Here is a 57,427-nt window from a genome sequence, read left to right as displayed (position 1 = left end):
CAAAAAACTTCCAGTTTTTTTTCTTCACTTTTGTCTAGTTGTAAGGCATTTTCATGTTTAGTCTTCCACCAATTTATATAACCGTAATTATTAGAGTCTTGAAAACAGCCTGGTGTCCATCTGCCATCTTGCATCTCCTCACACATGTGATCTGCTTGTGTTGGCAGTACATGCTCACCCGAAGTTGTTGATAAGGTTCAAAAATACAAATTATCTTCAATATAACATAGGTGTAGTGTATTCAAGTTAATTTTATGGAGCTGACCTTGGGAGTAAATATTATTGTGAGCCATTAGTGCTACAAATTTCGATAGATATTGTAGTTCAACTTATTGATAAACAATATGTCCGTGTGTTTATTGTAGATTCCGGCATTTACAATGACAATAATTAAATCATCGGAAAATAATTAACAGAATAATTTATTATTTGATATTTATTTTTATAATTTGCAAAACTAAATAATTAGAATACTAACCTAAACTTATTTATTTTTATGCACGGACACAGATGGTTTTTAAAAATGGGAGAGCTAAGCGATGCTAGTGTATCAGCTCTAAATATTAATGCTAGTGAATTAATAAGCTGCGATTATTCATTTTATCAAGGTATTGATGAAAAAGGGCAAGCCCAAACAGGAGTAAAGGTAAGCGACATTTCACTTACTTATGAAAGTTTACCCTCACAGGAAACACTTAATTAGGCAATGAATAGAGCAAGCTACTTAAATGGGGCGCTTGTTTTGTACGATGCCAATGATATACCCTTAAAAAAACTATTTTTTAAAGATGCTGCTTGCGTAGGACTGCATTTAAGCTATGGAACAGAAACCTGATACAATTGATTCTGCACGACTTAAGCAGCTTATAGATTTTAATGTGTCATATGGTGGTTATGTAGATGATGGATTTGGCACAATGATATTTATTGACCGAATGGATATTATTGAGGATCAATACCAACATGACAATGTACTTTACTACAAAAAAACAGTAAATATTAATATTTCAGAAGTTTCGCATACTGTAAAAAAAGGGGATAATTTATCAGTAATAGCCAATAAGTTAGGTGTAAAGGTTGAGCAAATAGTAAACGAAAATAATATAAAAAACCCTAACCTTATTTACCCTGGCGATGTAATAACTGTAAAAACCAATCTGCAATATGGCTATCAAGCTAGCAGTATGGTTAATTTAGCAGACTTTGAACCTCTAGCAAACAATGAGGCTGTTTATAAACCGCTATCAAGCGAGGATATTTTCGAAGGATTAAATTATGTAAACTCAGCTGTTGATGCATTAGCCGGATCATTAAAAGATAATGCAAGAAACTCCACCATTGGTAATAATCGAAAAATATATTGGGAAAAACCAAGCGGACGTGCCTTTAGAGGCAACCAATATGTAAAAACCTATGGACTTAAAGGAATTGGGACTGCAGTAAAAAAAGTAACACCATGGATTGCAGTAGGTTTAGAGGCAAAGGAAGTTTATGGAGGATATGAACAGGACGGAGGTAATTTTGGTCACAATGCACAAAAACAATTTGTAGGTGGTGTTGCATCGATTGGTGGAGCATTTATGGGGGCAAAGATGGGAGCAGCAGCAGGAATGGCTATAGGAGTCTGGATTGGGGGTGTTGGTTCAATACCAGGTGCCATAATTGGGGCTTTTGTAGGGGGGTTAATAGGTGCTTTGGTTGTTGGTACCGTGATGGAAAATAGTGCCGAGTCGGCCTATGATATAATCGTACCACCCGAAACAAAATTGATACAACCATGAAAATATTTTTGAATATTATATACTATTTCTTATGGCGCTTTATGGCAGTTGTTGGAGGGGGGAGTGATAAATTTATTTACTTTATTCTTTCCCCTTTTAAGTGGTTAGCGTTAAAAATTCCTATAGTTCGAAAACGGCTTATAAGGCTATATGGCAGTGTAGAGAATGCAGAAAAAGAAGGAATGAAAGCTATGGATTATTTCAATAATGATAAAGATATTGGACTTAATACCCAATGTGCTAATGGCCTTTATGTTAGTTCATCTGGTTTTTATTTGATAGGGATTTATCTTGTAGTTGCGCATTATTTTAAAGGTTTGTTAGTGTTTTTTGATAGCTATACTCTAGCTGTTATTTTAGGATTCTTCGGTATAGCTGCTATTATAACTCACTTTATTACCTTCGAAAAAAAGGCTTATAAAAAATACTTTAAAGAGTTTGATAAAATAAAGGGATGGCAACGCTTTGTATATAAGCTCGTAACTTTTGTTTTTGTAATAGGTGCATTTATTTTTGGGGGATGGGCAATGGTTTTTGCGAACCATTAATGAAAAAAGGAATGGCTATAGGAGTCTGGATTGCGGGTGTTGGTTCAATACCGGGTGCCATAATTGGGTCTTTTGTAGGGGGGCTGATAGGTGCTTTGGTTGTTGGTACCGTGATGGAAAACAGTGCCGAGTCGGCCTATGATATAATCGTACCACCCGAAACAAAATTGATACAACCATGAAAAGATTTTTGAATATTATATACTATTTCTTATGGCGCTTTATGGCATTTGTTGGAGGGGGGAGTGATAAATTTATTTACTTTATTCTTTCCCCTTTTAAGTGGTTAGCGTTAAAAATTCCTATAGTTCGAAAACGGCTTATAAGGCTATATGGCAGTGTAGAGAATGCAGAAAAAGAAGGAATGAAAGCTATGGATTATTTCAATAATGATAAAGAAATTGGATATAATACTCAGTTTGCTAATGGCCTTTATGTTAGTTCATCTGGTTGTTATTTTTTGGGGATTTATCTTGTAGTTGCGCATTATTTTAAAGGTTTGTTAGTGTTTTTTAATAGCTATGATTTGGCTGTGATGCTAGGATTTGGTGGTATAGCTGCTATTATAACTCACTTTGTTACCTTCGAAAAAAAGGCTTATAAAAAATACTTTAAAGAGTTTGATAAAATAAAGGGATGGCAACGTTTTGTATATAAGCTCGTAACTTTTGTTTTTGTAATAGGCGCATTTATTTTTGGGGGATGGGCAATGGTTTTTGCGAACCATTAATGAAAAAAGGAATCGCAATCTCCCTTTCCAGAACATTTTGTACAAGACATGTTAAGTTACATTTAAGTTACTAGTTACATTATTAATATTTTCACAAAAGTAACCATTTTAGTATTTAACTTTGTGTTGTTTTTAAAAATAAATTTAACTCTTAAAAATTATGAACATACCAGAAAAAGTAATCAAACTTTTAAATAGTCAGGAAGCAACTAAGGTATTAACATCAGTTTCAACGACAGGGATTCCTCATACAGTTGTTATTGGGAGTACTATGGCACCACAGCCTGATTTGATTTGTGCTGCGGAAGTTATGATGCACACAACAGCTAAAAACTTTAAAAACAACCCCAATGTTGCAGTATTAGTAGTTAAAGATATGGAGTCGTATCAGGTAATTGGAAAGGTAAAAGATCACCAAACAGAAGGTTCTCTTTTTGAAACAATGAAAAAGGAACTTGAAAAATTAGGATTGCCTTGCAAGGGAGTTTGGTTATTTGAACCTTTAGAAGTGTATGACCAAAGTGCAGGTTCCACTGCAGGGAAAAAGATTGCATAAACTGATCAACTGATTTAATGGATTGTAGGGTAGGCCAGAACAATAGCCGTGGCCTGCGTTGGCGAGAAGTTATAACCCGGAAAATACATTAGAAAATCTATTACGGAGCTCTAATGCATCATTCGGGTTCAATGCAAAAGTAAAGGATTTCAGAAGACAATTCAAAGGTGTTGTTGATGTAAAGTTCTTCTTGTCCAGATTAACAAGAAAATGCATGACAACAATAAACAACATTTATACCCAACTTTTGGGACTGACCCAGATCCCACAATTACTAACTTTGCAACTTTTTAAAAAAAAAGCCATCCGAATTAAATCAGATGGCTTTTTGTTGAGCGAAAGACGGGGATCAAACCCGCGACCCTTAGCTTGGAAGGCTAATGCTCTATCAGCTGAGCTACTTTCGCTTATTGATATTTAGAGCCGATAGAGGGACTCGAACCCACGACCTGCTGATTACAAATCAGCTGCTCTAGCCAGCTGAGCTACATCGGCGTTGTTTTCTTCAAAACAATTTTTCTAGTGGGGAGAGCAGGATTCGAACCTGCGAAGTCGTAAGACAACGGAGTTACAGTCCGTCCCAGTTGGCCGCTTTGGTATCTCCCCAATCAATAAATTCAATACATTTAATGCTTTTAACCTTTGTTAAAAACTAAAGAGCCGATAGAGGGACTCGAACCCACGACCTGCTGATTACAAATCAGCTGCTCTAGCCAGCTGAGCTACATCGGCGGGTGGGTAAGCTGTCTGCATCGCACCGCTACAACCATTTACCCTTGCTGCCGTCAGGCCCTGGGGGAGTTCAATGGGAGCTGGTCGTACAGGACTTACCCGTGCTTTAGCGGATGCAAAAGTAGAAAAAATACTATACGTGACAAGTAAAAAATTAAAAAAAATGAGATTTTTTTTGCGTTGTATTTTTAAAGTCTTTGTTATCAGTGAGTTATTTTTTGTATTTTTTTTTAAGTTTTTTTGAGTGATTGTCTTGTATTTTATGTGAAAGATTTTTTTTGCTGTGATTATGATGAACAATTTAATTAAAGTTTATCTTTGAGGTAATTCTAATCTTAAAGTAAAATTTTAAAAATTATGGAACAAGCAGCTTCAAAATCTTCAACGGTCTATACTTATGGGCTTTATTTGGGTATAGCATCTATATTATTCAGTTTACTTACATATTATAGTGGCATGCTTGGAGATAAGTATTTTGGTTATTTAGGCTTTGTTATCACTATCATTTTTATTTTTTTGGGCTTAAAAAGCTACAAAGAAAAGGAAAATGACGGTGTTATGAAGTATGGACAAGGTGTTAGTCTTGGCGTATTAATTACATTGGTAGGCGGTTTTCTATCCAGTGCATTTACGTATGTTTTCTTTACTTTTATCGACCCTGCAAAACATCAGGAATTGTTATCTATTGCCCAGGAACAACAGTTGCAGGCAGGTGTTCCCGAGGCTCAGTTGGAGCAAATTGAGGGAGTGATGAATGTAATGATGAGTCCCATATCATTGGCCCTTCTGGGAATTGTAGGGGCTGTAATTGGAGGTCTGATTATCTCATTAATCATTTCAGCTATTCTTAAAAAAGATCCGGTGTCTGCTGTTTAATGTCGGATAGAAAATTATATTTGGAATGAATTTATCAATTGTAGTACCGCTTTTTAACGAAGAGGAATCCTTAACAGAATTGTACAAATGGGTCAGGGGAGTGTTAACTCCCCTGAATATTTCCTTTGAAGTTATTTTTGTGGATGATGGAAGTAATGATGGCTCATGGCAGGTTATTGAGGATTTGTCGGTAGCAAATCAAGAGGTGAAAGGAATTAAGTTTCGTAGGAATTATGGTAAGTCAGCAGCTTTATACAGCGGTTTTGAAGCGGCTGAAGGTGACGTTGTGATTACCATGGATGCCGATTTACAAGATAATCCGAACGAATTACCTGAGTTGTATCGTATGATCATTGAGGATGGTTATGATTTGGTGAGCGGGTGGAAAAAGAAAAGGTACGATCCTTTGGGTAAAACGATTCCTAGTAAGCTTTTTAATAGAACAGCCAGATATATCTCGGGGATCAAGTTACATGATTTTAATTGCGGCTTAAAAGCCTATAGAAAGGATGTTGTCAAGAGTATTGAGGTATATGGTGAGATGCATCGTTATATTCCGATTTTGGCCAAGCGTAATGGCTTTTCGAAGATTGGCGAAAAGGTCGTTATTCATCGTGAAAGACAATATGGTGTTTCTAAGTTTGGTATCGAACGCTTTTTAAAGGGGTTCCTTGATCTGCTTTCTGTGACTTTTATTTCTAAGTTTGGAAAGAGGCCTATGCATTTATTCGGTGGTCTGGGTATCTTTATGTTCTTGATAGGCTTTCTTTCTTCGCTTTATTTGGGTGCGCATAAGTTGTATAGTGTGTATCATCAAATTAGAGAACCCTTACTGACTTCTAGTGCATATTTTTATATCGCCCTTACGAGTATGGTGATTGGTACGCAACTTTTTGTGGCTGGATTTTTAGCGGAGTTGGTTTCTAGAAATAATCCGGAAAGAAATAAATATCAGATTGAAAAACGTGTAAAATAAGCATTATGTCTTTTTATAGTTCTATCGTACAGGCTTACGACGAAATATTTCCCTTAAATAAAATGCAAGCGCATTTGATGGAAGGGTTGTTTTCTGATTTGGTGGGTAAAAAAGTGTTGGATTGTGGTTGTGGTACTGGAAGCTTAGCCATAGAGCTGGGGCGGAGGAGTGCCTTTGTGGATGCCTTCGATTTGGATACAAGTATGATCGAGAAGGCTAAACTTAAGTGTCCGCAGGCTATTAATGTGCATTTTGCTACGGGTGACCTGCTTAAGGTGACAGACCATTATAAGGCGAATTATTATGACCTTGTGTATTGTTTGGGTAATACTTTGGCTCATCTGCCTGCAATAGACCAGGTAAATGAATACCTTCGCTCGGTGGCATCGGTTTTACATACCGGAGGTTTTATTGTGCTGCAGCTTGTTAATTATGACTGGGTCATTGGTAATGATATTTCTCAGTTGCCTACCATAGAAAGTGATAAGTATGTTTTTGACCGAGATTATGTTCGGCAAGAGAATGGAGTGATTCGTTTTGCTACGAAACTGAAGGATAAGCACAGTGGCGAGTCCTATTCGCAGTCATTACCATTGATACCCATTTTAAAAGATGACTTGTATAAAATGCTCGATGGTCTCTTTGGTGAGGTACGTTTTTATGGATCCTTTAAAAAAGAAGCGTGGACCGAGCGATCCTTTCATACCATTGTGGTGGCAAAAAAAACGCACCGGACAAAAGGTGTAAACCGTGAGATTAATTAAGTATAAAAGTCCGGTGCATTAAATTTTTTGTTCGATAAAACTAATCATTTTATTTATATCGTTGGGGTCAAACCAAGTTGTTTTTTTATCTTTTTTAAACCATGTCAGTTGCTTTTTTGCATAACGGCGACTGTTTCTTTTGATCAATTCGATGGCTTTGGGCAAATCACATTCGCCATCAAAATAAGCAAATAGTTCTTTGTAGCCTACGGTATTTAATGAGTTCAGTTCTTTTTGAGGATGGAATTGCTTGGCTTCTTCTATCAGTCCTGCCTCAATCATTAGGTCTACTCGTTTATTGATTCTGTCATAAATATCTTTTCTATCCATTTCGAGTCCTATCTTCACTATATCGAAGGGGCGCTGTTTTGTAGTATTGGTTCTTAAAGAGCTATAGGGGTTGCCGGTCATCAGACAAATTTCTACCGCATGGATCACTCGTTTGTGGTTTTTTAAATCAACCTGATCGTAAAAAACAGGATCGAGCTGCTTGAGTTGTCGTCGGATAGAGTCTATGCCTTCGTTGTTATATTGTTGTTTCAGTTGCTCTCTTAATTCCTGGTCGATGGTTGGTAACTCGTCGATACCATTGCATACGGCATCTATATACATCATTGATCCACCGGTTAGTATCAGCTGACTGTATTTTTTGAAGAGCTGTTCACTCAGTTCTATTGCATCCTGTTCGAACTCCCATGCGCTGTAGTAATCATGAATGGAGTGGGATCCGATATGGTGGTGTTGCGCTGCAGCTAGTTCTTCAGCACTAGGTGTGGCGGTTCCAATTTTAAGTTCCTTAAATATTTGTCGCGAATCGGCTGATATAATCTCTGTTTTGAAATGCTGGGCTATTTGTATGCTTGTTTTTGTTTTGCCAATCCCAGTGGGTCCCACGATTACTATTAGCGTTTTTTTTGTTGACGGCATAAGATAAATACAATACGTTTTAAACTTTTGTCTGCTATCTAAAGGTCTTCTAGATTATCGGTGTATGATATCAAAGAATCATGATCGTAATCATCATCCTCTAATCCTGAAAAGATATCTTCGTCGTAGTCGTTATCTATATTGTTGCTTGGTTCTCCCATTGATAAAGATAAGAGATTACTCATGTCTAATTGTTCTGGTGCTTTCCCTTGCGATCTCAGGCATTGGGGGTGTGGGCAAAGAGCGGTGCTTACTTCATAAGCTTCTATAAATAAGCTACGTTCGTTAAAGAAGTCAAATACATATAATAACCTTTGTTTTTTATTGGTGATAAACTGACCCAGAGGGGTGTCTGACATAACAAACGAATCGGAGGTTTCATCCAGCGCCATGTCCATCAGGGTGATCTCCTCTTTCTTTTGCCATTCTTCATCCGTGATAAAAAAAGAAGCCATCTGACCTTCATCAAAATCTAGTATTTCCTGAATGAAATTATGGAGTACAAGAAAAGTCGCTTCGCTACCAATCTCTATCTCCCTGAAAAAATCTTCGTCTTCTCCTGAAATTATTCTTAATTTAATCGACATCATATTTTTTTTAAAAGACGGCAAAGATATTAAAATCTTATTCTTAGTTTTTACCCGAAGAAAAAAACATTTTAATCAACGTAATGTTTATTCACTATCCGGTTTATAGTTTATTTTTTATGGTTTAACGTTGGTGTTGTTAAAAGGTTGTAAATGTGTTGTGTTCTTCACTTTTTTAGATGAGCTATTTTTTTGCCGGTGAAAGTTTATGGAGATAGGGATATCTTATTGTTTTAATGTGTAATAAGTAAAGTTTTTTTTATGAAATTTTTAGTTGTTGGAGTTTGTATCTTGTTTGTATTGATGTTCTCTGGGTGTGGACAAAAGAAAGAAGAAAAAAAAGTGGAAGCCAAAGCGTGGTCTTCTCCTGTCTCATCTATGGATAAAAGGAATGATCGCTTTGATGCAGGTAAGTTAGTGTATGATAGAAATTGTAAAGTTTGTCATCAGGCAAATAGAATGGGGGTTCCTAAAATTTATCCACCACTAAAGAATACTAAAAGAGTAGGAGGAAATAAAGACTACCTTATTGATGTGTTGTTGAATGGTAGTAATGAAGAAATAATTGTGGAAGGGGTGAAGTATAAGGGAGTAATGGCTTCATATAGAGGCCTTAGCGATAGGGAGATAGCTGGCGTGATTAATTATATCAGGAGTGATAGTGAGGCGGCAAGTGAGGTGGTTTCGGAAGATGATGTGCGGAAACGAAGATAAACCATAGGTGATTAATTTGTGTTACTTGTTTTTTTGTCATTTTTTTGTCTTCATAAAATTCGTACCATGACAAAGAAACAAGGTTATACAACTGGCGCTTTACATACCCCATTCCCTAAAGGTGATGTTTATAATTCGTTGCACATGCCTATTTATGATAGCGTGGCTTATGAGTTTGATACTTCGCAGGATATTGAAGAGGTGTTTACTGGTAAAGAGGTGGCGCATATGTACAGTCGGACATCAAACCCAACGGTGGAGTATTTCGAAAAGAAATTGAAAAAGGTGACTGAAGCCAAAAGTGTTGTTGCACTTTCGTCTGGAATGGCAGCTATTTCAAATACACTACTGGCCTTGGTGGAACCGGGGGGTAATGTAGTAACATCTGATCATTTGTTTGGCCATACTTATGCTTTGCTTAAAGATACGCTTACATCCTGGGGTATAGAAGTTAAATTTGTGGATATGAGCCAGCCTCAAGAAGTAGAGATGGCTATTGATGCAAAAACACGTGTTCTTTTTTTTGAAACCATCACCAATCCTCAGTTGGAAGTGGCTGATATTACAGCCTTGTCTACGATTGCCCATGCGCATCGGGTTGCTGTGGTTGTGGATTCTACACTGACCCCACCTTATGTTTTTAAATCTTCTGATTTTGGAGTGGATGTGGAGGTGATGTCTACTACTAAGTTTATTTCGGGAGGAGCTGCTGCTGTGGGAGGAGCTATTGTGGATAATGGGGTTTTTGACTGGTCGCAGATGCCAGCATTGACCAAGTGGTCCCATCGTTTTGCTGGTAATGAACTGGTGTCCCGTATTCGTAAGGAAATATTTCGTCATTTGGGAGCTTGTATGACAGCGCATACGGCTCATTTTATGAACCTAGGTATGGATATTTTAGCGCTTCGGGTGGATAGATGTGTGGAAAATTGCTTGCAGCTGGGCGTGTTTTTTGAAAAAAAATCGAAAATAAAGTCTGTTAGTTATCCAGGATTAAAGTCCCATCCTAATTATACTTTGAGTCTTAAGCAGTTTTCAGGAAAGCCGGGTGCGGTGATGTCGATTGACTTGGAGTCTAAGTCGCATTGCTATAGGTTGATGGATGCTTTGCAGGTGGTGCGTCGGGCCACTAATTTAAACGATAATAAAACTTTAATCATCCATCCGTGGTCTACCATATATGCGGAGTTTTCGGATGAGGAAAAACTGAAGATGCAAAATAGGGATACCATGCTTCGTATATCAGTGGGTATTGAGGATGTGGAGGATCTGATAGCTGATTTTGAGATGGCTTTGTCTAAGGTGTGATAAGCAGATCAAGGATGATTATAATTTATTTGAAATTACTTCGTTTTATATGAGAGGGTAAATTGTGTGTTTTCGGTAACAAGTTAACTTCTGGCTGCGTAAAGCGAATATTGTATGGGTGTTCCTTATGGATAAATGTATCTTCCGTTGGCGGGTTGCTCAATAATACGGTGAACTGATAAAATATGATTTCAAATAAATACTTGCTTGTTGTCGTTCTTTGGCTTATATATATTGCTACTTATGGACAAGCGGATCGTGTTAAAGATGAGCGCGTGCCGGGAGTGATAAAAAAAATGGCCGACTTGGCAGACAAAGGTGTTGATTTGTTAACCTTTGAAAAAGAGAAGTATACTTTTTTTATATTGCCTCTGGTAGCATATGAAGAACGTTCTCAGTTGGAGTTAGGTATCATGCCTGTGTGGAGATTTTATATGGGAGGTAATAAAGAGATCGCTAAGTATGACAGACCTTCTAATATTTCTCCTTACATAAGGTATTCAACCAGTGGTATGTATGCACTCAATATTACCTCTAATTTCTATACAAAAAACGATTGGTATATTCGTAATAAGTGGATTTATGAATGGATGCCTGATAAATTTTATTCCATAGGTAATTGGGAGGATAAAGAGCTCTACGCTGAAATGGAAGTGAAAAGTTTGCAGTTTAGGGGAGAGGTGATGAAGGGACTGACTAGAGAGTTTTATGCGGGTATTAACTATGATATTGGGTTGTTTGATGTTAAGGTTGTGGGTGGTAGTGTGTTGAATAATGGGGTGTTGGGTTATGATGGAGGTGATGTGCTGGGCTTGGGGCCTATGTTGAGATATGATGATAGGAATAGTATTGTTTTTCCTGATAAGGGTTCTTTTGCAAGTCTTTCGTATATGCACTATCCGAAAGTATGGGGTGATTATTCCTTTTCTACTGTTACTCTGGATGTTCGTAGATTTATTAGCCTGACTAAAAAAGACAGGGTGTTGGCTTCTCAGTTCTATCTTAAATCTGCACATGGTAATGTGCCTTTTTTTCGTTTACCCGTATTGGGTGGTAAAAAGTTATTGCGCGGTATCTCACACCCGTATAAATATATGGATAAAAATAGCGTGTATATGCAAACGGCTTACCGCTCTCCCTTGTGGTGGCGCCTGGGGTATGAGGTGTTTACGGGAGTAGGTAATATCTCGGAAAAATGGGATGCTTCGATATGGAAAAATATACATGTGATGCTCGGGGCAGGACTGCGTGTTAAAGTAATAGAAAAAGAAAAACTAAATTTTAGATTCGATTATGGTATCTCTTCGGGTGGAAATTCCGGATTCTTCTTTACCTTAGGTGAGGCGTTTTAGGGTGTAGTTGGTAAGCCCTTCTTTTTTTAATCCTACTAAATAAATAGGTGTATATTTGTTTTAATCTATTTTATTTCGTGAACTTATTGTATACTTGTGTAGTTTAATACATATATCTTAGGTATGCATTACTAAAAATAAGATGTCATGAAACGAGCCATGGGAATAGCTTCATACACAGGAGTGTGATTGATTTTGGTGAGTTCCATGTGGCCATTAAAAATTAAATTTAGACACATGAAATTTTCAAAGAAAACAGAGTATGGGTTAAGGTTCCTATTGGCATTGGCAGAATTAAGTGAAGGACGGTTCATGGGGATTTATCAAATATCATTGCGACATAGTATCCCAATGAAATTTTTAGAGGCCATTGCTGTTTCCTTGAAGAAAGGTGGTTTATTGGAGGTGAAAAAAGGTGCAGGTGGAGGATATCGTTTAAAATATAAGCCACATGAAGTAACTTTGCTTATGGTTTTTGATTGCTTGGAAGGGTCTTATAAAAAAGAATTGAATATTACAGGTGATATTTCAAGTAATCAAAAGGCAGTGGCTTTGATACTTAATGAAACCATAGATGGGGTGCGTGGAGTTTTGTCTGAAAAAACTTTGTTTGATATTCAGAAGCAATACAGAGACTTGAATGAGAGTTTAATGTATTATATTTAAGTATAAGCACTATGTCTTAAGCGACGAAATAGTTTGGTAAGAAAACGTAATGATGAATCATGACTGAATATTGAACAGCTTGTTCTTCCACTGGGAAGAGGAGAGGTGGAATGATATGGGTTGTGTTGAATAATAAAGAATAAATAAAAATTATAATTATGAGTGGTATAGCGAAAAATGTAATTGAGTTAATCGGAAACACTCCATTGGTACAGATTAACAGAATGAACGAAGGTGGTGCGCAAGTGGTTGCTAAACTGGAATTTTTCAACCCGGCAAGTTCTGTAAAGGATAGGATTGCGAATGCTATGATAGCTGATGCTGAAAAAAATGGTAAGTTAGACAAGGATACAGTCATTGTAGAGCCAACCAGTGGAAATACAGGAGTTGGTCTGGCATTTGTTGCCGCGGTGAAGGGGTATAGGTTGATATTAACAATGCCAGAGAGTATGAGTATTGAGAGACGAAAGTTGTTAAAGAAGTTTGGTGCAGAACTTGTTCTTACGCCAGCCTCGCAAGGTATGAAAGGGGCGATTTCTAAAGCGCAGGAAATAGCAAGTGAACACAAAAAAGCCTTTATTCCTCAACAATTTGATAATCCGGCTAACCCATCCATTCATAGATGTACTACAGCAGCTGAGATTTGGAAAGATACCGATGGTAAGGTGGATGTTTTTGTAGCAGGTGTCGGAACAGGTGGTACTATCACAGGAGTAGGAGAGGAATTGAAAAAGAAAAATCCGAACCTGAAAGTAGTTGCTGTTGAACCGGTAGATTCTCCTGTGATATCAGGTGGTCAGCCTGGTCCTCATAAAATTCAAGGTATTGGAGCTGGATTTATTCCCACAAACTTAAATGTGGATGTGATAGATGAGGTTATTCAAGTTTCAAATGAAGATGCGGTACAATCAAGTCACAATGCGGCATTGGAAGAGGGTTTGTTGTGTGGGTATTCTTCGGGTGCTGCGCTTTGGGTTGCCTTGGAGTTGTCTAAAAGAGATGATATGAAAGGTAAACAAATTGTGGTTTTATTGCCTGATACAGGAGAAAGATATTTAAGTAGTTATGAAATTTAAACTTAGCTTATTTGGCTGGGTTATTTAGTGCTTAAATAATTAGATATGTGATGATTATCAGTGCATGCTGCTGATAATCATTTTTTTATTTGTATTGTTCGCATTGGTATTGTGGTAAAAATAGGCCCTTTGGGGTGAAATGATGTAATTTTTTATTGATGAGTATGACTTTTCTTCCAATTTCAATTAATATAAGTGAACAGCAGATTTTGCTGGTGGGTGGAGGTAAGGTGGCTTTGCATAAAATAAAATTATTAAAAAGGTTTACTTCCGATTTTAAGGTTATTGCGCCGAAGGTTTTAGAGGAGATTAAAGGGATGGATGGTGTTGAAATAGAAGAGAGAGAGTACGAAGAGGCTGATTTAAAAGGGTATTTGTTGGTTTATGCCACCACCGATAATCATGAATTAAATCATCTGATAAGTATTCAGGGTAAGCAATATGGTTGTTTGGTGAATGTTGCAGACAATGCTGTTTATAGTGATTTCGTATCTCCGGCTATCTATAAGTGTGATGAATTTACCATTGCAGTTGGTTCTGATGGTCGGGATGTGAAAGCATCTATTGCATTGAGAAATAAGATCAGGGACTTCTTGCAAAATTCATTTTAAATATAGGTGTAATATATATGGAAGAAATTAAAATTGCTATTGGGGATAAGTGTGCGCATCTGATTCCTTTTGATAGTATTCAACAGACGTTAAAGAATTTTGGCATGGGGTGTCAGCAGGTGCTTGTTGATACAAAGGGTGACACCAGTGTTGATATGGAGGAGCTTATGTTTCCATCAGTAAGCAAAATGCTGGGAGAATCTATTTTAAATAACAGGGCTGACATGTATATTATGCCGGCTATGAATCTTCCATATCCCTTGTTTTCAGAGCTCTCTATTTTTGCCTTGTTGCCTGCTAAAAATATTGTGTCCACATCTTCCTCACTCCATGAATTACTCGCTTTGGTTGGAAGTCAGGAAAATGAAAAATTAAAAAAGTGTTTTGAATCTAAGGATGTTCGGCGTGGTTGGGGAAGGGTGGTATTGGCTGGTTTTGGGCCTGGCGATGAAGGTTTGATAACAAAGAAAACCGAATATAATTTAAAGAACGCTGATATTATCTTTTATGATGATTTAGTTAATGAGGACTACTTGAATAAAACTTTTAGTGCCGAAAAAGTCTATGTGGGTAAGCGCAAAGGAAAACATAAATTTGATCAGGAGAAGATTAACGAATTTATTTATCGTGAGGCACTTAAAGGTAAGTGGGTGGTGCGTTTAAAAGGAGGTGATCCTCTGGTCTTTGGACGTGGAGCCGAAGAGTATCATTATGTTAGAAGCCGATTGGTGCGTGCGGAAATTATCCCTGGTATTTCCAGTGCATTTGCTGCAGCTGCTAATGCGGTGGTCCCTTTTACAGAAAGAGCCTTGGCTTCTTCAGTGGCTTTTTTATCGGGACATGATATGCATAAGGTGAAAATTCCCCAGGCAGATACCTTGGTTTTTTTTATGGGAGCATCTAATCAGCAAGAATTGGCACGGCTTATTGTTGCTGAAGGGTGGCCGGAGAGTACACCTGTGGCAGTGGTGCACAATGCTTCTAATCCGGGACAAAGGATTTACAAGGGAAACTTAAGTGAATTAAAAGAAAAGGGTTCGGGCTTGCCTTCACCTTCTATTATTTTTGTGGGTAAAACGGCTGGTGAGTTTTCTGGAATGCAGAATAAGTGGTTGTATACGGGTGCTTCATTGGACGAGGTCAAGTATCGCACGGACTTGGTGCATACTCCGTTGATTGCCATTGAGCCTGTTGTGCTTAATCATCACCATCGTTTGGCGATGGATAGCTTGAAATCGTATGATAGAATTGTGTTCTCAGGTAGGTACGCTGTTTATTATTTCTTTGAAAGACTTTTTGATCTGGGAAAGGATGTGCGTGATTTGTATGGTTTAAAGATTGATTCTATTGGTAAAACAACTTCAAAAGCCTTGCGTGAAAAAGGTTTGATAGTTCAGCCTTTGTCAGAAAAAGAGTCTGTAAGTGGTATGCTGGAGATGTATGGGAGGGAAAGGGTAAGTGGTGAAAATATACTGATACCTTGTTCTGCTCAATCAACAGGTACCTTACAGAAAGGTTTGCGCAGATTGGGTAATCGGGTAAATGAACTGCAACTATTTCAGGTGGTTCAAAATGAGTCAATTGTAAAGCAGAGCTTAGATAGGTTTGAGGGTGTTGTTTTCACCTCACCAGCAACGGTTGAAGCCTTTTTTGCCGTTTATGCTCATGTGCCAACGCATTTAAAGGTTAAATGCAGAGGAAGGTTGACGGAAAAGCGTTATCGTGAATTGCTAAGCAATGATACCGTTAAAGAAGAAAGTTAGCTGTGTGAAATGAATTGTCTCAAAAATGTAGTTATTTAGAGACAATTCTTTATTTCTTACACTCTATATTATATCTTTTTTACTCTCACGGCATTCATTCCTTTCAGTCCTTTTTCAAGCTCAAAATTAACTTTGTTACCTTCAATGACTTCGTCGATTAAGCCATTTACGTGAACAAAGAATTTCTCTTGTGTATCAAGGTCTTTGATGAATCCGTAACCTTTGTCGTGATTAAAGAACTCAACACGACCTGTTCGAATGGGTTCTTCAATATCTTCTTTCTTAGGAACAGATATTTCTATATTTTCGGCTTTTATCTTTTTCTTTTTGGTCAAATCCGGTGGAGTGTCCGTAATCATTCCGTTCTCATCCACGTATGCAATCATATTATCTAAGCTGCCATCAGACGAGTTCGCTTTTCGCTCTTCTTTGCGTAAGGCTTTGTCTTTACGCTTTTTCTTTCTTTTTTGTTCTTTGTCTTTTTTACCAAATGTTTCTTGAGATCTCCCCATTCAATATGTTTTAAATATTATATTAAAGTTATGCGTAATGAGAAAGAAAATATGATTCGTAAATGTACAATCAAGAGCCAAAAAGGAGTGTATGAATGAACAGAATATTACTTGAAAGGATATTTCTTGCCTATTACTGCGTACAAAGGTAAAATAATTAATTACTATTTGAAAAAGATTTTATTAGTTTATGGAAACTAATGTGTATTTTCAAAGTTTGTTTTTTTAAGTATTTATGAATAAGTTAATAAGCTTGCGGTAAATGATGTTTTTAGGGCTGCTTGTTTTAGAGAATTTCTTTATAGCGGAGGCTACCGACTTTTATTAATATCTCTATTTAGCTTTCCTGATATGAGCCCTTCCTCGTCAATATGAACAGTCTTGAATCCAAATTCGGCGATCTTATCTTGTACTTGCTTTGAGAAGATGGATTTGAGTCTGGGAATTTCATTGTGGGGTACTTCTATGCTTGCGTTTCCTTTTCTATATCTTACCCTTACCTCATTAAAACCATTGGTGTTTAGTAGGTTTTCTGCATTTTCAATCATATTGAGTCTTTCTGAAGTAATCGCTTCTCCGTAGGGGAAACGACTGCTTAAGCAGGGGCTCGCCGGTTTATTCCATATTTTTAGATTGAAATGTTGGCTGATCTGCCGAATGCTTTCTTTGTTGATACCGCATTCCAATAGCGGACTAAATACTTGAAACTCATCTGCTGCTTGCATACCCGGACGGTAATCACCCATGTCGTCATAATTGTTTCCATTTGTGATTTCATAATTGGGATAGGAAGTGTTGGCTAGTTCACGAATGGATTTGTATAGATTAGATTTGCAATAGTAGCAACGGTTAATTGGGTTGGAGCTGTAGTTGATGTCGTTGATTTCATTGGCGTCAATTTCAATGAGTTGGATGTCGTAATTCAGGGCAAAGTCACGTGCATCTACTAAATCCTTCTCTTTTAAACTGGCGGAATTACTGATGACCGCAATGGCATTTGTTTTGCCCAATGCTTGCCGAGCCATATAGGCTACCAGACAAGAATCAATGCCTCCTGACAGAGCGATGAGAACCTGAGTGTGTTTGCTAAACCACGAATTTAATTTATTGATATTGGTTTGTATTTTATCCATGTCCAGTTAGCCTGATAATGTGTAAGTGATAGTGTTAAAACACAAATAACGCAGCCATTGATGGCTACGCTATTTGTCATTGTTTTTAACAGCTCAGTAGCTGTGGATTAATTTTGCTTTTTAATGAGGTTTAAGGCACTGCCATTTTTAAACCATTCAATTTGTTGTTGATTATAGGTATGGTTGGCCATTATCTGGTCTTTACTTCCATCACCATGAATAATCTCTATTGTTAAAGGTTTACCGGGAGCGAATTCTTTGAGGTCGCTAAAATTAAAAGTGTCATCTTCTTGTACCTTGTCGTAATCGGCCTCGTTAGCAAAGGTTATTCCTAGCATACCTTGTTTTTTAAGGTTTGTTTCGTGTATACGGGCAAAACTTTTTACCAATACAACCTTTACTCCCAAATGACGTGGTTCCATTGCAGCATGTTCGCGAGAAGACCCTTCGCCATAGTTGTGGTCGCCCACTACAATGGTTGGTATGCCTGCTGCTTTGTAAGCACGTTGCGTAGCAGGTACTTCGCCATATTCACCTGTTAGTTGCGATTTTACTTTGTTGGTTTCTCCGTTAAATTTGTTAACCGCTCCAATCAACATGTTGTTAGAAATATTATCCAGGTGACCTCTGTATTTCAGCCATGGTCCGGCCATTGAAATATGGTCTGTAGTACATTTACCTTCTGCTTTGATCAATAGTTTAACACCTGTTAAATTTTGTCCATCCCACTCTGCAAAAGGTTCTAGTAACTGCAACCTGTCACTTTTGGGAGAAACGATGACATCAATGTTTGATCCGTCAGCAGCAGGTTCCTGGTAGCCGGGGTCTTCTACATCAAAGCCTTTGGGAGGTAGCTCATCTCCTTTGGGTGGATTTAGAGCCACTTCTTCGCCTTTATTATTGATTAATTTATCGGTTAGTGGGTTGAATCTCAGGTCTCCGGCAATAGCCAAGGCTGTTACCAGTTCGGGTGAGCCAACAAAGGCAAAGGTGTTTGGGTTGCCATCGGCGCGTTTGGCAAAGTTACGGTTGAATGAGTGTACAATGGTATTTTTTTCTTGTTTTTCAGCTCCCATGCGAGCCCACATTCCAATACAAGGGCCACACGCGTTGGCAAAAACAACGCCATCAATCTTTTTAAAAGTATCTACCATACCATCTCTGTCAATGGTGTAGCGTACTTGTTCTGATCCAGGTGTAATGGAAAACTCCGCTTTGGCTTTTAATCCTTTTTTTACTGCATCTTCTGCAACGGAAGCTGCTTTGGAAATGTCTTCGTAAGACGAGTTGGTGCATGAGCCTATTAAACCAACTTCAATTTTTGTAGGCCATCCGTTTTCCTCGGCTTCCTTTTTCATTTGACTGATTGGGGTAGCCTTATCTGGCGTAAAAGGACCATTCAAATGTGGTTCTAACTCATTAAGATTAATCTCGATCACCTGATCGAAATATTTTTCTGGTTCTGCATATACTTCGGCGTCTGCCGTTAGCAGGTCTTTAACTTCATTTGCTGCATCCGCCACGTCATGACGGTTGGTGGCTCTTAGATAGCGTTCCATTGAGAAATCGTAACCAAAAGTAGAAGTGGTAGCCCCTATTTCAGCTCCCATGTTACAGATAGTTCCCTTACCAGTACATGAAAGAGACTCTGCACCCTCTCCAAAATACTCAACGATACAACCTGTACCTCCCTTAACCGTAAGTATTCCTGCTACCTTTAAGATGATATCTTTGGGAGCAGTCCAGCCACTTAACTTGCCGGTAAGCTTAACACCAATTAATCGAGGGAATTTTAGTTCCCAAGGCATACCTGCCATCACATCAACTGCATCTGCACCTCCAACACCAATGGCCACCATTCCTAATCCCCCAGCATTCACAGTATGTGAATCTGTACCAATCATCATTCCTCCCGGGAAAGCGTAATTTTCTAATACTACCTGGTGAATAATACCTGCGCCAGGTTTCCAAAAGCCAATGCCGTAGCGGCTTGTTACGGAGCTTAAAAAATCATAAACTTCTTTGTTGGTATTTTTGGCAGTGGCTAAATCGGTGGTGGCTTCAACTTTAGCTTGTATCAGGTGGTCGGCATGAACAGTAGAAGGAACAGCTACTTTATCTTTTCCTGCTTGCATAAATTGTAGTAAAGCCATTTGAGCCGTGGCATCTTGCATAGCCACGCGGTCGGGGTTGAAATTTACATACGATTCACCTCTTTTGAAAGGGACTGTTGTTTCTTGGGCCAGATGGGCATAAAGAATTTTTTCGGTAAGCGTTAGCGGTTTGTCCAAAATATTACGAGCCTGATTTATTTTAGCTCCCATTTGGGCATACACTTTTTTTATCATTTCAATGTCGAACGCCATAATTATTGATTCGTTTTAATGTTTTTAAAATATTGTATTAAGCATGCTATGTTTCTGGATAAGCTTATTTTTACTGCCATAAGCTTTTTCCTTGCTGTATAATTTATAATTGCCTGAAGTGAACAAAATTAGTAAAAAATAGAGAAAAACTGCTTTTTGTCATGGTTATTCACTCCCTTTTAATGAATATGCACTATAACATTTGTTGGGGAGGAATGTTTAAGAATCTACGTGATTTGTTAATGGCTTTATAGCTTAGTTAGCTGGTACTTAATAAAATGTTTTTGTTACTTCATGTTTTATGGACCATTGAAAACCTAAGGGATCAAGTATAAATTTTGCTTGTCAAGTTAAAATTAATTTGTCTGGCATAAAAAATCCCTGTAGACTTATAGTCTCAGGGATAAAATGTTTATTGTTGCTTGCTTAAAGCGGTTATTTTATTTCGGTAATAAACGCTTCTTTACTTTTTCTGATCTTAGTAAGAGGTTCTAACCAATCATTTTCTGCGTCTCTGTATCCCAGTGGCAATAATAGTACGCTTTTTAAGTTTTTTTCTTTTAACTGTAAGATTTCATCCACGGCAGCCGGATCAAAGCCTTCCATGGGCGTGGCGTCAACTTCTTCAAAAGCTGCAGCAGTAATGGCGGCAGAAAAACCTATATAAGCTTGTTTTGAAGTGTGAATGAAGTTTTCCTCTGGTGTTCGTTGAGGATACGAACTCAATAGCATTTGACGGTAATTCTCCCAACCTTCGTTTTTGAAACCTCTAATCTCATTGGTTAAATCAAACATATGATTGATACGTTCCTCTGTATAATTGTCCCATGCGGCAAAAACCAAAAGATGTGAACAATCGGTAATTTGTTCTTGATCCCAGGCAACTGGCTTAATTTTTTCTTTGATTTCCTGATTGGTAACCACAAATATTTCATAGGGCTGTAATCCGCTCGAGGTAGGAGCTAGTCTGGCAGCTTCTAGTATTCTGTCAATCTTCTCTTGAGGAACCTGTGTTCCGTTCATCTTTTTTGTGGCATAACGCCATTGTAAACGTTCTAATAAATCCATATTTATATTTGTTGTTTTTATATTTAGTACGACTGTTCAAACAACAAATGTGTTCTATAGTTCAGGAGTTATAAGCTGTTTTTGTTTGAACTAACAATTTTATGGAATGAATCATGCGATAAGGCAAATGGGATGCATAGGTTTGATGCGCTATGTATATAGGTATTTTTATCTATCTTTATGATCAATTCAATGAAGATATGGTGTCGAAATTATTGATTGAAAATGCAAAAGTAGCCGCAGGAGCCATCAAATCCAATAAGCTGCGAACGATTCTTACTATAGTGATTATAACCATTGGTATTACTGCACTAATTGGTATTATTACTGCGGTGCAGTCGATCGAAACTGCTATTTCCAGTAACTTTACGGGGATGGGAGCCAATACTTTTACCATCGAAAATAGAGGACAAAATATCCAGATTGGAAAACGAAAACGCACGACGAAGCGTCATAGTTTTATATCTTACAAAGAAGCCTCAGCTTTCAAGGAACAATTTAGTTTTCCGGCAATTGTTACAATATCTTATCATGCTTCGGGAGGAGCTACTGTTAAATATGGATCTGAAAAAACAAATCCTAATGTGAGTGTTTATGGAGTGGATGAAAATTTTATTTTAACGGCTGGCCATCAGCTCCAGACCGGTAGAGACTTTTTAGAAAGTGATGTTCAAGAAGGTCGCCATGTGGCCATACTGGGAGCTGCGTTATATAAAAAAATATTTCCTGCCAAACAGTCTGCAATCAATCAGGTAATTTCTTTGGCTTCAGGGAAATATAAGGTGATTGGTGTGCTCGAAGAAAAAGGAGCGGGCTTTGGAGGACAGGGAGATAATATATTGTTGCTGCCGGTGAGTAATGTACGTCAGTATTTTAGTGTGCCTAAAATGTCGTATAAAATAGAAGTCAAGGCAAATAGTACGACCCAAATGGATGCTGCAGTGAGTGAGGCAACGGGAACCTTTAGGTTGGTTAGGCGACTTAAAACCAATGATGAAAATAATTTTAATATAGTCAAGAGTGATAATTTATCCCGAATGCTGATTGATAATTTGTCGAGTGTCACTTTGATTGCCAATGTAATTGGGTTTATAACTTTATTTGGAGCAGCTATAGGATTGATGAATATTATGCTGGTTGCTGTGGCTGAACGTACCCGCGAGATTGGTATACGTAAGGCCATAGGAGCTACCCGAAGAGCTATTCGGGATCAGTTCTTGTTAGAATCTGTAATGATAGGTGTCATAGGGGGTGTTTGTGGTGTTGTGTTGGGTATTGGGGTTGGAAATATTTTGTCTGTGATATTTGATTCTGGCTTTGTAATACCTTGGGAATGGATTATTATTAGTATCGTGTTGTGTTTAGGTGTCGGTTTGCTTTCTGGTTTAATGCCTGCCATAAAAGCTTCTAAGTTAGATCCCATAGAAGCATTGCGATATGAATAAATATCTAAGTTGTTTATTATGATAAATGATACGATAAATACTTTTGTAGATTTTCTTTCACGAAAAACATTGATCGCTATTCTAATTGTTATAGCAATAGGTGTGATTATTCATTTGATACAACCTTTGCCAGAGTTGGAGAACCATACAGTTTCGGTATTGGTATGTAATAGCACAAATGTTGATTCTATCATGGAGGTTAACGATAGTTTGGTGATGCCTGTATTATACCAAAAGGTGCCTAATTTAAAAGATATTCATTACAAGGAACGGATGCAAAAGTTTATTGATATGATGCTTCCTTCTGTTTTGATGGCTAAAGAAAAAATTGTACAGGAACGTTACAGGGTGTTGGAAGTGGATGCTGCTTTGCGCGCGGGAATGGGTTCTAGGCGGGACTCGTTGTATTTGGTGAAAATGAAAAACAAGTTTAAAACAGATAAGACATCTGAAGTATTGCGGCGCCTGCATCCTCATCCGGTTTCCATTGTGTTGGCCCAAGCTGCCATTGAAAGTGGGTGGGGAACATCCCGTTTTTGTAGAGAGGCAAATAATGTCTATGGCATTTGGTCGTATAATACCGAAGAAAAGCGTATTAGGGCAGGGGAGTCTAGGAATGGAAAAAATATCTATCTGCGCAAGTACGATTCTATTTTTGAATCTATTTACGATTATTATCAAACCATTGCTAAGGCCAATGCTTATAAGCAGTTTAGAGAGGTTCGGCTGCAAACCGATAACCCCTATAGGTTGATCTGGTATTTGAGTAACTATTCTGAGAAACGATATGAGTATGTACGTGCATTACGCAATGTAATAGAATTTAATAATTTACATAAGTATGATGATTATAGATTGGCTCCCATTCGTGAGGAAGATGAGATTTGGCAAAGCTTGCTGCAGTAGTTTGTGCTTGTTTGTCTTCTTGTGCTTGGTGTCCTCATCGGCCTGTCAACAAAAACAAACCCAAGAGCAAAACCGTAAAATAAAAATAGTTTTACCTGAAGGTTTTTATGCCACAGGTTTGGTATATCATCGCTTTGGAGATAGTCGGTATCCTTCCACGAATACACCGCTGGATAAGTTGGAGGAACAACTGAAGTATATTACTGAAAATGGGTTTGACACCTATACCGTCTCTGGACTGCTGGAAAATGCCCATGATTCCACCAAGAAAGTTTTTATAACCATCGATGATGGATTGAAATCTTTTTATACCCATGGATGGCCACTGTTTAAAAAGTATGCTTGTAAGGTGACCCTATTTGTAAATACCGAAAGTGTTGGATGGAGCGACTATTTAAATTGGCATCAAATAAGGGAGTTAGCGAAATCTGGTGTTGAAATAGGATCACATTCCCATAAGCATAGCTATTTTTTGAATAGAAAAGGAGCGGATAGGTTACATTTGTTTGTGGATGATTTGTTGTTGTCAGAAAAAATATTTGAAGATAGCCTGGGGTTTGTGCCTCGTATTTATGCTTATCCGTATGGAGAGTTTGATGAAGGTATGGCTCAGGTCTTAAAGCAAAGAGGATATCGTTTGGCTTTGGCTCAAAATTCGGGTGTTTGGTCTTATAAATCACACCGCTTTGCTATTCCTCGTTTTCCTATTGCAGGCAATTATGTGAAAATGAAGCAGTTTGTGCAGAAAGTGAATATGCGACCATTACTACTTAATGCGGACAATGCTTTTCCAATAGAGTTGGCTGGTAATGAAAAATTAGAGATGCACTTATCTTTAGATTCTTTATCTCAGTTGGCAGGATTCAATTGTTTCTTTGATAATAAATTGAATCCGGATGTGTTTACTATTAACAATAAAGATATTAAGGTCTTTTTGTATATGACTAATAATAAGCGTAGGATACTGTTAACATTTACCGCAAATGATAAGTCTGGGAGATGGTATTGGTGGAGTAAATTATTGGTGAATGCTTCCGCAAATGAATAAAATATTTTTTAAATTATTGTTCTCAATTGATTGGTATTGACATAATTGAGGGTGTTCGTTTGTGAGTGGAATAATATTTGTTTTGAGATTATTCTTAATTCCTTTTGAGTTTCAGATTTCTTTAGGTATACTTAACAGTTTGCTGTGTAAACTATATGTTTTTAATAGGTTAATACTATATTTGGAAACCTTTTGTAAAATTGATCGTACACGGTTGTAGTCAAGATGGGGATCTCAGCTACACTTTTATTATTATGGATTATTTAGTGACATAACTTTATATGACCGAATGACGTCTGTCTTTGTGTTTGATTGTTCAATCATTGCCAGTTTCAATGTGAGTAATTGGGCATTTAGATAGCTTATTGGTTTTTTGTGTGTTGCTTGTTTTAAACAATTGTTATGGTCGGTGCGAATATTTCAAGATATACAGCGGTTTATTTGAAATATGCACTGGTTATTAGGGGTATGGAATAGTTATTAGATGGAAGTTAACATAAGTGAAGCTTCTTTGTAATGGGAAATGATTCTCGACTTAAATTTTATATGACCCATAGCTTTAGAATAAATTGCATGATTCTTTGATGTTGCATGATTGTAAATTGAAATGTGCATATAAAGAATTTTTAAAAATAAAAAGACTGTTTTACCAAACTGTATTGAGAATGAAATTATCTTATTTTTTCGTTTTGTTGTTTTTATCTATAACAAGTAGTCTTGTTAAAGCGCAAAATGGTACCGTTTTTTGGTTTGTAGCTCCTGATGCTATTCATGATCATGGGGATGAGCCTCTTTATTTTCGTGTTACAACTTTTGAGAAAGCGGCTAAAGTGACTATCTCGATGCCTGCCAATAGCGGTTTTAAAGAGATTACCGAAAGTATTGGAGCTAATATGTTCGCTACGATTGAAGTTCCTAGAAAAAGTGTGGAGAATGCGCCTGTGGATAATATAAACAATAAGGGTTTGTTGATTGAATCTACAGAAGATATTACCATTTATTATGAGATAGCGGACGATGGTAATCCGGATAAGTTTACCTTAAAGGGTGAGAATGCCTTAGGTAAGGAGTTTTTTGTGCCTTCTCAAAATGCTTTTGCAAACTATTCGGCCTATGGTGGGAATGCAAACGAAAAAGTGGATATAGTCGCCACTGAAGATAATACTGAAGTAACCATTATTCCTACAGTGAATGTAACAGGTCATAAGAAGGAGGTGCCTTATCAAATTACCTTAAACAAGGGACAGACCTATTGTATAGAGTATCGAGATATCAGCGCTGCTGCATCTATGGCTGGAACGCAGATAACTGCCGATAAGCCTATTGCAGTTACTATTTCTGATGATTCAATTAATGAAACAAGTCACCCTCACGATATTGTGGGAGACCAGCTTATTCCTACAACAGTGATTGGCAGCGAATATATAGCGGTTAAAACAAATACTACCCAATATGGAACTCAAAAGGTTTTTGTGCTGGGAACAGAGGATGATACGCATATTTTTATTAATAATGATAAGGATCTGGTGCGTCATGTGAATAAAGGTGAGTTGACTAGTTTCGATATCACTGGAAATGCTATTTATATCAAAGCAACAAGACCGGTTTACGCTTACCAGGTTTCTGGGTTGGCCAATATATTAACGAGTAATCATGCCAATGAGCTAGGATCTGCTTTGTTACCAACTATTGAATGTACGGGTTCTTCGCGCGTTGCTTTTACGCGTGTTTTTATCCGGTCTTTTTGGGTAAATATTCTTACGCAACAAAAGAATATTAGCAGTTTTACCATGTACGACAGCGATAAAAATACGGTGAATTTTTTAGATGCTGTTAAGTGGGAGAAGGTTGAAGGTACTGATGATGGATCAGCGGAGGATACCTGGTATTCGGCTGTTATTAATATGGAATTGTCTACAGGTACTCCTTATACTATAGAAAATACTAAAGGCTTGTTTCATTTGAGTGTGTTGGATGAAAATGATCCTACTTCATCTGTGGGTAGTGTGAGTTACGGGTATTTTTCTTCGTACGGTCGTATGCATATAAATGGGCCTAGCCAAGAGTGTAATGGAAGAGTTATTGAGCTGCAGACCAGTGTTGAGATGAATGATTATAACTGGTATTCTTTGGAAACGGGAAATGCTGTTCTATCAAAAGATAGGGTTCTTAATGTAACAAAATCAGGAAAGTATTGGGTGACAGCAGAAGTGAAACATGGCGGTTGTGTGATCACCGACAGTCTTGACGTAGAATTTAAAATGCCTGATATTGAGCTGGGTAATGATACCACGGTGTGTCCTGATCAAACGGTTACATATGCCTTAAAAGAGGGATATTCTAAATATGAATGGAGTACCAGTGATACGCATCATACAACTACTATTAATGTGGGAGAGGGCTTTGCAGAAAAGATTGAGGTAGAGGTGACCGATGAATTTGGGTGTACTGCCAATGATGAGGTGTTGGTTACTGCGTATGCAACACCAGATATTCAACTGAACAGAACGGAGGTTTGTATGGGACAGTCCGTGGTTCATGTAAATAAGTTTGATAGGTATAGGTGGGAATTTAAAGGAGTAGTGCTGAATGAAGATGAGACGAAGGACTTTATTATTCCGGAAGAGTCTGGTATATATACCCTAACAGTATGGAATGAATTTGGATGCTCGCAAACTGAAGATATTAATATTACGGTGCACGCATTGCCATCGCTTTCATTGACGGACCAGTGGGAATGTAATGGTGAGGCAACTCGGATCGATGCTCCATCCGTTGCAGGATGGAATTATGAATGGAGCACTGGGGCAACAACTTCTTATATTGACTTGAGCGCCCCTGCTGATTTTGCACTTAAAGTTACGGATGACAATGGCTGTGTGGCTGAAAGTAATGCCCGATTCGATTGGTATGATGATCCGGTGGTTAATTTGGGAGATGATTTGTCTGAGTGCGTTGGTGTTTCAGTTAGCTTGGTATCGCAAGCCGGATATAGTGATTATGAGTGGAAGTATAAAGAATCGGAAGCAGATGCGGGTATTGTGTTAGCTACCCCATCAAGTCCAGATACATATGTTATTTCAAATGCCCAAAAGGATGATTCGGGTATCTATATTGTAAATATTTTGGATGCACATAGTTGTCCGGCAACAGATACCGTAAAAGTACATTTCTATGATACAAATCCTCCTGTGTTAGAATTAGAAAGAGATTTGTGTAAAGGGGAAGAAATAGAAATATTAGCCACAACAGGTTATGATTCATATGTTTGGTACAGAAATGGGATGGCTCTTCCTGCTTATGATGATCTCACAGCTATCAAAGTAAATAATGATGGAACGTATAAACTGGAAGCTTCTTATCTTGGTTGTATTAAACAAAATAAAGTGACAATTACGGCTTATGATACACCGGAAGTTAAATTGCCGGATGATTTTTCCATCTGTCCTGGCGATGACATTATTTTGGGTATTGAATCTTTTACTTCTCCATCGGGATCGGCTCTTGATTATTTTGTTTGGGATGGGGAAGAGAAAAAAATAGAAGATATAAATGCTGTTAAAAAAGTAGATGCTGTAGGTTTGTATGGTGTTACTGCTTATGACGAGCATGGTTGTTCAGATTCTGATAAAGTCAATGTTTCTAATTACAGCCTTACGGTTGTGCCTGATGTAGCCCCAATTGAGGCGTGCGAAAATATCGGAGTGAGCCTGGAGAATCCAATTACTGATGCTTTGTCTTACAAATGGTTTAAGGTAGAGGTAGATACTGACGTAGCAGGCCCAGAAAATGTAAATTGGAATGTGAGTCAATCTGGTACTTATAGGCTATCGATCGTCGATAAAAATGGATGTCCTAGTGAACGGGAACAGGTGATAAAAATTCTTCCTGTTCCAGTGGTGGATTTAGGTCCTGATGTGGAAATGTGTGCTGGCGAATCTGCTGTGTTGAAGGTTCCTGATGTGTTTGCCTCTTATCAATGGAATAACAATAGTTTATTAAATAAGTCGTTTCTGCCGGTAAGTACCTCAGGAAGTTATCAGTTGGAAGTTGAAAATATAGAAGGCTGTTCAGCAACGGATACGGTGAATGTAACGCTTCATCCATCGCCGGTGTTTGATGTACCTGATGTTGCTGTTTGTGCTGGTGAAGAAGTTACTTTAAATGCACCAGCTGGTCTGTCCAATATAAAGTGGTCCACAGGAGAAACCTCCAGTAGCATTGTAGCTGATAGAGGTGGTTATTGGTTAGAAGCAATGTCTGATGAGGGCTGTGTGACGCGCGATACTGTTAAGGTTATATGGTACCCTGTACCTAAAGCGGACTTAGGGCCTGATTCATTGATCTGTCCTGTTGATCAGTTGCAGATTAGTGCAGGTTTGGGTTTTGCCAGTTATTTATGGCATAATAACCAAACAGTCCCAACTATTACGGCCGCGCTTCAAGATACGGTTAATCAAGTGATTGTAAGTAATGAGTTTGGTTGTTATGGGTTTGATACCAAATTGGTTAGGCCAATGTCTCGACCAGATGTAGTTCTTTGTTCTGATACTTCAGTATGCGAGAAGGATACCTTTGATATTATTCCGGATGTATCTAGTTTTGAGGACGACGAGTATGTGTCGCCGGAACCTTTTAGTTATTTGTGGGATGATGGATCAACAGAAGAAACCAGGCAGGTAGTTGAACCAGGAGAGTATATTGTGGAGGTGACAGATGGTTGTTTTGTATTTAAAGATACAGCTCAGGTGGTGTATGAAGAATTACCCATCATCACCCATATTGATTCAACTGTTTATGGAAAAATCACGGTGCTCGCAGAAGGAGGGACTGCTCCTTATGAATATATTTTAAACGAAAGCGATATCTCGTCTGATGGTGTCTTTAGTAAATTAGAGCCAGGAGAACATATTGTGGAGGTTGTGGATGCAAATGGATGTAAGGCTTTAGATTCATTATCGCTCAGTGAACTGGTTGAGATTGAAATACCTCCATTCTTTACACCCAATGGGGATGGTATTAATGATAGATTCGTAATCAAAGGGTCAGAGAGGTTTCCTGATGCTATCATAAAAATTTATGATAGGTATGGAAAGTTACTGGTGAAGTATCCTGCTTCAAGTCCTGGGTGGGATGGGCGATATGAGGGGCGACCGGTATCTACTGATGATTATTGGTATGTGGTTGAGTTCGTTTCTTCGAGAAAAATATTAAAAGGACATGTTACCTTAAAAAGGTAAATGCTATTGGATAATTGTATAATCGATTGTTGAAAATGAAAAAGCTGATAGTATTATTGTTCTTGTTAGGATGTGGTTTGTATGCTTCATCACAAAGATATTATATTACAAACCTTTACATGTACGATTTTTTTTTGGTAAATCCGGCTTTTGCTGCGCACGAAAAAAGTAGTCATAGCTTTGGTGCATATTACCAAAATCAATGGCTGGGGATGAATGAGTCACCCACTACCCAAATGTTTAATTATCAGGGTCCCATCAATGGAAAAGCCGGAATGGGTAGTTATATTTATAATGATAGAAATGGAAATATGCATCAGTTGGGATTGCATCAAGCATTTTCTTACGAAGTGATATTGTCCAAGAAAAGACGGCGCGTATTCACCTTATCCTTTGGCTTGGCTATGACAGCTGAGCAAGTTTATATTGAGCAAGATAGTTTTTATGGGGTAGGAGGTGTGTTGGATCCGGCTATTAACGATGGTAATGACTCCGGATGGGGATTTAATGCGAGTTCTGGAATGTTATGGAAATACAATGATTACCAACTGGGTTTCTCGGTTACCAACATGTTAGGGCAAAATAATCGTATGTACCTGAATGATGAAGAACCTGGATTGCCCATTGATTATCACATTTACTTTGGAACGATGTATAAACTGAATGGTAGGGATATTTATCTGGAACCTTTGCTGATGTATAGGCAGAATGCCAATGACGACAAGCGTTTGGATTTTACTTTGAAAGGTACCTTTCCTACACCAAAACCGGAATATGCCGTATGGGGATTGGTTTCGTACCGACGAAATGTGGACCATGAAATTGGAAAGAGTTTAGGCTTGGCTACCACTATCGGAATTAACTATAAACGACTGAGTGTGGGGATGGAATACCAACTGGGATTGACAGGTGCACAATTATCTTACGGTAGTGCGTATAAAATTATCACTAAATATACTATCTTTAATAATTTAAAACATAGAGCCATTCCTTGTTCTGAGATACGGAAAAATAAACGTTCCAGATATAGTGGCTTAAGTTGGTAAGGATAGTAATGAAACGATTATTAAGTGTCTTATTGATAGGTGCTGTCGGGTGGGGGCCGCTCGAGCAGGTAAAAGGTGCCTGTGGTTTTAGGCAGCTAGATGAACAAACCCTAAGGGTCTATTCTGATTTTGTTAGCCTGCAAGAAGGAGAAGAAGTTGAAGTTTATGTGTTATCCAATGATATTGGTGTGTCAGGTGGGGTGGCTAAATTGGAAATTACCAAGCAAGCAAAATTTGTGAATGCCGAGGTAGTGGATAATAGTTATATTCGGATGACTGCTATTCCTGGTTTTAGTGGATCCGATGAGCTGACTTATCGCATATGTTTGGATAACGGAGAATGTGGCGAAGCACAGGTGATGATTAAAGTGTCTGACTTTGATTTTGTTCCTGTGGCAACTGTAGATACTTTTATACTTAAGCCAGGAGAGACTGTAGAGGTAGATATTCTTGAAAATGATCGTAACCTGTTTGATATTCCTATTTCTGTTGAAATAATTTATGATGCGGTTCACAGCCTGAGTGAGATAAACGATGGCTTGTTAACCTTAACTGTGGATGCGTTCTTCCGAGGAAAGGACTCTTTGCAATATCGAGTTTGTGATAAGGAAGGTGATTGTGATTGGACTTGGGTGATGTTGAAAACAGAAGATGAAGAGAAGAAAAATATTTTTATCCCGCAAGCGATGTCTCCCAATGGAGATGGTCTCAACGATAAATTTATTATTCCAGATTTTCAAGGTGAAACCATGAAAATTAAAATATTTGATATTACAGGACAGCTGGTTTATTCAAATGATGATTACCATAATGATTGGGATGGTTATGCCAATATAGGTAAATTTGAAGGTGGAATCGTGGATAATGGAACTTATTACTACTTGCTTAATGTGGCATCGTATCATAAAGCCTTTTCAGGTTATATCTATTTAATAAGGTAGCATGAGGAAAAAAGGCTTTAGATATTATCGAATCGTAGTACTTATCTTGTTTACGGTTGTGCTTTCTTTATTTAGTAAGGAAATGAATGCTCAGTTGGATGCTTCTAACGCTCGTTATCTGCAGACTCAGTATTTTATTAATCCCGCCTATACGGGCACTTTGAATACCTTGGCGCTGAATTTAAGGGCGCGTAAGCAATGGCTAGGTATCGATGGCGCACCGGTCAGTTATCGTATGGTGGCACATTCTCCCATAAATAATACACTTATGTCGCTGGGTGGTGGATTGAGCGCTGAAAAATATGGTATTCATAATTTATATGATGCATCGTTGAGTTATGCCTATCTCTTAAGGGTTTCTCCGCTTACCTTTTTATCGTTAGGTATAAATGCAAATATGACTTACCATCAAACGAACTTGCATCGACTTAAGGTGATTGATGGAAATGATCCTTATTTTTCGGGGACGGATGAAAAGGGCTTCAATGTAAATACAGGTGTAGGTGCATTTTTATACAGTAAAAAATTTTATTTGGGTATCTCAGTTCCCAAGTTGTTTAATGTTGAGTCTTCGAGTGAACAGGCACAATTAAAACAGATCCTTGAAAGACAGCTTTACTATGTGTCGTCTGGTTATACTTTTCATATGAATAAGGTTATGGCTATAAAACCTTCGGTACTCTATTGGTTCGACGATGAGGATGCGAATAACCTGAGTGTGGCTTTGCAATGTCTTTATAAAGAGTTTTGTTGGATAGGAGCAAGTTATAGCCAGGAAGGGTGGGCTTCTGGACTTATGGGCGTAAAGGTAAATAACGATATCGAAATTGCTTATATTTTTGATTATTCTGTTGGGACAGAAAATATTCAACGAAATATTCACGAAATATCTCTTTCTTTCAATATCCATTCTTTTTATAAGAGAAATAAAAAGCGCGAATTTGGAGTTCGTAAAGGAAAAAGCGATAAAACGAAGGATGGAATAAAATCTTTGCGTGCATTTTAATAGTAAAATTATAAACAGATGAAATGAACATGAATTTTAGTATTCTAAAATACATACAAGAGAATGATTAAAAATTCATCGAGCGTTTCATAGAGCCATTGAAAGATAAATTTAAACATATGAAACGAGCCATGAGAGTGATCTCTCACACAGGTGAATGATTATCACGGCGAGTTCCATATGACCATTAAGAAACAAATTATAAACATATGAAAATTAAAATAGTACTCTCCGTTTTATTGCTTTTAGTGTTTTCTTTATTTGTAGGAAACTGGATCTATGGTAAAATTTTGGCGAATCGTTTAGATGCTTATTTGCAACATTCATCTAATCAGGTAGATGTTGAATATGAAAAGGTGCAAGTAAATCCTCTTTGGTCCAAAGTAATCTTCTTTAATTTCTCATATATCGATCCTTCATCGCACCTGGCCATAGCCAGTGAGAAGTTGAGTGTTACCATGAAATATGCTGAAGTATTAGCAATATCGAAGTCGCATAAGGTTGATGAGTTGACCAAGTTGGCTTTGGATTTTGAATCATTGACAATACGAGAAGGTGATGCGCTTATTTTAAGGTCTCAAGATGCACAGTTTGATTTTAAAGGTGATATGAGCAAAGATACTTTTGAAAAGTTGGGTGATAAGTTTCCGGATGATGAGCAGTATGTAGGTGTGGCTTTGAGGGGTGTGAAATTTGAAAATGCTACATCTAAAAGAGCCAGATACACGACGATGTTGGCTGGGTTACAATATGTAGAAACGGTTAGTTTTGAGCTGTCTTTTGACCCGGAAAATAGGAAAATTAATGTGGAATCATTAAAAATGGAGACTGAGAAGTTGAAATTTGCCGGTAAGTTTGAACTTGCTTATCTCGGGCAAGGATGGAATGATTTTTCAGCTTCGGAAATTGATGTGGAGTACGAGAGTAAAATCACCGATGAAATGAGCTGGACAAGTTTCGATAGTATGGAGAGCTTTTATTTGCAGTCATTTAATAGTGAGTTAGATGCGAAGCTTGAATTAACTGAGGACGGAGGATTGGTATTGGAGTCTTCCGAGGCCAATCTTGCACTTACTCTAAAGGGAATGACACTGGCTTATAGTGATCAGCGTAAAAAAAATATAGACATGTCTCTTTCCATGTTGGGACTAAAGTCTGAGGATTTGAAGGTTCAATCGTTCTCGTTTTATTCATCGCTCAATGCCGGAAAATGGACCATTGAAAACACTAAATTATTGCTGCCAATGCTCCAGGCTAATCTTCAGGCCGATATTCAGCTGGATGGGAATAACCTGAAAAATTCCAATATTGAAGCATTAAAGATGCGTATTAGTCATATCGATCCTAAATTAAATGAATCTATCGGTAATTTGGCAGGAAACTTTGGAATTAAAATACCACGGGATGGAGATGATATTGTATTGGAAGTACAGGGTAGTATAGGAAAGCCACGAGTAAAAGGTATTCATTAGTTCGGATTAGTGAAATATCTACGAATTGAGAAATGTTGAATGTTGTTTTTTATAAGTTTTAATGAATTCTATTTTACTTAAATAAATCTGTGGATTGAAAATCATGATTTACACATCGAGAGTAATTATTCCTATATATATGACATATTTTTTAAAGGCCCTCTTGATCAGGCTTCGCTAGTTTATCATTGTCAAAAAAAACATAAAACACGACTAAAATACTTGGTAGGTAAAAACCAGGTTGTAATCCAATTGGAATAATCGCTAGCTCTTGCATATCGCTCATATTCTATTTATTGGGCTTTGTTATTTTATAATTTAAATATTTTTCCGTCTTTAATTTTAATATAAGAAATCCAAGAAGGCCAGCCTGTAATATATTTCCCATCGGGAGCACGTACACCATCGAGAAATACTTCATCACCTTCAGTATATCCGGCTGCTAATGTAGTACTGATTTCTAAATCACCTTTATCTGTACTCAATATGACGATTCTTTTTTTATTTTGCAATTCGTTACAGAACTCTTATTGTAATTTAGATATTTTATTTTAAGAAGTTTAATTAGCTCTTGTATGTTTTGTATCACCCTCCCATATTTTTTTTCATTAACAAAACAAGCATAGTCTTCACAACCATCCGCTTTTAACACAAGAATTACCTCATCTAAAAATGCATTTCTATATAGAGTTACATTATCCTTACTTTCAATCAATAATGCATCATTACCAAGATAATCCCACTTTGCTCTTTCTACCTGACCATTCTTGGAAACTAATAATTCATTATTATCTCTAAATATATAAACAATTTTAGAAGAAATATTTTCGTCAACTAGCACCCAATATTGATCGGTCAACTTGGTGAGATTATCCAACTTTAAAGAAAATTTTAGAAGTTTAGGTATTATGTCTAAGAAGTACGTATACATTTTTTATTTAGTTCTGCGTAGTGTATAACCCTAATAGGCTAGTCTATCCATAGGGACTAAAAGTAATAATAATTAATAACTTTTTGAAGCATATGCTACCAATCTTCCGCTCTAAAAAAATTAACTATAGCCATATCAATCTTCATATAATGCGAGTATCCATCCCAGTTCTGTTCAATAACGAATATAATTAATTACCAGCAAGACCTGCTAGGATTTTTTTATGTTCATCGTGATTGATTATATTCAAAATTAATTGACGGTTCAAGATTATTGTCAATATATTGCTCATACTTAGCTTGGTCTATTAAAGGATTTATTTTAATAAAACTATTCCCCCCTCGCTCCCGCAATGTCGTTAAGTTAAGGTCATATTCCTTTAGATGATAAATCTTTATGTCTTCGCCTGATTGATAAGTCAATGAATTTACTCCAGGCTGGTGTTAACTTGATTTATATACGAGATATTTTGGGTCATGTATCGATCCAAACTACCGAAGTATGCGCCAGAGCTGATTCCAAACAAAAGCGGGAGGCACTTGAAAAAGCTTATGTGGATATTCTTCCAGAAACAGATAGAAAAAAATCATGGGAGAATGTCCAATCCTTATTGGGTTGGCTTAAAAAATTAAACAAATGATAAAATGTTTATGCAAAGTGGTGCAGTAAAGTAATGGTCGTAATTGGTTTATTCTCAGATGTTGTTTTGGTAGCACTTTGCATATAGGAATACTCTTGATAAAATAGCTTATGCAAATCTTTGCATAAGCTATTTAGAGTTTTAAAAACCGATCTTGATTTACGCCCGGTTTATCACAAAAACGATTCGGGTACAATGACTCACCTGTACCTTGGGTTGTTGGCATATTGGGTAGTGAATACAATCAGGTATCAACTAAAAAGTAAAGGGATAAACCATGGATGGAAAGAAATCGTCCGCATAATGAATACACAAAAGGCGGTTACAACAACTGCTCAAAACGTAGAGGATCAAACTATTTCAATAATACGTTGCTCTGAGCCTAACGAAAAAGTAAAACAATTATATGATGCTCTGAAATACAAATATGCTCCCTTTACCCGAAAAAAATCTGTAGTACACAAAATGAAAATCAAAAAATCGCAAGTTGCTACTAAACAAGAATCTCCGCCAATTTAGCTGCAATGTGGGTTAATATAGCATAAAAAAGGCTCACCTGTTTAGGTGAGCCTTTTTATATATTGTGAACTGTAAATTATTTTACAGAATCCATGTACATGATTAATTCACATACTTTTGAAGAATAACCCATTTCGTTATCGTACCATGAAACAACTTTTACAAAGTTGTCAGATAAAGAAATACCAGCTTTAGCATCAAAGATAGAAGTACGAGTATCACCAACAAAATCGTTAGAAACAACCATGTCTTCAGTATATCCAAGTACACCAGCTAATTCTCCTTCAGAAGCTTCTTTCATTGCAGCACAGATAGCTTCGTAAGAAGCACCTTTTTCTAAACGAGCTGTTAAGTCAACCACAGATACATCTGGAGTTGGAACACGGAAAGCCATACCTGTAAGTTTACCGTTTAACTCAGGAATCACTTTACCTACAGCTTTAGCAGCACCAGTAGACGAAGGAATGATGTTTTGACCAGCTCCACGTCCACCTCTCCAGTCTTTCATAGAAGGACCATCAACGGTTTTTTGAGTAGCAGTAGTAGCGTGAACAGTAGTCATTAACCCTTCAACAATACCAAACTTGTCATTTAAAACTTTAGCTATAGGAGCAAGACAGTTAGTTGTACAAGAAGCGTTAGAAACAAAGTTCATGTCGTTAGTGTACTTAGTGTTGTTTACACCCATAACGAACATTGGAGTATCGTCTTTAGAAGGCGCAGACATTACTACTTTCTTAGCACCAGCGTCGATGTGTCCTTGTGCTTTTTCTTTTGTTAAGAATAAACCAGTAGACTCAACTACATACTCAGCTTCAACAGCACCCCAGTTAATGTCAGCAGGATTTCTCTCAGCTGTAACACGGATCTCAGATCCGTTTACTACTAACTTACCGTCTTTTACGTCTACAGTACCGTCAAAGATACCATGTGTAGAATCATACTTTAACATGTAAGCCATGTAGTCAACGTCAATAAGGTCGTTGATAGCTACAACTTCAATTGTTCCTTTGGCAATAGCCTGACGAAATACGAAACGACCGATACGGCCAAATCCGTTAATACCAATTTTAATTTTTGACATTTTATAGGTTTTTTAGAAATATATTTTACAACTCTATTAAAAATGAGGTACAAAAGTATAAAATCCTAAACAATTGGTCAAACAAACACAAGAGGTTTTTGATAATAGAATATTAAAAAATGTAAATCTGCTTCAAAATCTGTTTTATAGCATGTTTGCGGGCTGCTTTGTGTGTATTTTTGCTATGTGGAGTTTGCAATATAGCAAAAAAAAGGAGCAGCCTCATTTTGAGAATGCTCCTAGTGGGCTAAATCATATAGCTTATGCGTTTTCTGTACTCAATTCAATATTTGTTTTGCTGTATGCTGGACAGTCCTCTGTGCTTTTGCAAGAGCTTAATCCTAAAGCAACAAATAATCCAACGGCTGCTACTAATAAAAAGGCTTTTTTCATGACTATAAAATTACAATATAATTAACGACAGTTTCTATCTTTTTCATTTTTTGTACTGCTTTAATAACGGAATTCTTTATTTTTAGTTACAAAATTCCGTCTTTTTCTGATGAATGGGTGAAAATATCTGACCAATATTTAATGTTCGTACAAATTGTTATTGGAAAGTAAAAATAGAATTATTGTTCAGAATAACAAAAGTTATTCTATTTCTTCTTTCTTAATTTATTGAGTACCGAAAAAGCTCTATCTACATCCTCATCGTTCACCAAAACGGTGAACTCATAGGAGGTTGATATGACCTCTGCAATATTGATGCCTTCCCAGGCAATGGCTTTTAAAATATAGTAATAAAAGCCTGGAACTTGTGTGTTGCTCTCGTGAAGTTTTAAGGTAATGGCCGATAAGTTTTCTTTTTTAAGGTGTAAAACTTCATGGGTGAAATATTCGTCTACCAAGTTTGTGTGTAGGCTACTGATGACTAGGTTGGATTCGTGAACCCCTCTTACCAAAGTGTAAAATGTATCCTGATGGGGAGCTATCATTTCAAATACCTTTGAATGGCATTGTATTAAGGTGTCAGAGTTTTTATAGGTGTAATCACTTAAGTCTGAACGGACAATAATATCGCCTAGCATACTAATCATTTTATCAATGCCCCGGTTTAAACTGATCTCAACTTGTGGATTGAGTCTGTTTAATGCCATAACAATGGCACCGTGCTTTATTTCCTTCATGAGGATTTTTTCAATGTCAGGTTTTATTTTTCTGGCTAGAGCCGATACGTTGATTAAGCCCTCGGCCAATGCCTCAGAAATAAAGGGTTGTTCTTTTATAATGGTTTCAACGGCTTGCGGTATTGTTATCATCCTATCTTATTTTGTGCAAAAATACAAAATGTTAAAAATATAACAACTTGTTATAAATTAGTTTTTTTTATGTTCTAAATTTTACCTTCTGGCAAAGTGCCATTATATTTGGTGTATATTACAGAAGGTGATTATTTTTGCGGAGAGAAAAGGCGGTGTCAATCATAGATTGATTACGCAGATTTTTATAATTTTATGCAAAATTTTCACGCATAATATAAACTTAATAATATCATGGCATTTACATTAAAAGGTTCTATTGTTGCAATTGTTACCCCGTTTTTGAACTCTGGAGATATTGATTGGGAGTCGTTCGATAAGCTGATTGATTTTCATTTAGATAATAATACGGATGGAATTGTTGTTTGTGGAACAACAGGGGAAACACCAACACTTACCAACGAAGAGGACGAAGCTTTAATTGCCAGGGTGGTGGAGAGAGTAGGTGGAAAGATACCTGTTATAGCCGGAAGTGGAAGCAATTGTACGCAAACTGCTGTTGAAAAAACACAAAAAGCAAAGGAGCTGGGTGCCGATGCTGCCTTGGTTGTGGTGCCTTATTATAATAAACCGACACAGAAAGGAATATATAACCATTTTAAAACGGTGGCAGAATCTGTGGATCTTCCGATTATATTGTATAATGTCCCATCCCGAACGGGAGCAGGCTTGCTGCCTGTGACGGTGCTTCAGCTGGCCAAAGATTTTGAGAATATTGTGGCTGTTAAAGAAGCTGCTGGTGTATTATCTCATTTTACTGATATCATTGCTGAGGCGCCAAAGGATTTTTTGGTTTATAGTGGGGACGATTTTTTAGCTACAACGGCTAATTTCTTAGGTGCGGATGGATGTATATCGGTAGTGGCGAATATGATTCCTGCAGATTTTCATCAATTGATGAAAGTGTCTTTGGAGGGTGATGTGGCTGCTGGGAGAGCTCTGTTTTATAAATATAGGAGGTTGATGGACTTGTGTTTTGTGGAATCGAATCCTATTCCTGTAAAAACCGCTTTGGCCGAAATGGGTTTTGTTAAAGAAGTTTTCCGACAACCACTATGTAGTATGGAGGATGAAAATAAGAAAAGCCTTGTTGATGAAATGAAAAAACTAAAATTAATATAAGTTGCTTATTAACAGTGGGTAATTGTTAATGATGATTATTTGTATTTTGTTGGTGATGATGATAAATGCTACTCTGAGTTATTTGGGGTAGCATTTTATTTTTTATTAATATTGCAAATAAAAAATAATGATTGATACTTTATTAAATCACAAATCCATTCGGAAATATACTGCTCAGCGCATTGATAAAGAGTTGCTTAATCAGATTTTGGAAGCTGGGACTCGGGCTTCAACAACGGGTAATATGCAGGTGTATAGTATTGTTGTATCACAAGATGAGAAAATGAAAGAGAAATTGGCTCCATGTCATTTTAATCAGCCGATGATAAGGCAAGCACCCGTTGTGTTGACTTTTTGTGCCGATTACAATCGCTTTAATAAATGGTGTGAGCTGAATGATGCCAATCCAGGTTATGATAATTTTTTGTCATTTATGACTGGTGCAATTGATGCTTTGTTGGTTGCTCAGAATGTATGTGTGGCTGCGGAAAGTAAGGGGCTTGGGATTTGTTATTTGGGAACTGTTATTTATACAGCGGATAAAATTATTGATGTTTTAAAGTTACCTAAAGGTGTTGTGCCTGTGGCTACTGTGACTTTGGGCTATCCTGATGAATGTCCAGAAAAGGTAGATAGGTTGCCTTTGCGTGGCGTTGTGCATCATGAAGAATATGGCGATTATTCGGATGAAATGATCAAAAATATCTATCGTGAAAAAGATAATCTGGAAGCGAGTAGGAAGTTTGTAGAAGAAAATGATAAGAAAAGTCTGGCCCAGGTTTTTACTGATATACGCTATAAAAAAGAGGATAATGTTAGCTTTAGTAAGGTTCTGTTAGAAGTGTTAAAAAATCAGGGTTTTATGAACCAATAGCTGGGGCAGTATGTTGTTGTGCTATTTTCTTGAAATATTGAACATTTTTTGATAGGTGACAGTCTGGTTAAAATGTTTTTTATCATGTTTTTAAGATTAACTGTTGTTTTTTTGTTGGTTAATGGTTAACTTGCTGATTGTATTTTAGTTTTAATAGACAGAAATATTTTAATTATATTAAGCAGTTCATTTGTTTGTGTTGTGTGTTACAAATGAATTTGTGTGTTGTGTTAGTTGAGAATGAAAAGGCCTTTGTTTCCCCAAAAAAAGGCCTTTTTCAATTTATTTGCCCTGATGCTTATAATTCCACAGAAGTCTTTTCTTTTGTATTTGAGGGATTAAAATTCATCATGTATGGTAATCTCTTTTAGTGGAGAGTTCTGTTTTTGTTTGAAATAATTGTATTTTAGTGAGCATTAATTTAACTATCCAATTCTTGAATCGTTCTGTCACTATTTTATTTTTATTTTTTTGTAGTCTTTCCTTAATGGCTCAAATCAATGGCTTTGTCGTGGATACAGGACGAAAACCCATTGAGTCGGTACATGTGCAAAATGTGAACACCGGACAAGGCGTGATAACTGATAGTTTGGGTTTTTTTAGCATTGGGGCCGATGTTGGAGAAGTGTTGGAGTTTCAGCATCTTAACTATAGTAGTTTTTATATTCGTATTTCTTCTCTGAGTATTGACACGCTCATATTACAGAAAAAAGATTTTTCCATTGAGGAAGTAAATGTGGTATCTCCCAATCATCCGGAATATGCATTGGCTAACGAGACCAATATTAAACGGGTTCCCAGTTTTTTGGGAGAACCTGATGTTATTCAGTACTTGGGTACCTTGCCTGGCGTTACCTCCTTGGGTATGTTAGATGCTGGTATTTATGTTAGGGGAGGTAATAGTTCCCAGAATGCTTATCTGGTCAATGGCAACCCGGTGGCCGATCCGCAACATATTGCCGGCCTCTTGTCTACCTTTGATCCTTATATACTGAATCATTCAAAATTTTATAAATCGGGTTTTCCTTCGGAGTATAATGGATACTTGGCTTCGTATATTGATATGAAACCTATGGCTTATTTGGCAGAAGCTTATAATGCGGAGCTTTCTCTGGGACTGCTATCTTCATCGGTTAAATTAAAGATAAAGCCAGATAGAAAGAAAAAAACATTGTTGGGTGTATCCTTTCGTCAATCTTACTTCCAGTTGTTGGCAGAAGCATACAATCGCGACAAAGAGAGTAATGAACAGTTGCCATCTTATTCGTTTAATGATCTTACATTGTCTTATGACTTTTCTCTAAGTGAGCGTTGGAAGCTTACTTTTTTTTCTTTAATGACCACAGATCATCTGCCTATGGATTTTGGTGAGGAATTTGATTATGGATTGGGATGGAGTACTTTTTCTAATTCTATTCAGCTTGCCGGTGAGCTCAATAAAAGAGTTAAGGCAGTTGTGTCAGTGGGGTATAATCGTTATAAGTCGGATGTCGCTATTCATTCAGAGGTAAATTCTAGTAATATTAATAAAACCAGACAGTTGAACCTTAGTGCCCAATTGTCTCAGTCTGTAACATCTAACTTTGATATTTGTTATGGTTTTAAAACTACCATGAAGCAATATGATTATAATCAGGAGGTAGAGAATGCTTCTGAAAATTATTTTTCCAATAACTTATTGCATACTTATACTGAGGGGAGGTTGAAAATGAAGCAATCTTCATTATTAATTATGGGTATGAATGCAACTACTCATTTGAATAATGGTTACCAGGTGTTTTTATCACCTAGATTTAAGTTTGCCTACAATAAATATCGATGGTCGGCCTGGATGGATTATTCTCAAACACTCCAGTTTGAGGAGCGTATGAATATGTTTACGGTTCAAAGTCCGGTTGATATTTGGTTGCCCATAAAAGATTGTTCACCATCAAAAAGTGATCAGTTGTCTCTTGGTGGACAGTTAAGACTTAGTACTTCAACGCGTATTCATCTGGGTGTGTTTTATAAGTATTTACATGAGGTAAAGGAATTTGAGACTTTTAATAGGGTAGATTTGAGTGAGAGTATTGACAAGATGATATCGGGAACTGGTACTTCAAAAGGTGGAGAGTTGGACTTTATATATAATTCAGATAAGCTATATGCTAGAGTAAATTACACCCTTTCGCATGTGAAAACCCGGTTTGAAGCCATTAATAATGGTGTATACTTTGATCCGCCCTATGATGTACGCCATAATGTTTTATTCAACACTTCTTTTAAAGTGATGAATTCGGTTCGTTTTAATTTGTTGTGGACTTTTAAGTCTGGTGTCACAGCCACTATTCCAACAGGTGTTGCTATTGCAAAAGATATTGGAGGGGAGGGGGCTGAGTTTATACCTATTTATGAGGAAAGATATAATTATAGAATGCCTTCTACACATCGGATGGACATAAATTTTGAATATAAGAAAAAGACCAAAGGACATTTGTTAAGATTGAATGTGGGCGCTTATAATATTTATAATCAACAGAATCCTAGTTTTGTGTTTGTGGAGGCAGAGTCTGAGGACGATTCTTTTGTGAGATTTAAGCTGAATTCTAATGTTGTATTTCCTTTTATGCCTTACTTTACAGTCACTTATGGTTTTGGAGGGACGTGAATAATATTAATTAGTCTTTGCAAGAAAAATATAAACATATGAAATATTTAGCGGTATTTATTCTGTTCCTCATATCATCATGTATTCAAAATAGGGAACTGCCTTACAATGGGACATTGGCTGTTCCTGGTTATTTTATTGAGTGTTATTTGGTGCCAGATGATATTTATAAATTATCGGCTACTCAGCTTCAGCCTATATATGAAGATTATGTTTTGGATTATTCGTTGGAGTTTGATGTAGAGATAGATAAATTGAGTTTATATCGTGGTTTATTTCGTGAAAAAGCGACAGGTTATGTATTTAATTATGGTCATAATTCGCGATTTAAACCAGGAAGTAATCCAATCGTTAGGTTGCAGGTAGTTACTCCAGAAATGGATACTATTACAGCTTCAACCACCATACCTGAGTCTATTGAGATTTTGAATGCGAAGAAAGAGGGTGATGAAGTGTCCTTTGATTTTGAATTGTCGGAGCGATCATGGCATAATTATTTTATGATCAATGTAAATACGGTGTATACAGATACCACATTCCGAAAGATACGTTTTTTGGATTATAGCCATATCAGTGATAAGGATACAATGCGCTTTGAGTGTGTTATTTCTGATGATATGTATGGTAGTTTGGAGCTTGTTGCACGGAGACTGACAAAGGATAATTATGATTATCAAATATCGCTTGAAAATGCAAAAGATGCCAATAGTGATCATCTGGTTTTACCGTCGTCATTAGCCGGTAATTTAAATCAGGCTATAGGTATTTTTACCTGTTATACGCAAGATAGTGTCGTGTGGAGAGCAAATTAGTGGAGGCTATTACTCGAAGTTTATTTTGGTGATGAAAAAGTTAGGCGTGAAAACCAGGTTTACTCCGTAAGAGTATTCCAGCGCTGATGCATCTAAGTCATAATAGGATTCTGCGAGTAAACCAAATTTAACATGTTTCATTAAGGTTCTGCTAAATGTAAATTTCGTGGTAAGAATTTGTCTTCGTTGTGAATAATATTGGTCTTTGTAGTCAGATATGGAGTAGAAAAGAGAGCTGCCCTTGGGGGCGAAAAAATCTGAAGAGTTCCAGTATCCAGCCATTATTTCTCCGTACTTATAGGTAAGCGTTCCCGTTGGATAAAAGGCATGGCCATTATTGTATGGTAAGCCTTTGGTTTCGGTTAAGTCGTTATAGGTGCAAAAGTATGCCGCTATACCAATCTTCTTTACAAAATTGGTGTTGATTTTTTTTGAGATTTTGATCCCTGCGGCCGAATTGATTAATGAAAACGATTCAATGGTATAGTTGCTTATTTGTCCTCCTAAATGGGCTGCGGTAAGCTGAAAAGGAATGCTGATGGAAAGTGCTGCGTCGGCATCCGAAATCTGATAGTCTAAACTGAGTCCTGCTGTAAAAATTTCAGGGATCGTATCTCCTTTGAAAATAAACTGCTCCCAGTCTACCCAAGTGTCTAACCATAGTTTAGATGTGTTGTGGTAAAATTGTGCACCTGTTTCTGTTGAAACAAAGTATTGCCAATCTGAACTAAATAAGGGCTCTATTAGTTTATGGTGAACATGACCTTTGATACTCCCTAATACCATATCCCAGTTTTTACCTATTTTTACGTGAGCCGACACTACTGGTACCACCTCTGTAAAGTTATTTGTACCACTGTATTTTACTAGGTGAGAACCAATTTTTATTCGAACTTTGTTGCCAGCATAATACATCAATGAAGGTTGAATGGAGTATCCGGGTAAGGTGTATCCTTCGGTATATTCACCAAAGTATTCGTTGTTTTTTACAAAGTTGTTATTCTCTAACCGGAAGTATAGATTGCCCGTTGCGTTGGTATCAAATTCTTCGTAGGTAAACCTATGTGACAAGTCAATTTGTGCTTTTGAAACAAAAAATATGCTTATGAGTAAGGTGATGAGAATGCATTGCTTGCTTGATGATGAGAGACTCATTTATATGTTAATAAAGTGTTTATAATTAGTTATATAATACTTCATTAACGCGTAAAAGGTTACTTTTTTGCCGAAATAAAATAAAAAGCCATAAATACGATTGTAAATATGGCTTTTTATTTTTTCAATAACATTGCTATCTTCAGGATAGATTACTTCTAATGGCTTAGCTTATGTAGCATATAAAGTTTAGGCCAGTCAATAAGTAATTATTTTTATCTATCGTAATTGTGCCCCAACTTCTTTTTCAAAGTTACGGATCATGTTCTTCATGATCTTATCAATCTGCTTGTCGGTAAGTGTTTTGTTAGCATCTTGAAGGATAAAGTTAACGGCGTATGATTTTTTATCAGTACCCAATTTTTCTCCTTCATATATGTCAAATAGAGAAATGTTTTTTAGTAATTTTTTTTCTGTTTTTTGTGCAATTTCTTTTATTTGACCAAATGTTATTTTTTTGTCTACTAATAGTGCCAAGTCCCTGCTTACTTCGGGATATTTAGGTATTTCTTTATATATTAAAGACTGTTTACCGGCAACTTTGAGTAGGTTATTCCAGTTAAATTCGGCAAAGTAAACTGTATTTTTCAGGGCGAAATTTTTACCCAATTCAGGACTTACAATACCGTAATCCACCAAATGAATTTTATTTTTGGTAGAGATAGTGATGCCTTCCGTAAAGATGTCGTTGGACACTTCCTTTTCATCCAACATACTTTCTGGTATGTTTAAGCGTCTCATTACTTGGTCGACGACAGCCCGCATGTCAGCAAAGGATACTTCTCTTTCCTGAGCGTTCCAGTTGGCAGCGATCATTTTTCCGGAAAGGAAGATGCCCAGGTGATGTTCCTCGTTGTATTTTTCTAAAGTACCTTTTTCTCCTGTTGGATTCAGGTAGTAGCAATTACCGAATTCAAAGATTTTAAGGTCGCTGTTTTTACGGTTTATGTTATGAACGATGGATTCTAATCCGCCCATCACCAATGATTGGCGCATACCACTTAGGTCGTTGCTCAATGGGTTGAACAATGCCACCACATTTTTTTCGGGGTATCTTTCCTGTTTTTCGTAAAAAGAAGGTTTGGTTAGCGAGTTACACATAATTTCGTTAAAGCCTTGGGCCACCAATTGATTTGCAATGATGTTTTTAACTTGGTGGTCATCGGGTTTGTTTGAATAAACCAAGGTTGAGTGTACTTCGTTTGGAATTTCGATATTATTGTAACCGTATATTCTCAATATATCTTCAATCACATCCACCTCGCGTTGCACGTCTACTCTGTAAGGAGGAATAGATAACAACATGCCTTCTTCGCTTTCGTGGGTTATTTTCATATCCAGGGCGGCAACAATGCTTTTTATTTTTTCAGTACCCAGTTTTTTTCCAATGAGACGATCGATGTTTTTCCAGCTAACGGATACTTCAAAGTTTTTAATGGGGTTGGGGTATAGATCTACGATGTCGGATGAAATATTTCCTCCTGCCAATTCTTGAATTAAAAGCGCTGCTCTTTTTAAGGCAAAAACGGTCATGTTAGGATCGATACCTCGTTCAAAACGGAAAGAAGCATCAGTGTTTAAAGCGTGTCTTTTTGCTGTTTTACGCACGAAAACAGGATTAAAATAGGCGCTTTCAAGAAATATTTTGGTGGTAGTTGTCTGAACGCCACTCTCAGCACCTCCAAATACTCCTGCTATGCACATTCCTTCTTCTGCATTGCAAATCATCAGATCCTGATCCGATAGTTCTCGCTCCACATCGTCTAGCGTAGTGAATTTTCTCTTTTCGGGTAGTGTTTTTACGATAATTTTATTGCCTTTTATCTTGTCGCCATCGAAGGCATGCAAAGGTTGTCCTAATTCATGTAATACATAATTGGTGATGTCAACGACATTGTTGATGGAGGATAAGCCAATGGATGTCAGCTTGTTCTTTAACCACTCAGGAGAGTCTTTTACTTCAACACCAGAAATAGTGACTCCTGCATAACGAGGACAAGCTTCTTGGTTTTCTACAGTAACATCTATGGTGAAGTCCTGGTTGTGGACACTGAAGTTTTCAACAGAGGGGAGAGTAAGTTTAACATCTTCACCGTTTGCCTTTAAATAGGCCGCCAGATCGCGGGCAACACCATAATGAGAAGCGCCGTCGGCACGGTTGGGTGTTAAATCAATTTCAATAACAGTATCCGTTTCTATATTAAAGTAATCTTTGGCCAGAGTTCCTGCAGCTACATCTTGCGGTAAAACCATGATGCCGTCATGGCTACTTCCCAAACCTATTTCATCTTCGGCGCAAATCATACCTAAGGAAACTTCGCCTCTTATTTTTCCTTTTTTTATGGTAAAGCTCTCGTCACCATCATACAATACAGTTCCAACGGTTGCTACAACTACTTTTTGCCCGGCCGCTACATTGGGGGCTCCACAAACAATGGGCAAAGGCTCGTCTTTACCAATGCTTACGGTTGTTTTACTTAATTTATCGGCATTGGGATGTTTTTCACAGCTAAGAACTTCTCCTATCACCAGACCTTCTAAACCTCCCTTGATGGATTGCACCTCTTCAATACCACCAACTTCAAGACCTATGGCTGTAAGTATTTCAGAAACCTTGGAGGTCTCCATATCTATGTTTAAGTAGTTTTTTAACCAGTTGTATGAAATCTGCATTTTATATATTTTATAATAAAAATTAGCCTATTGTATTTTAAGCCAACAAAAGTAATTATTTTGAAGTCAAGTTGCCAATATCGGAACCGAAAACTAATAATACTCATCGTACATTTTTATATATACCCGTATCTATTGTATATTTGAGGCTTAATTTTTCATTTAAAAACAACACGCCGTGACGAATAAACCAATTATATTAATAACAAATGATGATGGTATACATGCCAAAGGGATAAAATGTTTGGTTGAAGCCATGAAGGAATTTGGCAAAATTGTTGTTGTGTCTGCCGATGAATCTTTTTCGGGAATGTCACATGCTATTACAGTCAAAGACCCCTTGTATATTCAAGATTTAGGAGAAAAAGATGGTGTGAGTTATTATGTAACGAATGGAACGCCTGTGGATTGTGTAAAGTTGGCCTTGCATACTATTTTAGATACCCACCCTGATTTTATTGTCTCAGGTATAAATCACGGTTCAAATAGTTCCACAAGTGTACATTATTCAGGTACGATGGGAGCAGCCCGTGAGGGCTGTGTGAATGGTGTGCCATCTATCGGTTTTTCTCTGTTGAGTTATGATGCGGATGCGGATTTTTCACAGAGTCAAAAGGTGGTGAAGTGCGTATTTAAAGATGTTTTAAAAAACGGATTGGTAAAAAATACCTTTTTAAATGTGAATATTCCCGATACCAATGAAGTAAAAGGTATTAAAATGTGCCGACAGGCAAGGGGAAAATGGATAGAGGAGTTTGTGGAAAGAGCCGATCCCAGGGGGAGAAATTATTATTGGCTGACAGGAGATTTTAAAAATATGGAGCCTGAATCGAAGGATACAGACGAGTATTATTTAAGTAATCATTATGCAACGGTTGTTCCTTGCACCATCGACGCAACAGATTATGCATCGTTAAACGAAAATAAAAATTATGAACTGTAAATGTAATAAACTCTATATTGGCCTGTTAATAGGTATTATATTACCTTTGATAACTTCGTATGTTATTTTTTATGTGCGTTTTGGAGATACATTGACCATAACGGAGTTTGTCAACGGCTTGATAGGATTACATGGATTTACCAAGTTGTTAAGCTTGAGTGTGATTCCTAATCTGATATTCTTTTTAATAGCTATTAATTTAGAACGGTTATTGGCTGCTAGAGGAATTGTTACTGCCACGGTATTATATGCTGTTGTGGTTTTGATATTGCGTTTTTCATTATAAAAAAAGAAAGTTGAAATATTACATTATAGCAGGAGAACCTTCGGGAGATTTGCACGCATCAAACCTAATGAAGTCATTGAAGGAAAATGACAGTGATTGGGAATTTAGGTTCTGGGGGGGTGATTTAATGAAAGAAGTTGGAGGGGAATTGGTGCGTCATTACACAGAAACGGCTTATATGGGTATCAAAGAAGTGGTATCTAATTTAGGAAAAATAAGAGCGAATTTTAAGCTCTGTAAAAGTGATTTGCTGTATTATAAGCCAGATGTGTTGATTTTGGTTGATTATCCGGGCTTTAACTTGAGGATAGCCGAGTTTGCTAAGAAAAAAGGGATGAAGGTTTTCTACTATATTTCACCCAAGGTGTGGGCTTGGAATACAGGGAGGGTTAAAAAGATTAAGGCTTATGTGGATAAGATGTTTACCATATTGCCATTTGAAACCAAGTTTTACCAACAGCATAATGTGCCTATTGATTATGTGGGTAATCCGGTTTTGGATGCCATTGAGAGCCGTGATCACAAAGGGGAGGATATCAATACATTTAAAGAACGTAATGGGCTGGACTCAAGACCTATTGTTGCCTTATTGGCTGGGTCCCGCAAGCAGGAATTAGATTATGTTTTGCCCGAAATGCTTAATATGATTGATGTGTTTCCTGATTATCAATTTGTGATAGCGGGAGCACCATCGTTTTCGCAAGCACATTATAAGTCTTTTGTTGGAGGAAAGGATGTAAAGGTTATTTTTAACCAAACATATGAATTGCTTCAACAGGCACAGGGGGCCTTGGTGACTTCGGGAACGGCTACGCTTGAAACAGCCTTGTTGGACTGCCCTCAAATAGTATGTTATAAAATGTGGGGAAATAAATTGTTTAGTTGGTTTATTCAAAAAGTAATTCTGAAAGTTGATTTTATATCGTTGGTGAACTTGATTTTAGCCAGAGAAGGTGTTCGGGAATTGGTACAGGAATCACTTAGGTTTGAAACATTAAAGGCTGAACTGGGTAAGCTATTGAAGGATCAGGATTACAGGATTCGTATTTTTAATAATTATAACCAGCTGCACCAGATTATGGGAGAACCAGGTACGAGTCAGCGTGCAGCAAAGTTAATGATTCGGGCATTAAATAATTAGTATTTCATGTGGAGTTTATATCGAAAAGAAATTACATCATTTTTTAGTTCTGTTACCGGATATCTGGTGGTGGGGGTGTTCTTGGTGTTAACGGGATTGTTTTTGTGGGTGATACCGGGTGAAATGAATATTTTGTTCGGAGGTTATGCTACCTTAGATTCGTTATTTTATCTGGCGCCTTGGCTTTATTTGTTTTTGGTGCCTGCGGTGACCATGCGTTTGTTTGCTGATGAAAAAAGAACGGGAACCATTGAGCTATTGTATACCCGTCCTTTAACGGAATTTCATATTGTTCTGGCTAAATATTTGGCTGGACTCTCGTTGGTAGTAATTAGTTTGTTACCCACGCTTGTTTATTTTTATACAGTGGTTCAACTGGGAAACCCTGTGGGTAATATTGATTACGGTGGAACATGGGGGTCTTTTATAGGTCTGCTTTTTTTGGCGGGTATATACGTAGCAATCGGAGTGTTTTGCTCTTCGTTAACTGATAATCAAATTGTTTCTTTTGTTATTGCGGTATTGCTTAGTTTTGTTTTTTATGATGGCTTTGATGCTTTGTCGCAAGTGGTATCTGGTAATAGCTTGCAGTCGTTTATTGTGTATCTGGGCATAGATGAGCATTATCAATCCATGAGTCGAGGGGTGTTGGATTCCAGGGATTTGCTTTATTTTGTAAGTGTAATCACTTTGTTTTTGTATTTAACGCGTACTATGTTGAGTAGTAGAAAATGGTAGGTCAAATGATGTGGTTTGTTTGTTAAATGGATGTGTGGAGTAGTTGTTGAAGAATAAAAAATACTATAGCTAAAAGCGAAATAATGATGTCTACATCTGATATTAAATCAAAAAATATTTGGCAGCTAGTGGTTTTGCTGGTTGCCATTGTGGTGGTAAATATGTTGGCGGGTTCGTGGTTTTTTAGGCTGGATCTTACCAGTGAAAAACGCTATTCGCTATCTGAAAATACGAAAAATCTGGTGGCTGATTTGGATCAGACCATTTTTGTGAAAGTATTTTTGGAGGGTGATTTAAATGTAGGCTTCTCTAAGTTGTCAAAGGCGAGCTATGAGCTCTTGAACGAATTCAGAGTGTATGGTGGAAATCATATTGAGTTTAGGTTTATTGACCCTTCGGAAGGAAATAAGAAGGAAAAAGAAGCTGTTTTAAAAGAGCTTAAGGAGCTTGGGTTGAATCCTGTACCAGTGTATGAACAGTCCGAAGACGGACGAAATACCACATCTTACTTTTATCCTTATGCTGTGGTGTATTATGGAGATAAGCAATTGCCTTTAAATCTTTTGGAGAATATACAAGGATTTTCGGGAGCTGAAAATCTGAATAAGTCAATAGAGAGTTTGGAGTTTAAATTTACGGATGCTATACGAAGGGTTAGTTTAGATGAGAAACCGAAGATTGCTTTTATTGAAGGGCATGGCGAATTGGATGATTATGATGTGATGGATATTACTGAACATTTGTCACAATACTATCAGGTGGATAGGGGAGTGATAGGTAATGATCCTTCTATTTTGGATCCGTATAAGGCAATTATTATAGCAAAACCACAAAATAAGTTTTCGGAGAGTGATAAGTTTGTCATTGATCAATATATGATGAATGGAGGTGGCGTGATGTGGTTGGTTGATGCTGTGAATATTACCTTGGATAGTCTGAAAAAGGCAAGGGAGACCATTGGGATGATGGCAGACTTGAATATTGAAGACCAGCTTTTTAAATATGGTATTCGTATTAATCCAGTATTGATTCAAGATATGCAATCGGCTATGATTCCTATGTCTGTTTCTACAGGAGGACAACCTCGCATTGTGCCGGCACCCTGGTTATATAGTCCTCTGTTGATTCCGCAACCTGATCATGCTATTTCGCGCAATATGAATGTGGTTCAGGGTGAATTTGTAAGTTCTTTGGATACTGTGAATAGTCAGCTTGATATTAAACGGAAGGTTTTATTAAGGACTTCTCGCTATGCAAAATCTGATCAGGTGCCTGTTTTTGTTAGCTTGGCTTTTGTGAATGAGAAGCCAGATCAAAGGGCATTTAGACAGCCTTTTATGCCGGTGGCTATTGTACAGGAAGGTGTGTTTACATCTGTATTTGAACATCGAGAACCACCTCACAATATATCTCCACAACCCGATGAGGTCAAAAGCAAGAGTGTTCCAACCAAAATGATTGTGGTGGGTGATGGTGATCTGATCAAAAATAAGGTGCGATTTAAAAATACCAATCCAAAGATTTTACCATTGGGTTATGATGAACTTACCAAGCAAAATTTTGGGAATAAGGATTTTATACTCAATGCTGTGAATTATTTGTGTGATGATGATGGGTGGATGGATCTGAGAGCCAGGAGTTATACCTTGCGCTTGCTTGATAAAAAGAAGGTGGCTGAGGATGCCTTTTTTTGGAAGCTGATAAATGTAATATTACCTGTTGTGCTGGTGTTGGTGTTGGGAGTTGTGGTGGCTGTTGTTAGAAGATATAAATTTATGAGATAATAATATTGAATTTAAACCAAAATCGGTAGTCTTGGTTCTGAGATTAAAATAAGATGAGTAGAAAATATTATATTTTAGTTTTAGTTGTCTTAACGACTTTAGGGATCGTCTTTTATCTGAATCAGTCTAAAAGTACATTGGAAGAAGAGTTTGATGTGGCCTTGGATTCTCCAGAGAAAGTAAACGATATAAAACTGAGCTTTGGCGATAGAGTGGTGCGGCTGAATAAGGTGAATCGGCAATGGGAAATCAATAAACAAGGAATAGCTGATGAAATAAAGGTAGATGCTTTTCTTGAAATGCTAAGTTCATTGTCGGTTCGTAATCCTATTACCGGAGAGCAGGGACAGCGTATGAAAAACGAGATGACAGAAAAGGGCGTACAGGTAATTCTTAGTAGTGACCAGACCTCGTTGTATTCGCTTTATTCTATCTCTTCTTCAGCAGTTATGAAAGGCCATTTTGCCTTTTGTGAAGGGCGTAAATATGTGGTGCAACTGAATATGAGCGATCAGGAGGCTGGGGCATTTACTTCAAATCCTTCTTATTGGCAAAGTAAACGCATATTTTCCATTGCATCTGATCGTATAAAGGAAATATTTGTGGATTGGGATGATGAAGCAAATACGTTTAATGTGAAGAAAGATCAGGGGGGAGATTACCGTTTTATTAGGAATGAAAAGGATATGACACAGCAGTGTGATGTGCATATCTTAAAATATTATACATACGAATTTGCCAATCTAAGTATGGATGATATGGGTCTTAAATACAGAGATATGGCAGGAGATTGTGTATGTGAAATATCCATTGTGGAGGATAATCAAAAGAAGACCAGAGTTTTGTTTTATCAATTGAAAAATGAGGATGGATCAGAGGATGTGAATAATTTGGTGGTCCATCTGGTCAACACGGAGGTGTGGGGTAAAATATCCTATTTAAAAATAAATCCGGTTATTAAGAAGGCCGATTTTTTCTTATTAAAATAAAACATAGTGGTTTATGATTCTTTTTTGTGCTATCTTGAGTCTGAAAAATTATTTTTTAATATATTTGATAAGTGTTCAAAAAAGCTGATAACTACTTTGGGTTAATTTTGGTTAAATCAAAGAATTAGTTTATTATTACCTTTGTTAAATAAGTAAAATATAAGTTTTTAAGTAATTCATTCTTAGGAAGTAAGTGTTCTGAGATGAAATGATTAAATTAAATTGATATACATATGAAATTCGTAGTTTCAAGTTCTGAACTTCTATATCACTTACAGGCGGTAAGTCGTGTTGTTAGTAGTAAGAGTACTATTCCTATTTTGGAAAATATATTATTTGAGTTGAGTGAAGGTAAATTAACCATTACCGCTTCTGATTTAGAATCGACTATGGTGACTTCTATGTCGCTTGAAAATGTTGAGGGGGAAGGTGTTATTGCGTTGCCTGCTAAGATATTACTTGAAACACTTAAAAAATTTCCGGAACAACCCATTACCTTTGATATCTCAATGGACACCAAAGGGGTGGATATTATCACTGATAAGGGTAAGTTTAGTGTTATTGGTCTGGATGGTGATGAATTTCCTGAGATTCCAAAAGTTGATGTTGATAAGGCATCGCATTTGCAGCTGCCTGCATCCTTGGTTTTATCAGGAATTAATAAAACACTGTTTGCCACGGCAGATGATGAGCTTCGTCCGGTGATGAATGGTATTTTAATTGAAATGTCACCAGAGAGTTTAACCTTCGTGGCTAGTGACTCGCATAAGTTGGTTCGTTATCAGCGTAGTGATGCTACCACTGAATTTTCCTCGTCGTTTATTTTGCCTAAAAAACCAGCTTCTTTCTTAAAGAACGTACTTGTGAAGGAAGATGGGGATATTTCTATTGATTTTGATGATAAAAATGCTTTCTTTCAAATGGAAAACCATCAGTTGGTTTGTCGCTTGGTTGAGGGTAATTATCCGAGCTACAATGCCGTTATTCCCCAAGATAATCCAAATAAAATAATCATTAATCGTCAGGAAGTTGTTAATTCATTAGGTAGGGTGTCGTTATTCTCGAACCAAGCTAGTAATTTGGTGAAGCTTTCTATTAATGGTGACGAGCTAATGGTTTCTGCTCAGGATATTGATTTTTCGATCTCAGCCTATGAAAAATTAAGCTGTCAATACGATGGGCAACCAATAGAAATTGGATTTAAATCTGCTTTTCTAGCGGAATTATTGGATAATATTTCTACGGATGACGTGGTGATGGAGTTGGCTGATCCTGCCAGAGCTGGTATCTTTTTGCCTGTGGATAATGATGGTCCGGAAGATGAATTGATGTTGTTGATGCCAATGATGATTAATGCATAATGTGCTTTTAATGTGTGATTGGATGTGAGACATGTAGATAGATACTGATCTTATATATAAAGGGAGCTCAAGGCTCTCTTTTTTTTTGAGAACGATTGTTCTTGAAATGATGAGACCGATATGCGACCAGTTCAAACTAAAAAGGACGTATCGACCATTTCTTATCTTGAAAACAAATTCAGGTAAAAAAAAGAGACTGCTCTTTGAGCAGCCTCCAATATAATTTATTGCCAATCACTAGTAAGAAGGGATGAATGGTCAAACAAATATCCAGCCATTTATTTATAATTAGAATTTAATCGAACACTAAAATCTTTAAGACCCGCAGGTAAATCGCCATCTGTACCATAATCGGGACTATACTTACCGCTAGGGATATCTTTAAAAGTATAACTGTTGGCAGCTCTGGCCACCACCATATAATTTGTTGCCGCTGTATTAATGGCGGAAGCAGCCATGCTAACCAACGCGCCAGCCAGTCCGCCACCACTTGAAGCAATAGAAGTGTCGTACGTAATATTACCTTTGCGTTGATAGATGATTTCATTGGTAGAGATTGATTTTAGGATATATTCAACTTCTACATATATTTTAGATGCTAAAGCTGATTTATCCCATTTGTTGATAATGGTAAAAAGAGCTACATCTGCACCAAATACTTCTCCAAATTTATTTAGAGATCCGTTTAAGAATAATTCCGAATCATAGGCGCTTTCTTTCTTTAAAATCTCCATCGATAAAAATGGTGGTATAACGTAGTATCCTGCGTTTGCCAATGGTACGTTGAGCGTAGAATGAAAATATTCTTTTGCTTCAACATTGGTGCTTTTGTTGATGGGTGGCATGAGTAATACGGCAAGCGGTTTTTGATCGTATATGCCTTTATAGGCCACATTACGGGTAATTACCTCCGTTGTATTGCAGGATGAAGCTATTATTGCTATAACCCCCAATAGGTATATTGTTTTTTTCATTATTCTAGCATTTTTAAAATTCGGTCAATAAACACTTTTGATTCAGGATACATTTCTACTTCTTTTTGAAGCATTTTTTTCCCTTCCTGGGTTTTGTTGGCCTGTAGTAATACATATCCATAATCGGCGTATATTCCGGGGGGCACCACTTTTCTGCTTCCGTATGGTTTATCTATCATTTTCTGATAGGTCTCAATTAGTTTTTGAGTTGAAGCATCGTCGCTCTTTTTAAGGTAGTTGTAACTGTTTGTTTCGTACTTGTCCCAGTTGTACAGAGGTTCTTGCACGCTGCATGAAGCTAAAAAAAGAACAGAAATGCATGTAAAGATTAGTTTCTTCATTTGTTTGTAGTAATTATTTGTTAGGGTAATACAATTCTTTTTGTTTCTTGGGCAGAAACAAAAATTTGCTTTTTGTATATTATCTTGTTGTTATGATTTATGCTGATAACATGTTTTCCTGTGGAGATGGCATACACCTGTCCCTTGGGTCGGTTTGAATTGGCTTTGTTCACAAAAGCTTTAAAAGAAGTATTGCCATCAATGTTTACTTCCACACCGTCTTTATAGGTATGGGTATCTCCAACTAATTCAAGAAATGATTCGTTTTCCAATCCTTGTGTTGTACTTTTGATACCTGTGCAACCAGCCATGAATGTGAGGCCAATAAGCAAAATAAAAAATATCTTTTTCATTATTTGATCTCTTTAATATAGTATTTGGTTAAATCACTTTTGTCAATGTCTCCTTCGGTAAATGAAACCATGGAAAATTCGTTTTGAGCTGTTTCTCCTCCTGTAAAATCAATGTTAACAACACCTACTTTTTTTCCGGGAAGTTCAATCATCATTCCGGTTTGAGGGTTTTTTACTTTTTTACCTTTTTCCATCACATCAAATTTATCGCCTACCTGGATACCTTGACTTTTTCCGCCCGATATTAGGATTCCATCTTCGTTATATGTCAGGAAATAGGATTTCCAGGGTTTGTCCATGCAGTTGTTTATAATGTTCTCCACTAATTTGGATATGGCAGCAGATATGGCCTTGTCACTTAATGTAGCGTCATAATCTGAACGTTCGCCAAGTCCCATCACTGTTTTGTTTTGGGTTTCTGCTTGTCCTTTTGCTTCTTCGGAGTAAATAATTTGTCCTGTAGAAACATCTACCAGACGGATGCTTACTCCAGCTTGTACAGTTTGTGTCTTGCTTCGTGAGAAGGCATTTACATCACCCACATTTTTTCTACCGAATTCGGTAACTGAACCAATGATTAAGTAGTCGGCTCCAACTTTTTGAAGTCCTTCATTTCCGGCTATCTTTAACTCCTCTACTATCTTGTCC

54 protein-coding genes, 4 tRNA genes, 1 other RNA gene and 1 pseudogene (1 of these 60 cut by a window edge) are annotated in these 57,427 nt (G+C 37.2%); 39 read left to right on the top strand and 21 right to left on the bottom strand.

The window, feature by feature from the left end; translation table 11 throughout:
• Window positions 1-496: 496 nt before the first annotated feature.
• From tssD to CYTFE_RS0111765, 7 genes are all read left to right on the top strand, one after another.
• Window positions 497-703, top strand: a complete 207-nt coding sequence (tssD, locus tag CYTFE_RS28725) for a type VI secretion system tube protein TssD (protein ID WP_154665662.1) — start codon at window positions 497-499, stop codon at window positions 701-703.
• Window positions 704-706: 3 nt separating this feature from the next.
• Window positions 707-835, top strand: coding sequence for a hypothetical protein (locus CYTFE_RS31510; RefSeq protein WP_262504885.1), 129 nt, complete (start codon window positions 707-709; stop codon window positions 833-835).
• Entirely contained in the window at window positions 819-1,781 is a 963-nt protein-coding gene (locus tag CYTFE_RS0111785; protein ID WP_027471952.1) for a LysM peptidoglycan-binding domain-containing protein, read from the top strand. Before CYTFE_RS31510 ends, CYTFE_RS0111785 begins: the two co-directional genes overlap by 17 nt.
• Window positions 1,778-2,329 carry a hypothetical protein gene (locus CYTFE_RS0111780; protein WP_027471951.1) on the top strand — a complete coding sequence of 184 codons (552 nt, stop codon included), beginning with the start codon at window positions 1,778-1,780 and terminating at the stop codon, window positions 2,327-2,329. Before CYTFE_RS0111785 ends, CYTFE_RS0111780 begins: the two co-directional genes overlap by 4 nt.
• Window positions 2,330-2,340: 11 nt before the next feature.
• A complete protein-coding gene (locus CYTFE_RS0111775; RefSeq protein ID WP_154665661.1) occupies window positions 2,341-2,511 on the top strand; it encodes a hypothetical protein in 171 nt (56 codons plus the stop codon).
• On the top strand, window positions 2,508-3,059 hold the full coding sequence (locus CYTFE_RS0111770) for a hypothetical protein (protein ID WP_027471949.1): 552 nt from the start codon (window positions 2,508-2,510) through the stop codon (window positions 3,057-3,059). The genes CYTFE_RS0111775 and CYTFE_RS0111770 overlap by 4 nt, the downstream gene beginning before the upstream one ends.
• A 160-nt stretch (window positions 3,060-3,219) precedes the next feature.
• Complete coding sequence (locus CYTFE_RS0111765) at window positions 3,220-3,615, top strand: pyridoxamine 5'-phosphate oxidase family protein (RefSeq protein ID WP_027471948.1); 396 nt, start codon at window positions 3,220-3,222, stop codon at window positions 3,613-3,615.
• Window positions 3,616-3,949: 334 nt separating this feature from the next.
• Here CYTFE_RS0111765 and CYTFE_RS0111760 read toward each other — a convergent pair.
• From CYTFE_RS0111760 to ffs, 5 genes are all read right to left on the bottom strand, one after another.
• Window positions 3,950-4,022: transfer RNA gene (locus tag CYTFE_RS0111760), tRNA-Gly, on the bottom strand.
• 14 nt (window positions 4,023-4,036) lie between these two features.
• A tRNA-Thr gene (locus CYTFE_RS0111755) sits at window positions 4,037-4,110 on the bottom strand.
• Between the two features lie 28 nt (window positions 4,111-4,138).
• Window positions 4,139-4,221: transfer RNA gene (locus tag CYTFE_RS0111750), tRNA-Tyr, on the bottom strand.
• A gap of 52 nt (window positions 4,222-4,273) precedes the next feature.
• A tRNA-Thr gene (locus CYTFE_RS0111745) sits at window positions 4,274-4,347 on the bottom strand.
• 7 nt (window positions 4,348-4,354) lie between these two features.
• An RNA gene (ffs, locus tag CYTFE_RS29440) (signal recognition particle sRNA small type) lies at window positions 4,355-4,448 on the bottom strand.
• Between the two features lie 256 nt (window positions 4,449-4,704).
• On the opposite strand from ffs, the gene CYTFE_RS0111735 reads away from it, so the two are divergent.
• From CYTFE_RS0111735 to CYTFE_RS0111725, 3 genes are read left to right on the top strand one after another with little or no spacing between them, the layout of a single operon-like run.
• Window positions 4,705-5,223: a DUF4199 domain-containing protein gene (locus CYTFE_RS0111735; protein WP_027471947.1), complete on the top strand. Its 519-nt coding sequence runs from the start codon at window positions 4,705-4,707 to the stop codon at window positions 5,221-5,223.
• A gap of 25 nt (window positions 5,224-5,248) precedes the next feature.
• Window positions 5,249-6,199, top strand: coding sequence for a glycosyltransferase family 2 protein (locus CYTFE_RS0111730; protein ID WP_027471946.1), 951 nt, complete (start codon window positions 5,249-5,251; stop codon window positions 6,197-6,199).
• A gap of 5 nt (window positions 6,200-6,204) precedes the next feature.
• Complete coding sequence (locus CYTFE_RS0111725; protein ID WP_027471945.1) at window positions 6,205-6,963, top strand: class I SAM-dependent methyltransferase; 759 nt, start codon at window positions 6,205-6,207, stop codon at window positions 6,961-6,963.
• Between the two features lie 18 nt (window positions 6,964-6,981).
• Here CYTFE_RS0111725 and miaA read toward each other — a convergent pair whose 3' ends face one another.
• Both miaA and CYTFE_RS26245 read right to left on the bottom strand, forming a co-directional pair.
• Complete coding sequence (gene miaA, locus CYTFE_RS0111720) at window positions 6,982-7,890, bottom strand: tRNA (adenosine(37)-N6)-dimethylallyltransferase MiaA (protein WP_027471944.1); 909 nt, start codon at window positions 7,888-7,890, stop codon at window positions 6,982-6,984.
• Window positions 7,891-7,928: 38 nt separating this feature from the next.
• On the bottom strand, window positions 7,929-8,480 hold the full coding sequence (locus CYTFE_RS26245) for an IS1096 element passenger TnpR family protein (RefSeq protein ID WP_152541781.1): 552 nt from the start codon (window positions 8,478-8,480) through the stop codon (window positions 7,929-7,931).
• A 258-nt stretch (window positions 8,481-8,738) separates the two neighbouring features.
• Here CYTFE_RS26245 and CYTFE_RS26240 point away from each other — a divergent pair, with 258 nt between their 5' ends.
• The 7 genes from CYTFE_RS26240 to cobA all read left to right on the top strand — a co-directional run bounded on the left by CYTFE_RS26240 (window position 8,739) and on the right by cobA (window position 15,967).
• On the top strand, window positions 8,739-9,191 hold the full coding sequence (locus CYTFE_RS26240; protein ID WP_052343161.1) for a c-type cytochrome: 453 nt from the start codon (window positions 8,739-8,741) through the stop codon (window positions 9,189-9,191).
• A gap of 66 nt (window positions 9,192-9,257) precedes the next feature.
• A complete protein-coding gene (locus tag CYTFE_RS0111705) occupies window positions 9,258-10,499 on the top strand; it encodes an aminotransferase class V-fold PLP-dependent enzyme (RefSeq protein ID WP_027471943.1) in 1,242 nt (413 codons plus the stop codon).
• 185 nt (window positions 10,500-10,684) lie between these two features.
• The gene (locus CYTFE_RS0111700; RefSeq protein ID WP_027471942.1) at window positions 10,685-11,851 is read left to right on the top strand and encodes a BamA/TamA family outer membrane protein; all 1,167 of its coding nucleotides are present in this window, start codon (window positions 10,685-10,687) and stop codon (window positions 11,849-11,851) included.
• Window positions 11,852-12,088: 237 nt separating this feature from the next.
• A complete protein-coding gene (locus tag CYTFE_RS0111695; protein ID WP_044262776.1) occupies window positions 12,089-12,517 on the top strand; it encodes an RrF2 family transcriptional regulator in 429 nt (142 codons plus the stop codon).
• 158 nt (window positions 12,518-12,675) lie between these two features.
• On the top strand, window positions 12,676-13,593 hold the full coding sequence (gene cysK, locus CYTFE_RS0111690; RefSeq protein ID WP_027471940.1) for a cysteine synthase A: 918 nt from the start codon (window positions 12,676-12,678) through the stop codon (window positions 13,591-13,593).
• Between the two features lie 158 nt (window positions 13,594-13,751).
• On the top strand, window positions 13,752-14,204 hold the full coding sequence (locus CYTFE_RS0111685; RefSeq protein ID WP_211238165.1) for a precorrin-2 dehydrogenase/sirohydrochlorin ferrochelatase family protein: 453 nt from the start codon (window positions 13,752-13,754) through the stop codon (window positions 14,202-14,204).
• Between the two features lie 17 nt (window positions 14,205-14,221).
• On the top strand, window positions 14,222-15,967 hold the full coding sequence (gene cobA, locus CYTFE_RS0111680; RefSeq protein WP_027471938.1) for a uroporphyrinogen-III C-methyltransferase: 1,746 nt from the start codon (window positions 14,222-14,224) through the stop codon (window positions 15,965-15,967).
• Window positions 15,968-16,035: 68 nt separating this feature from the next.
• Here the strand turns inward: cobA and CYTFE_RS0111675 are convergent, their stop codons facing one another.
• The 4 genes from CYTFE_RS0111675 to CYTFE_RS0111660 all read right to left on the bottom strand — a co-directional run bounded on the left by CYTFE_RS0111675 (window position 16,036) and on the right by CYTFE_RS0111660 (window position 21,046).
• The gene (locus CYTFE_RS0111675; protein ID WP_027471937.1) at window positions 16,036-16,479 is read right to left on the bottom strand and encodes a cold-shock protein; all 444 of its coding nucleotides are present in this window, start codon (window positions 16,477-16,479) and stop codon (window positions 16,036-16,038) included.
• Between the two features lie 311 nt (window positions 16,480-16,790).
• Window positions 16,791-17,612, bottom strand: coding sequence for an ATP-dependent sacrificial sulfur transferase LarE (larE, locus tag CYTFE_RS0111670; RefSeq protein ID WP_027471936.1), 822 nt, complete (start codon window positions 17,610-17,612; stop codon window positions 16,791-16,793).
• 107 nt (window positions 17,613-17,719) lie between these two features.
• Entirely contained in the window at window positions 17,720-19,978 is a 2,259-nt protein-coding gene (locus CYTFE_RS0111665; protein ID WP_027471935.1) for an aconitate hydratase, read from the bottom strand.
• Between the two features lie 435 nt (window positions 19,979-20,413).
• The gene (locus tag CYTFE_RS0111660) at window positions 20,414-21,046 is read right to left on the bottom strand and encodes an NAD(P)H-dependent oxidoreductase (RefSeq protein WP_027471934.1); all 633 of its coding nucleotides are present in this window, start codon (window positions 21,044-21,046) and stop codon (window positions 20,414-20,416) included.
• A 152-nt stretch (window positions 21,047-21,198) separates the two neighbouring features.
• Between CYTFE_RS0111660 and CYTFE_RS0111655 the strand changes: the two genes are divergently transcribed.
• The 8 genes from CYTFE_RS0111655 (at window position 21,199) to CYTFE_RS0111620 (ending at window position 34,150) form a co-directional block, all read left to right on the top strand.
• Complete coding sequence (locus CYTFE_RS0111655) at window positions 21,199-22,491, top strand: ABC transporter permease (RefSeq protein ID WP_052343160.1); 1,293 nt, start codon at window positions 21,199-21,201, stop codon at window positions 22,489-22,491.
• A gap of 18 nt (window positions 22,492-22,509) precedes the next feature.
• Window positions 22,510-23,397, top strand: a complete 888-nt coding sequence (locus CYTFE_RS0111650; RefSeq protein WP_044213342.1) for a glucosaminidase domain-containing protein — start codon at window positions 22,510-22,512, stop codon at window positions 23,395-23,397.
• Window positions 23,333-24,445: a polysaccharide deacetylase family protein gene (locus tag CYTFE_RS0111645; protein WP_081735974.1), complete on the top strand. Its 1,113-nt coding sequence runs from the start codon at window positions 23,333-23,335 to the stop codon at window positions 24,443-24,445. The genes CYTFE_RS0111650 and CYTFE_RS0111645 overlap by 65 nt, the downstream gene beginning before the upstream one ends.
• Before the next feature lie 665 nt (window positions 24,446-25,110).
• Window positions 25,111-29,685 carry a T9SS type B sorting domain-containing protein gene (locus CYTFE_RS0111640; RefSeq protein ID WP_162150088.1) on the top strand — a complete coding sequence of 1,525 codons (4,575 nt, stop codon included), beginning with the start codon at window positions 25,111-25,113 and terminating at the stop codon, window positions 29,683-29,685.
• 35 nt (window positions 29,686-29,720) lie between these two features.
• Window positions 29,721-30,731 carry a PorP/SprF family type IX secretion system membrane protein gene (locus CYTFE_RS0111635; protein ID WP_027471929.1) on the top strand — a complete coding sequence of 337 codons (1,011 nt, stop codon included), beginning with the start codon at window positions 29,721-29,723 and terminating at the stop codon, window positions 30,729-30,731.
• 8 nt (window positions 30,732-30,739) lie between these two features.
• Entirely contained in the window at window positions 30,740-31,672 is a 933-nt protein-coding gene (locus tag CYTFE_RS0111630; RefSeq protein WP_027471928.1) for a T9SS C-terminal target domain-containing protein, read from the top strand.
• A 1-nt stretch (window position 31,673) separates the two neighbouring features.
• Entirely contained in the window at window positions 31,674-32,678 is a 1,005-nt protein-coding gene (locus CYTFE_RS0111625) for a PorP/SprF family type IX secretion system membrane protein (RefSeq protein WP_027471927.1), read from the top strand.
• A gap of 209 nt (window positions 32,679-32,887) precedes the next feature.
• Window positions 32,888-34,150 carry a hypothetical protein gene (locus CYTFE_RS0111620; RefSeq protein ID WP_027471926.1) on the top strand — a complete coding sequence of 421 codons (1,263 nt, stop codon included), beginning with the start codon at window positions 32,888-32,890 and terminating at the stop codon, window positions 34,148-34,150.
• Between the two features lie 311 nt (window positions 34,151-34,461).
• Here the strand turns inward: CYTFE_RS0111620 and CYTFE_RS29985 are convergent, their stop codons facing one another.
• Together CYTFE_RS29985 and CYTFE_RS0111605 are read right to left on the bottom strand one after the other, a co-directional pair.
• Window positions 34,462-34,635: a hypothetical protein gene (locus CYTFE_RS29985; RefSeq protein WP_154665660.1), complete on the bottom strand. Its 174-nt coding sequence runs from the start codon at window positions 34,633-34,635 to the stop codon at window positions 34,462-34,464.
• Window positions 34,632-35,081 carry a hypothetical protein gene (locus CYTFE_RS0111605; protein ID WP_027471925.1) on the bottom strand — a complete coding sequence of 150 codons (450 nt, stop codon included), beginning with the start codon at window positions 35,079-35,081 and terminating at the stop codon, window positions 34,632-34,634. The genes CYTFE_RS29985 and CYTFE_RS0111605 overlap by 4 nt, the downstream gene beginning before the upstream one ends.
• 421 nt (window positions 35,082-35,502) lie before the next feature.
• On the opposite strand from CYTFE_RS0111605, the gene CYTFE_RS0111600 reads away from it, so the two are divergent.
• The gene (locus CYTFE_RS0111600; RefSeq protein ID WP_027471924.1) at window positions 35,503-35,721 is read left to right on the top strand and encodes a site-specific integrase; all 219 of its coding nucleotides are present in this window, start codon (window positions 35,503-35,505) and stop codon (window positions 35,719-35,721) included.
• Window positions 35,722-35,850: 129 nt separating this feature from the next.
• Window positions 35,851-36,240, top strand: a pseudogene (locus CYTFE_RS0111595) (IS1634 family transposase); the annotation flags it as partial.
• A 76-nt stretch (window positions 36,241-36,316) separates the two neighbouring features.
• Here CYTFE_RS0111595 and gap read toward each other — a convergent pair.
• A complete protein-coding gene (gene gap, locus CYTFE_RS0111590) occupies window positions 36,317-37,324 on the bottom strand; it encodes a type I glyceraldehyde-3-phosphate dehydrogenase (RefSeq protein ID WP_027471922.1) in 1,008 nt (335 codons plus the stop codon).
• A 73-nt stretch (window positions 37,325-37,397) separates the two neighbouring features.
• Between gap and CYTFE_RS0111585 the strand changes: the two genes are divergently transcribed.
• Window positions 37,398-37,742 carry a hypothetical protein gene (locus CYTFE_RS0111585; protein ID WP_027471921.1) on the top strand — a complete coding sequence of 115 codons (345 nt, stop codon included), beginning with the start codon at window positions 37,398-37,400 and terminating at the stop codon, window positions 37,740-37,742.
• A 181-nt stretch (window positions 37,743-37,923) separates the two neighbouring features.
• On the opposite strand, the gene CYTFE_RS0111580 is transcribed toward CYTFE_RS0111585, so the two are convergent.
• Entirely contained in the window at window positions 37,924-38,586 is a 663-nt protein-coding gene (locus CYTFE_RS0111580; RefSeq protein ID WP_027471920.1) for an aspartate kinase, read from the bottom strand.
• 234 nt (window positions 38,587-38,820) lie between these two features.
• Between CYTFE_RS0111580 and dapA the strand changes: the two genes are divergently transcribed.
• From dapA to CYTFE_RS0111555, 4 genes are all read left to right on the top strand, one after another.
• Window positions 38,821-39,708: a 4-hydroxy-tetrahydrodipicolinate synthase gene (dapA, locus tag CYTFE_RS0111575; RefSeq protein WP_044213354.1), complete on the top strand. Its 888-nt coding sequence runs from the start codon at window positions 38,821-38,823 to the stop codon at window positions 39,706-39,708.
• A 127-nt stretch (window positions 39,709-39,835) separates the two neighbouring features.
• Complete coding sequence (locus CYTFE_RS0111570) at window positions 39,836-40,582, top strand: NADPH-dependent oxidoreductase (protein WP_027471918.1); 747 nt, start codon at window positions 39,836-39,838, stop codon at window positions 40,580-40,582.
• Between the two features lie 487 nt (window positions 40,583-41,069).
• Window positions 41,070-43,229, top strand: a complete 2,160-nt coding sequence (locus CYTFE_RS0111560) for a TonB-dependent receptor (protein WP_027471917.1) — start codon at window positions 41,070-41,072, stop codon at window positions 43,227-43,229.
• Between the two features lie 38 nt (window positions 43,230-43,267).
• Window positions 43,268-44,041 carry a DUF4249 family protein gene (locus tag CYTFE_RS0111555; RefSeq protein ID WP_027471916.1) on the top strand — a complete coding sequence of 258 codons (774 nt, stop codon included), beginning with the start codon at window positions 43,268-43,270 and terminating at the stop codon, window positions 44,039-44,041.
• A 9-nt stretch (window positions 44,042-44,050) separates the two neighbouring features.
• Here the strand turns inward: CYTFE_RS0111555 and CYTFE_RS0111550 are convergent, their stop codons facing one another.
• Complete coding sequence (locus CYTFE_RS0111550; protein WP_027471915.1) at window positions 44,051-45,196, bottom strand: hypothetical protein; 1,146 nt, start codon at window positions 45,194-45,196, stop codon at window positions 44,051-44,053.
• 219 nt (window positions 45,197-45,415) lie between these two features.
• Complete coding sequence (gene pheT, locus CYTFE_RS0111545; protein ID WP_027471914.1) at window positions 45,416-47,869, bottom strand: phenylalanine--tRNA ligase subunit beta; 2,454 nt, start codon at window positions 47,867-47,869, stop codon at window positions 45,416-45,418.
• Between the two features lie 178 nt (window positions 47,870-48,047).
• Between pheT and surE the strand changes: the two genes are divergently transcribed.
• From surE to dnaN, 7 genes are all read left to right on the top strand, one after another.
• On the top strand, window positions 48,048-48,812 hold the full coding sequence (gene surE / locus CYTFE_RS0111540) for a 5'/3'-nucleotidase SurE (RefSeq protein ID WP_027471913.1): 765 nt from the start codon (window positions 48,048-48,050) through the stop codon (window positions 48,810-48,812).
• A complete protein-coding gene (locus CYTFE_RS0111535; RefSeq protein ID WP_027471912.1) occupies window positions 48,802-49,098 on the top strand; it encodes a hypothetical protein in 297 nt (98 codons plus the stop codon). Before surE ends, CYTFE_RS0111535 begins: the two co-directional genes overlap by 11 nt.
• 10 nt (window positions 49,099-49,108) lie before the next feature.
• Window positions 49,109-50,239 carry a lipid-A-disaccharide synthase gene (lpxB, locus tag CYTFE_RS0111530; protein ID WP_027471911.1) on the top strand — a complete coding sequence of 377 codons (1,131 nt, stop codon included), beginning with the start codon at window positions 49,109-49,111 and terminating at the stop codon, window positions 50,237-50,239.
• Between the two features lie 6 nt (window positions 50,240-50,245).
• Window positions 50,246-50,977 carry a gliding motility-associated ABC transporter permease subunit GldF gene (gldF, locus tag CYTFE_RS0111525; protein ID WP_027471910.1) on the top strand — a complete coding sequence of 244 codons (732 nt, stop codon included), beginning with the start codon at window positions 50,246-50,248 and terminating at the stop codon, window positions 50,975-50,977.
• A gap of 83 nt (window positions 50,978-51,060) precedes the next feature.
• Window positions 51,061-52,761, top strand: coding sequence for a gliding motility-associated ABC transporter substrate-binding protein GldG (gene gldG, locus CYTFE_RS0111520; protein WP_235208205.1), 1,701 nt, complete (start codon window positions 51,061-51,063; stop codon window positions 52,759-52,761).
• Window positions 52,762-52,814: 53 nt separating this feature from the next.
• A complete protein-coding gene (locus tag CYTFE_RS0111515) occupies window positions 52,815-53,750 on the top strand; it encodes a DUF4340 domain-containing protein (RefSeq protein ID WP_027471908.1) in 936 nt (311 codons plus the stop codon).
• 233 nt (window positions 53,751-53,983) lie between these two features.
• Window positions 53,984-55,111: a DNA polymerase III subunit beta gene (gene dnaN / locus CYTFE_RS0111510; protein WP_027471907.1), complete on the top strand. Its 1,128-nt coding sequence runs from the start codon at window positions 53,984-53,986 to the stop codon at window positions 55,109-55,111.
• A gap of 278 nt (window positions 55,112-55,389) precedes the next feature.
• Here dnaN and CYTFE_RS26230 read toward each other — a convergent pair whose 3' ends face one another.
• The 4 genes in view from CYTFE_RS26230 to CYTFE_RS0111490 are tightly spaced (at most 20 nt apart) and all read right to left on the bottom strand, a layout consistent with a single transcriptional unit that may run on beyond the window.
• Window positions 55,390-56,085, bottom strand: coding sequence for a GNA1162 family protein (locus CYTFE_RS26230; RefSeq protein ID WP_044262766.1), 696 nt, complete (start codon window positions 56,083-56,085; stop codon window positions 55,390-55,392).
• Entirely contained in the window at window positions 56,085-56,426 is a 342-nt protein-coding gene (locus CYTFE_RS0111500) for a DUF4810 domain-containing protein (RefSeq protein WP_027471906.1), read from the bottom strand. Before CYTFE_RS0111500 ends, CYTFE_RS26230 begins: the two co-directional genes overlap by 1 nt.
• 20 nt (window positions 56,427-56,446) lie before the next feature.
• Window positions 56,447-56,779 (bottom strand): hypothetical protein, encoded by a 333-nt coding sequence (locus CYTFE_RS26225; protein WP_044213360.1) that lies wholly within the window; start codon window positions 56,777-56,779, stop codon window positions 56,447-56,449.
• Window positions 56,779-57,427 carry the 3' portion of a CsgG/HfaB family protein gene (locus tag CYTFE_RS0111490; protein WP_044213364.1) on the bottom strand. It continues 293 nt past the right edge of the window, so 649 of the gene's 942 nt are visible here — the last part of the coding sequence; its start codon lies beyond the right edge, outside the window — the gene reads right to left on this strand; the stop codon is at window positions 56,779-56,781. Before CYTFE_RS0111490 ends, CYTFE_RS26225 begins: the two co-directional genes overlap by 1 nt.

Source organism: Saccharicrinis fermentans DSM 9555 = JCM 21142 (assembly GCF_000517085.1).
Classification (GTDB): domain Bacteria; phylum Bacteroidota; class Bacteroidia; order Bacteroidales; family Marinilabiliaceae; genus Saccharicrinis; species Saccharicrinis fermentans.
The sequence above is the reverse complement of the archived record's forward strand: the minus strand, read 5'-3'. Positions and strand labels throughout refer to the sequence as shown.

Excerpts from the sequence above, each read along its gene's own strand:
- cobA (WP_027471938.1), top strand. The coding sequence starts at position 14,222 with ATGGAAGAAATTAAAATTGCTATTGGGGATAAGTGTGCGCATCTGATT.
- CYTFE_RS0111515 (WP_027471908.1), top strand. The coding sequence starts at position 52,815 with ATGAGTAGAAAATATTATATTTTAGTTTTAGTTGTCTTAACGACTTTA.
- gldG (WP_235208205.1), top strand. The coding sequence starts at position 51,061 with ATGATGTCTACATCTGATATTAAATCAAAAAATATTTGGCAGCTAGTG.
- CYTFE_RS0111735 (WP_027471947.1), top strand. The coding sequence starts at position 4,705 with ATGGAACAAGCAGCTTCAAAATCTTCAACGGTCTATACTTATGGGCTT.
- CYTFE_RS0111665 (WP_027471935.1), bottom strand. The coding sequence starts at position 19,978 with ATGGCGTTCGACATTGAAATGATAAAAAAAGTGTATGCCCAAATGGGA.
- CYTFE_RS0111570 (WP_027471918.1), top strand. The coding sequence starts at position 39,836 with ATGATTGATACTTTATTAAATCACAAATCCATTCGGAAATATACTGCT.
- CYTFE_RS0111730 (WP_027471946.1), top strand. The coding sequence starts at position 5,249 with ATGAATTTATCAATTGTAGTACCGCTTTTTAACGAAGAGGAATCCTTA.
- larE (WP_027471936.1), bottom strand. The coding sequence starts at position 17,612 with ATGGATAAAATACAAACCAATATCAATAAATTAAATTCGTGGTTTAGC.
- gldF (WP_027471910.1), top strand. The coding sequence starts at position 50,246 with ATGTGGAGTTTATATCGAAAAGAAATTACATCATTTTTTAGTTCTGTT.
- CYTFE_RS0111780 (WP_027471951.1), top strand. The coding sequence starts at position 1,778 with ATGAAAATATTTTTGAATATTATATACTATTTCTTATGGCGCTTTATG.
- CYTFE_RS0111550 (WP_027471915.1), bottom strand. The coding sequence starts at position 45,196 with ATGAGTCTCTCATCATCAAGCAAGCAATGCATTCTCATCACCTTACTC.
- CYTFE_RS0111580 (WP_027471920.1), bottom strand. The coding sequence starts at position 38,586 with ATGATAACAATACCGCAAGCCGTTGAAACCATTATAAAAGAACAACCC.
- CYTFE_RS26245 (WP_152541781.1), bottom strand. The coding sequence starts at position 8,480 with ATGATGTCGATTAAATTAAGAATAATTTCAGGAGAAGACGAAGATTTT.
- CYTFE_RS0111650 (WP_044213342.1), top strand. The coding sequence starts at position 22,510 with ATGATAAATGATACGATAAATACTTTTGTAGATTTTCTTTCACGAAAA.
- CYTFE_RS0111765 (WP_027471948.1), top strand. The coding sequence starts at position 3,220 with ATGAACATACCAGAAAAAGTAATCAAACTTTTAAATAGTCAGGAAGCA.
- dapA (WP_044213354.1), top strand. The coding sequence starts at position 38,821 with ATGGCATTTACATTAAAAGGTTCTATTGTTGCAATTGTTACCCCGTTT.
- dnaN (WP_027471907.1), top strand. The coding sequence starts at position 53,984 with ATGAAATTCGTAGTTTCAAGTTCTGAACTTCTATATCACTTACAGGCG.
- CYTFE_RS0111620 (WP_027471926.1), top strand. The coding sequence starts at position 32,888 with ATGAAAATTAAAATAGTACTCTCCGTTTTATTGCTTTTAGTGTTTTCT.
- CYTFE_RS0111725 (WP_027471945.1), top strand. The coding sequence starts at position 6,205 with ATGTCTTTTTATAGTTCTATCGTACAGGCTTACGACGAAATATTTCCC.
- CYTFE_RS0111655 (WP_052343160.1), top strand. The coding sequence starts at position 21,199 with ATGTATATAGGTATTTTTATCTATCTTTATGATCAATTCAATGAAGAT.
- CYTFE_RS0111770 (WP_027471949.1), top strand. The coding sequence starts at position 2,508 with ATGAAAAGATTTTTGAATATTATATACTATTTCTTATGGCGCTTTATG.
- miaA (WP_027471944.1), bottom strand. The coding sequence starts at position 7,890 with ATGCCGTCAACAAAAAAAACGCTAATAGTAATCGTGGGACCCACTGGG.
- CYTFE_RS0111625 (WP_027471927.1), top strand. The coding sequence starts at position 31,674 with ATGAGGAAAAAAGGCTTTAGATATTATCGAATCGTAGTACTTATCTTG.
- CYTFE_RS0111640 (WP_162150088.1), top strand. The coding sequence starts at position 25,111 with ATGAAATTATCTTATTTTTTCGTTTTGTTGTTTTTATCTATAACAAGT.
- CYTFE_RS0111500 (WP_027471906.1), bottom strand. The coding sequence starts at position 56,426 with ATGAAGAAACTAATCTTTACATGCATTTCTGTTCTTTTTTTAGCTTCA.
- CYTFE_RS0111600 (WP_027471924.1), top strand. The coding sequence starts at position 35,503 with ATGAATTTACTCCAGGCTGGTGTTAACTTGATTTATATACGAGATATT.
- CYTFE_RS0111775 (WP_154665661.1), top strand. The coding sequence starts at position 2,341 with ATGGCTATAGGAGTCTGGATTGCGGGTGTTGGTTCAATACCGGGTGCC.
- CYTFE_RS0111560 (WP_027471917.1), top strand. The coding sequence starts at position 41,070 with ATGGCTCAAATCAATGGCTTTGTCGTGGATACAGGACGAAAACCCATT.
- CYTFE_RS0111660 (WP_027471934.1), bottom strand. The coding sequence starts at position 21,046 with ATGGATTTATTAGAACGTTTACAATGGCGTTATGCCACAAAAAAGATG.
- CYTFE_RS0111535 (WP_027471912.1), top strand. The coding sequence starts at position 48,802 with ATGAACTGTAAATGTAATAAACTCTATATTGGCCTGTTAATAGGTATT.
- CYTFE_RS0111695 (WP_044262776.1), top strand. The coding sequence starts at position 12,089 with ATGAAATTTTCAAAGAAAACAGAGTATGGGTTAAGGTTCCTATTGGCA.
- gap (WP_027471922.1), bottom strand. The coding sequence starts at position 37,324 with ATGTCAAAAATTAAAATTGGTATTAACGGATTTGGCCGTATCGGTCGT.
- CYTFE_RS0111785 (WP_027471952.1), top strand. The coding sequence starts at position 819 with ATGGAACAGAAACCTGATACAATTGATTCTGCACGACTTAAGCAGCTT.
- CYTFE_RS0111645 (WP_081735974.1), top strand. The coding sequence starts at position 23,333 with ATGATGATTATAGATTGGCTCCCATTCGTGAGGAAGATGAGATTTGGC.
- CYTFE_RS0111605 (WP_027471925.1), bottom strand. The coding sequence starts at position 35,081 with ATGTATACGTACTTCTTAGACATAATACCTAAACTTCTAAAATTTTCT.
- CYTFE_RS0111685 (WP_211238165.1), top strand. The coding sequence starts at position 13,752 with ATGAGTATGACTTTTCTTCCAATTTCAATTAATATAAGTGAACAGCAG.
- CYTFE_RS26240 (WP_052343161.1), top strand. The coding sequence starts at position 8,739 with ATGAAATTTTTAGTTGTTGGAGTTTGTATCTTGTTTGTATTGATGTTC.
- CYTFE_RS26230 (WP_044262766.1), bottom strand. The coding sequence starts at position 56,085 with ATGAAAAAAACAATATACCTATTGGGGGTTATAGCAATAATAGCTTCA.
- cysK (WP_027471940.1), top strand. The coding sequence starts at position 12,676 with ATGAGTGGTATAGCGAAAAATGTAATTGAGTTAATCGGAAACACTCCA.
- CYTFE_RS31510 (WP_262504885.1), top strand. The coding sequence starts at position 707 with ATGAATAGAGCAAGCTACTTAAATGGGGCGCTTGTTTTGTACGATGCC.
- CYTFE_RS0111630 (WP_027471928.1), top strand. The coding sequence starts at position 30,740 with ATGAAACGATTATTAAGTGTCTTATTGATAGGTGCTGTCGGGTGGGGG.
- pheT (WP_027471914.1), bottom strand. The coding sequence starts at position 47,869 with ATGCAGATTTCATACAACTGGTTAAAAAACTACTTAAACATAGATATG.
- CYTFE_RS26225 (WP_044213360.1), bottom strand. The coding sequence starts at position 56,779 with ATGAAAAAGATATTTTTTATTTTGCTTATTGGCCTCACATTCATGGCT.
- CYTFE_RS0111705 (WP_027471943.1), top strand. The coding sequence starts at position 9,258 with ATGACAAAGAAACAAGGTTATACAACTGGCGCTTTACATACCCCATTC.
- CYTFE_RS0111635 (WP_027471929.1), top strand. The coding sequence starts at position 29,721 with ATGAAAAAGCTGATAGTATTATTGTTCTTGTTAGGATGTGGTTTGTAT.
- tssD (WP_154665662.1), top strand. The coding sequence starts at position 497 with ATGCACGGACACAGATGGTTTTTAAAAATGGGAGAGCTAAGCGATGCT.
- CYTFE_RS0111700 (WP_027471942.1), top strand. The coding sequence starts at position 10,685 with ATGATTTCAAATAAATACTTGCTTGTTGTCGTTCTTTGGCTTATATAT.
- CYTFE_RS0111675 (WP_027471937.1), bottom strand. The coding sequence starts at position 16,479 with ATGGGGAGATCTCAAGAAACATTTGGTAAAAAAGACAAAGAACAAAAA.
- CYTFE_RS0111555 (WP_027471916.1), top strand. The coding sequence starts at position 43,268 with ATGAAATATTTAGCGGTATTTATTCTGTTCCTCATATCATCATGTATT.